At 63.3% G+C, this 57671-nt stretch carries 45 protein-coding genes and 1 other RNA gene (2 of these 46 cut by a window edge); 37 read left to right on the forward strand and 9 right to left on the reverse strand.

Annotated features, from left to right (window positions below; genetic code table 11):
* From AACP59_RS00230 to AACP59_RS00305, 16 genes are all read left to right on the forward strand, one after another.
* Positions 1 to 865, forward strand: the 3' portion of a protein-coding gene (locus AACP59_RS00230; RefSeq protein ID WP_339349282.1) for a glycine--tRNA ligase. Its footprint begins 653 nt before the window's first position; 865 of the gene's 1518 nt are visible here — the last part of the coding sequence; its start codon lies off the left edge, out of view; its stop codon occupies positions 863 to 865.
* A 142-nt stretch (positions 866 to 1007) separates the two neighbouring features.
* Positions 1008 to 2105, forward strand: coding sequence for a tRNA dihydrouridine synthase DusB (gene dusB / locus AACP59_RS00235; protein ID WP_370465975.1), 1098 nt, complete (start codon positions 1008 to 1010; stop codon positions 2103 to 2105).
* Between the two features lie 290 nt (positions 2106 to 2395).
* Positions 2396 to 3577 carry a cell division protein FtsZ gene (gene ftsZ, locus AACP59_RS00240; RefSeq protein WP_297316573.1) on the forward strand — a complete coding sequence of 394 codons (1182 nt, stop codon included), beginning with the start codon at positions 2396 to 2398 and terminating at the stop codon, positions 3575 to 3577.
* A gap of 17 nt (positions 3578 to 3594) precedes the next feature.
* Positions 3595 to 4059: a cell division protein SepF gene (locus tag AACP59_RS00245; protein ID WP_297316572.1), complete on the forward strand. Its 465-nt coding sequence runs from the start codon at positions 3595 to 3597 to the stop codon at positions 4057 to 4059.
* A 70-nt stretch (positions 4060 to 4129) separates the two neighbouring features.
* Entirely contained in the window at positions 4130 to 4414 is a 285-nt protein-coding gene (locus tag AACP59_RS00250; protein ID WP_297316571.1) for a YggT family protein, read from the forward strand.
* Between the two features lie 97 nt (positions 4415 to 4511).
* Positions 4512 to 5843 carry a DivIVA domain-containing protein gene (locus AACP59_RS00255; RefSeq protein WP_297316570.1) on the forward strand — a complete coding sequence of 444 codons (1332 nt, stop codon included), beginning with the start codon at positions 4512 to 4514 and terminating at the stop codon, positions 5841 to 5843.
* A 10-nt stretch (positions 5844 to 5853) separates the two neighbouring features.
* Entirely contained in the window at positions 5854 to 6417 is a 564-nt protein-coding gene (locus tag AACP59_RS00260) for a signal peptidase II (RefSeq protein WP_297316569.1), read from the forward strand.
* Positions 6414 to 7343, forward strand: coding sequence for an RluA family pseudouridine synthase (locus AACP59_RS00265; RefSeq protein WP_339349287.1), 930 nt, complete (start codon positions 6414 to 6416; stop codon positions 7341 to 7343). Before AACP59_RS00260 ends, AACP59_RS00265 begins: the two co-directional genes overlap by 4 nt.
* Before the next feature lie 77 nt (positions 7344 to 7420).
* Complete coding sequence (gene dnaE / locus AACP59_RS00270; protein ID WP_297316567.1) at positions 7421 to 10978, forward strand: DNA polymerase III subunit alpha; 3558 nt, start codon at positions 7421 to 7423, stop codon at positions 10976 to 10978.
* A gap of 83 nt (positions 10979 to 11061) precedes the next feature.
* The gene (gene hisD / locus AACP59_RS00275) at positions 11062 to 12459 is read left to right on the forward strand and encodes a histidinol dehydrogenase (protein ID WP_339349289.1); all 1398 of its coding nucleotides are present in this window, start codon (positions 11062 to 11064) and stop codon (positions 12457 to 12459) included.
* Positions 12456 to 13604, forward strand: a complete 1149-nt coding sequence (locus AACP59_RS00280; RefSeq protein WP_297316565.1) for a histidinol-phosphate transaminase — start codon at positions 12456 to 12458, stop codon at positions 13602 to 13604. Before hisD ends, AACP59_RS00280 begins: the two co-directional genes overlap by 4 nt.
* A gap of 135 nt (positions 13605 to 13739) precedes the next feature.
* The gene (gene hisB, locus AACP59_RS00285) at positions 13740 to 14342 is read left to right on the forward strand and encodes an imidazoleglycerol-phosphate dehydratase HisB (protein WP_297316564.1); all 603 of its coding nucleotides are present in this window, start codon (positions 13740 to 13742) and stop codon (positions 14340 to 14342) included.
* Positions 14339 to 15088 carry a hypothetical protein gene (locus tag AACP59_RS00290; RefSeq protein ID WP_339349291.1) on the forward strand — a complete coding sequence of 250 codons (750 nt, stop codon included), beginning with the start codon at positions 14339 to 14341 and terminating at the stop codon, positions 15086 to 15088. The genes hisB and AACP59_RS00290 overlap by 4 nt, the downstream gene beginning before the upstream one ends.
* A 30-nt stretch (positions 15089 to 15118) precedes the next feature.
* On the forward strand, positions 15119 to 15883 hold the full coding sequence (gene hisH, locus AACP59_RS00295) for an imidazole glycerol phosphate synthase subunit HisH (protein WP_297316562.1): 765 nt from the start codon (positions 15119 to 15121) through the stop codon (positions 15881 to 15883).
* A 1-nt stretch (position 15884) separates the two neighbouring features.
* Entirely contained in the window at positions 15885 to 16616 is a 732-nt protein-coding gene (priA, locus tag AACP59_RS00300; protein ID WP_297316561.1) for a bifunctional 1-(5-phosphoribosyl)-5-((5-phosphoribosylamino)methylideneamino)imidazole-4-carboxamide isomerase/phosphoribosylanthranilate isomerase PriA, read from the forward strand.
* Positions 16617 to 16662: 46 nt separating this feature from the next.
* On the forward strand, positions 16663 to 18000 hold the full coding sequence (locus AACP59_RS00305) for a glutamine synthetase family protein (RefSeq protein ID WP_297316560.1): 1338 nt from the start codon (positions 16663 to 16665) through the stop codon (positions 17998 to 18000).
* 96 nt (positions 18001 to 18096) lie between these two features.
* Here AACP59_RS00305 and AACP59_RS00310 read toward each other — a convergent pair whose 3' ends face one another.
* The 3 genes from AACP59_RS00310 to AACP59_RS00320 are packed head-to-tail and all read right to left on the reverse strand — an operon-like array spanning position 18097 to position 23768.
* Positions 18097 to 18990, reverse strand: a complete 894-nt coding sequence (locus AACP59_RS00310) for a LasA N-terminal domain-containing protein (RefSeq protein ID WP_297316559.1) — start codon at positions 18988 to 18990, stop codon at positions 18097 to 18099.
* A 3-nt stretch (positions 18991 to 18993) separates the two neighbouring features.
* Complete coding sequence (gene hrpA / locus AACP59_RS00315) at positions 18994 to 23118, reverse strand: ATP-dependent RNA helicase HrpA (RefSeq protein WP_339349295.1); 4125 nt, start codon at positions 23116 to 23118, stop codon at positions 18994 to 18996.
* Positions 23115 to 23768 (reverse strand): class I SAM-dependent methyltransferase, encoded by a 654-nt coding sequence (locus AACP59_RS00320; protein ID WP_339351189.1) that lies wholly within the window; start codon positions 23766 to 23768, stop codon positions 23115 to 23117. The genes hrpA and AACP59_RS00320 overlap by 4 nt, the downstream gene beginning before the upstream one ends.
* Positions 23769 to 24047: 279 nt before the next feature.
* Here AACP59_RS00320 and hflX point away from each other — a divergent pair, with 279 nt between their 5' ends.
* The 3 genes from hflX (at position 24048) to AACP59_RS00335 (ending at position 27937) form a co-directional block, all read left to right on the forward strand.
* A complete protein-coding gene (gene hflX, locus AACP59_RS00325; protein WP_297316583.1) occupies positions 24048 to 25523 on the forward strand; it encodes a GTPase HflX in 1476 nt (491 codons plus the stop codon).
* A 214-nt stretch (positions 25524 to 25737) separates the two neighbouring features.
* Complete coding sequence (locus tag AACP59_RS00330) at positions 25738 to 26700, forward strand: L-lactate dehydrogenase (protein WP_297316556.1); 963 nt, start codon at positions 25738 to 25740, stop codon at positions 26698 to 26700.
* 298 nt (positions 26701 to 26998) lie between these two features.
* Complete coding sequence (locus AACP59_RS00335) at positions 26999 to 27937, forward strand: cation diffusion facilitator family transporter (protein WP_339349300.1); 939 nt, start codon at positions 26999 to 27001, stop codon at positions 27935 to 27937.
* Between the two features lie 96 nt (positions 27938 to 28033).
* Here AACP59_RS00335 and lexA read toward each other — a convergent pair whose 3' ends face one another.
* Complete coding sequence (gene lexA / locus AACP59_RS00340; protein ID WP_339350046.1) at positions 28034 to 28717, reverse strand: transcriptional repressor LexA; 684 nt, start codon at positions 28715 to 28717, stop codon at positions 28034 to 28036.
* Between the two features lie 405 nt (positions 28718 to 29122).
* On the opposite strand from lexA, the gene AACP59_RS00345 reads away from it, so the two are divergent.
* Positions 29123 to 29386, forward strand: coding sequence for a LysM peptidoglycan-binding domain-containing protein (locus AACP59_RS00345; protein WP_297316554.1), 264 nt, complete (start codon positions 29123 to 29125; stop codon positions 29384 to 29386).
* Positions 29387 to 29502: 116 nt separating this feature from the next.
* Positions 29503 to 29964: a transcriptional regulator NrdR gene (gene nrdR / locus AACP59_RS00350; protein ID WP_297316581.1), complete on the forward strand. Its 462-nt coding sequence runs from the start codon at positions 29503 to 29505 to the stop codon at positions 29962 to 29964.
* 2869 nt (positions 29965 to 32833) lie between these two features.
* Here nrdR and AACP59_RS00355 read toward each other — a convergent pair.
* Positions 32834 to 35110 carry a HelD family protein gene (locus AACP59_RS00355; protein WP_339349302.1) on the reverse strand — a complete coding sequence of 759 codons (2277 nt, stop codon included), beginning with the start codon at positions 35108 to 35110 and terminating at the stop codon, positions 32834 to 32836.
* 483 nt (positions 35111 to 35593) lie between these two features.
* Between AACP59_RS00355 and mraZ the strand changes: the two genes are divergently transcribed.
* The 12 genes from mraZ (at position 35594) to AACP59_RS00415 (ending at position 49944) form a co-directional block, all read left to right on the forward strand.
* Entirely contained in the window at positions 35594 to 36028 is a 435-nt protein-coding gene (mraZ, locus tag AACP59_RS00360) for a division/cell wall cluster transcriptional repressor MraZ (protein ID WP_297316580.1), read from the forward strand.
* Between the two features lie 38 nt (positions 36029 to 36066).
* A complete protein-coding gene (gene rsmH, locus AACP59_RS00365; protein ID WP_339350047.1) occupies positions 36067 to 37161 on the forward strand; it encodes a 16S rRNA (cytosine(1402)-N(4))-methyltransferase RsmH in 1095 nt (364 codons plus the stop codon).
* A complete protein-coding gene (gene ftsL / locus AACP59_RS00370; protein ID WP_297316551.1) occupies positions 37161 to 37628 on the forward strand; it encodes a cell division protein FtsL in 468 nt (155 codons plus the stop codon). Before rsmH ends, ftsL begins: the two co-directional genes overlap by 1 nt.
* Positions 37629 to 37642: 14 nt before the next feature.
* Positions 37643 to 39409, forward strand: coding sequence for a peptidoglycan D,D-transpeptidase FtsI family protein (locus AACP59_RS00375; protein WP_297316578.1), 1767 nt, complete (start codon positions 37643 to 37645; stop codon positions 39407 to 39409).
* Between the two features lie 48 nt (positions 39410 to 39457).
* Entirely contained in the window at positions 39458 to 40336 is an 879-nt protein-coding gene (locus AACP59_RS00380; protein ID WP_297316550.1) for a UDP-N-acetylmuramyl peptide synthase, read from the forward strand.
* Between the two features lie 9 nt (positions 40337 to 40345).
* On the forward strand, positions 40346 to 41872 hold the full coding sequence (locus AACP59_RS00385; protein ID WP_339349305.1) for a UDP-N-acetylmuramoyl-tripeptide--D-alanyl-D-alanine ligase: 1527 nt from the start codon (positions 40346 to 40348) through the stop codon (positions 41870 to 41872).
* A 74-nt stretch (positions 41873 to 41946) separates the two neighbouring features.
* The gene (gene mraY, locus AACP59_RS00390) at positions 41947 to 43050 is read left to right on the forward strand and encodes a phospho-N-acetylmuramoyl-pentapeptide-transferase (protein ID WP_297316548.1); all 1104 of its coding nucleotides are present in this window, start codon (positions 41947 to 41949) and stop codon (positions 43048 to 43050) included.
* A gap of 88 nt (positions 43051 to 43138) precedes the next feature.
* Positions 43139 to 44572 carry a UDP-N-acetylmuramoyl-L-alanine--D-glutamate ligase gene (gene murD / locus AACP59_RS00395; protein ID WP_339349307.1) on the forward strand — a complete coding sequence of 478 codons (1434 nt, stop codon included), beginning with the start codon at positions 43139 to 43141 and terminating at the stop codon, positions 44570 to 44572.
* Positions 44556 to 45773 (forward strand): peptidoglycan glycosyltransferase FtsW, encoded by a 1218-nt coding sequence (locus tag AACP59_RS00400; RefSeq protein WP_297316546.1) that lies wholly within the window; start codon positions 44556 to 44558, stop codon positions 45771 to 45773. The genes murD and AACP59_RS00400 overlap by 17 nt, the downstream gene beginning before the upstream one ends.
* A 38-nt stretch (positions 45774 to 45811) precedes the next feature.
* On the forward strand, positions 45812 to 47008 hold the full coding sequence (locus tag AACP59_RS00405) for a UDP-N-acetylglucosamine--N-acetylmuramyl-(pentapeptide) pyrophosphoryl-undecaprenol N-acetylglucosamine transferase (RefSeq protein ID WP_339350048.1): 1197 nt from the start codon (positions 45812 to 45814) through the stop codon (positions 47006 to 47008).
* 69 nt (positions 47009 to 47077) lie between these two features.
* Positions 47078 to 48778, forward strand: a complete 1701-nt coding sequence (locus AACP59_RS00410; protein ID WP_370465922.1) for a UDP-N-acetylmuramate--L-alanine ligase — start codon at positions 47078 to 47080, stop codon at positions 48776 to 48778.
* Positions 48775 to 49944: a cell division protein FtsQ/DivIB gene (locus tag AACP59_RS00415; protein ID WP_339349309.1), complete on the forward strand. Its 1170-nt coding sequence runs from the start codon at positions 48775 to 48777 to the stop codon at positions 49942 to 49944. Before AACP59_RS00410 ends, AACP59_RS00415 begins: the two co-directional genes overlap by 4 nt.
* Before the next feature lie 98 nt (positions 49945 to 50042).
* Here the strand turns inward: AACP59_RS00415 and dtd are convergent, their stop codons facing one another.
* On the reverse strand, positions 50043 to 50537 hold the full coding sequence (gene dtd / locus AACP59_RS00420; RefSeq protein ID WP_297316543.1) for a D-aminoacyl-tRNA deacylase: 495 nt from the start codon (positions 50535 to 50537) through the stop codon (positions 50043 to 50045).
* Between the two features lie 105 nt (positions 50538 to 50642).
* On the opposite strand from dtd, the gene AACP59_RS00425 reads away from it, so the two are divergent.
* The 3 genes from AACP59_RS00425 (at position 50643) to AACP59_RS00435 (ending at position 52437) form a co-directional block, all read left to right on the forward strand.
* Positions 50643 to 50909, forward strand: coding sequence for a hypothetical protein (locus AACP59_RS00425; RefSeq protein WP_297316542.1), 267 nt, complete (start codon positions 50643 to 50645; stop codon positions 50907 to 50909).
* A gap of 203 nt (positions 50910 to 51112) precedes the next feature.
* Entirely contained in the window at positions 51113 to 51904 is a 792-nt protein-coding gene (locus AACP59_RS00430) for a hypothetical protein (protein ID WP_339349311.1), read from the forward strand.
* Positions 51901 to 52437: a type II toxin-antitoxin system VapC family toxin gene (locus tag AACP59_RS00435; protein WP_339352917.1), complete on the forward strand. Its 537-nt coding sequence runs from the start codon at positions 51901 to 51903 to the stop codon at positions 52435 to 52437. The genes AACP59_RS00430 and AACP59_RS00435 overlap by 4 nt, the downstream gene beginning before the upstream one ends.
* Before the next feature lie 290 nt (positions 52438 to 52727).
* Here the strand turns inward: AACP59_RS00435 and ssrA are convergent.
* From ssrA to AACP59_RS00450, 3 genes are all read right to left on the reverse strand, one after another.
* Positions 52728 to 53125: a transfer-messenger RNA gene (gene ssrA, locus AACP59_RS00440) on the reverse strand.
* Between the two features lie 171 nt (positions 53126 to 53296).
* Positions 53297 to 54238, reverse strand: coding sequence for a LysR family transcriptional regulator (locus AACP59_RS00445; RefSeq protein ID WP_297317125.1), 942 nt, complete (start codon positions 54236 to 54238; stop codon positions 53297 to 53299).
* 331 nt (positions 54239 to 54569) lie between these two features.
* The gene (locus AACP59_RS00450) at positions 54570 to 56408 is read right to left on the reverse strand and encodes an NAD-dependent malic enzyme (protein ID WP_339349315.1); all 1839 of its coding nucleotides are present in this window, start codon (positions 56406 to 56408) and stop codon (positions 54570 to 54572) included.
* A 73-nt stretch (positions 56409 to 56481) separates the two neighbouring features.
* Here AACP59_RS00450 and AACP59_RS00455 point away from each other — a divergent pair, with 73 nt between their 5' ends.
* Positions 56482 to 57671, forward strand: partial view of a DASS family sodium-coupled anion symporter gene (locus AACP59_RS00455; protein ID WP_297317127.1) — the 5' portion only. Its footprint extends 301 nt past the window's final position; the window shows 1190 of its 1491 coding nt (coding positions 1-1190); the start codon lies at positions 56482 to 56484; its stop codon lies beyond the right edge, outside the window.

Consider the following 57671-nt stretch of genomic DNA (forward strand, 5'->3'; position numbering starts at 1 on the left):
TCAGCCAGGCACCGACGAGGAATGGCACCAGTACTGGATCGACGCCCGCACCCGCTGGTACACCGACCTTGGCATCGACCCCGAAAATCTGCGCCATTACGAGCACCCCAAGGCCAAGTTGGCCCACTACTCCAAGCGGACCGTCGACATCGAGTACCGCTTTGGCTTCCAGGGGTCCCAATGGGGTGAGCTGGAGGGCGTGGCCAACAGGACCGACTTCGACCTGAAGGCCCATGCCCGGCACTCAGGTGAGGACCTGAGCTACTTCGACCAGGCCAGTGGCGAGCGGTACGTCCCCTACGTGATCGAGCCCGCCGCCGGACTCACCCGTTCCCTGATGGCCTTCCTGGTCGATGCCTACGACGTGGACGAGGCACCCAACACCAAGGGTGGGGTGGACCGCCGCACCGTCCTCCGTCTCGACCCCAGGCTGGCCCCGGTCAAGGCCGCCGTCCTGCCGCTATCCAAGAAGCCCGAGCTTCAGCAGGTCGCCCATGATCTGGCTGCGGACCTCCGCCAGCAGGAGTGGATGGTCGACTACGACGAGTCCGGGGCCATCGGCCGCCGTTACCGTCGTCAGGACGAGATCGGCACTCCGCTCTGCATCACCGTGGACTTCGATTCCCCGGATGACCACACCGTCACCATCCGTCAGCGTGATTCCATGCAACAGGATCGGGTCGCCCTGGACCAGGTCGAGGACTATGTCCGCGAGTGCATCGGGGAGAAGCGTGTGCGTTACCCGATGGGCCCGGCTTCGATCACCGGCACCCAGGCCGCCGACGGATACACCGATGTGCAGGCCGAGCCCGGGCAGGACGAGTCCGCCCCTGTCAAGGTGGCCGAGGCCGGCGGTGAGTACTGAGGCCGAATCCTCGATGAGATCCGTCAGTGAGGTACCGCAGGAGCCCGATGTCGGCCTGAGCAGGAGCGGGCAACCGCCGGTCAAGGAACCCGTCCAGGTCCGTTCACTGGACCTTGGGCCCATCCATGTGCCCACCCCGGTCATGCTCTCGCCCATGGCGGGGGTGACCAACTGGCCCTTCCGCCTGCTCTGTCGTGAATACGGCCCTGATGGTCTCTACGTGGCCGAGATGGTCACGGCCCGGGCCCTGGTGGCCCGCAATCCCAAGGCCTTCCGCCTCTGCAGGTTCGCCCCGGAGGAGAAGGTCCGCTCCCTTCAGCTCTACGGGGTGGACCCCCAGATCATGGAGCAGGCCACCCGGATGGTGGTGGATCGGGGGTGGGCCGACCATATCGATATGAACTTCGGCTGCCCTGTGCCCAAGGTGACCCGCCACGGGGGAGGTTCGGCACTGCCTTGGAAGACCGACCTCTTCCAGGACCTGGTCCATCGGGTGGTGTCGGTCTGTGGGCCTGCCGGGATCCCGGTCACGGCCAAGATCAGGGTGGGCATCGACCAGGACCACCTGACCTTCATGGAGGCGGGGCGCATCGCCCAGGAGGAGGGTTGTGCCGCCGTCACCCTCCATGCCCGGACCACTGCCGAGTATTACGGTGGGCATTCCGACTGGGACCGTATCTCCCAGCTGGTCCAGGCCCTGAGCATCCCGGTCTTCGGCAACGGAGACATATGGACGGCCGAGGATGCTCTGGATATGGTCAGGCAGACCGGGTGTGCCGGCGTGGCCGTCGGCCGTGGCTGCCAGGGCCGTCCCTGGATCTTCGCCGACATCCGTCACGCCCTCCGGGGATCCTCCATCCGTGAGGAGCCCGACCTGGCTCAGGTGGGGCGGATCATGGCCCGTCACGCCCGCCTCCTGGTCGACTTCTATGACGGTGACGAGACCATGGCCGTGCATGACATGCGCAAGCACGTGGCCTGGTACCTCAAGGGGTTTGCGGTCGGGGGAGCGACGCGCCGTGCCTTTATGTCCTGTGAGACCCTGGACCAGTTGGATGGGTGCATTGCCGGCCTGGATCAGGAAATGCCCTATCCGGCGGCTGTGGCCGGCAAGCCCAGGGGTCGGGTCCGGTATGCCAAGAAGGTTCGTCTGCCTTACGGTTGGCTTGATTCCAGAGCAACCACCCACGAGGAACGCCAGGCCCTCTTCGGCAACGACCCCATGGATGCGGCCTACTGAGGGTGGGGATTGGACCCTGGCTCGGGAGGCGGGGACCCGATTGGTGGACCCCGTATCGGGTGGGGTTGTGAATTGTCGTATCCGAAAATACCCGGTTGTGGTTTAGAATATGCGACAGAGACAGCATGGGTCCCCATCCGGTTGGGTCCGGGTTGCGCACAGGAGGTCCGTGCCGGCCATGAGCATTGCTGATGGGTGCCACGTGGGGCAGGAACGCCTATGGGTGAATGCGTGTTGGCGTATATGGTCTGCGCTAGAGTTAAGCGTAAGGTGAGTGACGGGAGCATACTGTGAGCGAGATTGCCCAGACTGACAATTTCAATGACAAGACCAACATCAAGGTCGTCGGTGTTGGCGGCGCAGGCGGCAACGCGGTCAATAGGATGATTGCTGAGGGCCTGCAGAACGTCGAGTTTGTGGCCATCAATACGGACGCCAAGGACCTGCTGCGATCCGATGCCGACGTGAAGATCTCCCTGTCCGACAGCAACAGTCGTGGGCTGGGTGCGGGTGCCGACCCCGAGAAGGGTGCCAAGGCGGCCCAGGATCACCAGTCCGATATAGAAGAGGTCCTCAAGGGATCCGACATGGTCTTCGTCACCGCTGGCGAGGGCGGCGGCACCGGCACGGGGGCCAGCCCCCTGGTCGCCCGGGCTGCCAGGCAGCAGGGTGCCCTGACCATCGCCGTGGTCACCAGGCCCTTCACTTTTGAGGGGCCCAGGCGTTCGGCTTCCGCCGAGTCCGGTATCGAGAACCTCCGCAAGGAGGTCGATGCCCTGATCGTCATCCCCAACGATCGCCTGCTCGATCTTTCCGACCGCACGGTCTCGGTCATGGATGCGTTCAAGACCGCCGATACCGCCCTCCTGGCCGGTGTCCAGGGCATCACCGACCTGATCACTATGAACTCCTACATCCATGTCGATTTCTCCGACGTGACCGCCATCCTCAAGGATGCCGGCACCGCCCTCTTCGGCATCGGTGCCGCTCGTGGCGAGGACAGGGCCACCCAGGCCGCCGAGATCGCCATCAGCTCCCCCCTGCTGGAGGAGAGCATCGAGGGTGCCCACGGTGCCCTGATCAACGTTGCCGGACCCACTGACCTGACCATGCAGGAGGCTTCCGCGGCCGCCCAGCTGGTTCAGGACGCCATCCACCCCGAGGCGCAGATCATCTGGGGCCTGGCCCTGGACGACGCCTATGGGGACGAGGTCCGTGTCACCGTGATCGCCGCAGGTTTCGACCCCAACGCCAAGAAGGATGAGGAGGAAACCCAGGCTGCGCCCGCCCACCAGGCAACCGCCTCCGATCCGGCCCCTTCCGTGCCCCCACTTCAGGAGGCCTCGGCCGCCCAGCGGGATCAGGCGGTCTCCGATCAGACTTCCGAGCATGAGGTGGTCCCCCCGACGACCGAAGATGATGGGAATTCGGCCGATCCGGGGTATCTTGATATTCCCGATTTCCTTCGGTGATGCGATAAGGAGCAAAGATGGCAGGTTTGATGAAGAACGCGATGTCCTTCCTGGGGATGACCGACGTCGTGGACGATGATGACGAGGTCATGGATGAGGAGGAGACCAGTGACGGTTTCGATACCGATCACTCGGTGACCCCCATGTCCGCCCAGTCATCGGCATCCAGCCAGGATGGGGAGTCCACCCCCTTCCAGAGCCATGTAAACCGCATTACGACCATTCATCCCAAGTCCTACGAGGATGCCCAGATGGTTGGCCGAGCCCTGCGTGACGGGGTCCCGGTGGTCCTCAACCTGACCGGGGTCTCCGAGTCGGTGGCCTACCGGATCGTGGACTTTTCCGCGGGTGTGGTCTTCGGCGTCCGCGGGTCCATCGAACGGGTGACCCCCAGGGTCTTCCTGCTCAGCCCCGCCCAGGTCAACATCAAGGTGGAAGAGGTCGAGTCCTCGTCCACCGCCAAGGGCCTCTTCGCCCAGTGACCGCGTCTTCCCCCGCCCTTCTGCCGGGGCGGATGTTCATCCTTGCGGCCCATTCCCGGAGTTTCATCATATGATCGTCATTCCCTTGCTCCGTTACCTGGTCAGCATCCTCATCGACACCTATCTTCTGGTCCTCTTCATCCGGATGATCCTGGACTGGGCCATGGTCCTGATGCCACGTTGGTATCCCAGGGGTGTCGTCGCCTCCCTGATTCGGGTCGTCTATGCGCTGACGGAGCCCCCACTGCGTTGGCTCCGTCGCTACATCCCGCCCCTGCCCATGGGTCGGATCCAGTTGGACGTCTCCTTCATGGTCCTGTATTTCATCCTGATTGTGATACAGATCCTCATTTGAGGAAGACGGTAAGACGGAGAATCGGCATGCTCCGTGCTAGCATTCAATAAGAGAAAAACAATCGGGCTGAGTGGCTCGAAGCGAGGTGGAGAATCATATGGCTCTTTTGACGCCCAAAGACATACGGGAGCACAACTTCCAAGTAGTGAGGCTTCATGCCGGTTATGACATTGACGAAGTGGATGACTTCCTCGACGAGGTGACCGAGACGGTTGAGGCCCTGGGCAAGCAGGCCATTCAAGGCAGAACGGCTTCGACCCAGTCCCTGGGAACTGACGTTGCTTCCCTGAACTCCAAGATTTCCGATCTGAGCGCCCAGGTGGAGTCCCTCCAGGCCGAGAACCGCGACCTGAAGAACCGTACTGCAAACGGTCAGGCCGCCCAGGCACCGTCCCCCGATGCACAGACCACCCGCCAGCTGGCGGAGGCCGAGGGTCAGGTCAAGACCCTGAGCGGGCAGAACGAGCAGCTGCGTCGCCAGGTCGAGCAGCTGAACTCGCAGATCGACCAGCTGACCGCCCAGGCTGCCAATGGTAACAGCTCCGAGTCACTGGCCAACCAGCTCACCGCGGTCCAGAAGGAGCGCGACGCGGCCCGCCAGCAGGTTCAGAACCTGACCGATGAGCTCAACAAGGCCAAGTCCGACCTGAACACGGCCCAGCAGAGCGTGAATGCGGTCCGCCAGCAGGTGGCCCAGGCCCAGCAGGTCGGCCAGGAGCAGCGGGCCAAGTTCGAGCAGCTCGGCAAACAGTTGGAAGAGTCCCGGAAGCGCGAGGAGCAGTTGCGCGAGCAGGTCTCCAAGGTCGAGCCCTCGACCGAGACCGGCAGCCTGCGCAAGATCGCCGGAGCAGGTGCCGAGGCCAACAGTGAGGCCGGCCGTGCCACCGCCATGCTCACCCTGGCCATGCAGCTGCACGACCAGTATGTCGACAAGGGCAAGGCCAACGCCGCCCAGCTGGTGGACGAGGGCCAGGCCCAACACGATGAGATCGTCAAGAAGGCCGAGGACTACTCCAGGCGCACCCACGCCGAGGTCGACGAGTATTCCAAGAGGGTGCACTCCGAGGCCGACGGATATTCGGAGCGCGTGCGTTCCCAGGCTGACGAGTACTCGGTCAAGACCCGTTCGGATGCGGATACCTACTCCAAGAACCAGCACGACCAGGCCGACGAGTACGAGACCCAGGTACAGACCAGGGCCCAGGAGTATGACAAGAACACCCGTGACGGTGCCGATCGCTATGCGGCAGAGGTCAAGAGCAAGCTGGTCGAGCAGTCCAAGGTGCTCGAGGACAACATCCAGGGACTCAAGCAGTTCGAGGCCGGATACCGCAGCAAGCTGACCGAGTTCCTGAACCAGCTGGTCAACCAGATTTCGGATACCAGCAATTTCCAGTCCATGGAGAAGAACACCGGGGACAACAACTGAGCATCCGGCTGTGAACTCTTCACGACACGTATCCAGACGGCTGCGCCAGCGCGTGGCCGTCTTTGCATGCCTGGCGGCAGTGGCCATCGGCCTGGACCAGGTCAGCAAGGCCCTGGCGCGGATCGTCCTGGCCGATGGTGCCACCCACCCCTTTCTGGGCTCCCTCGTCACCCTGAGACTCCTGCGTAACCCAGGGGCCTCCCTGGGGCTGGGTTCCCGGGCCACCTGGGTCATCTCGATCATCGCCGTCGTGGCCTGCCTGGTCATCATCGTCCTGGCTCTGAAAACGACATCCATGGCCTGGACCCTGGCCCTCTCCCTGGCTTTCTCCGGGGCTGCGGGGAACCTGATCGACAGGGTGGCCTATGCCGACGGCTTCCTGAACGGGAAGGTGGTCGACTTCCTGGATTACGGGTGGTCGGTCGGCAATATCGCCGACATCTATCTCACCGTGGCCGGTCTGGTCATCGTCCTGTTGATCCTGGCCGAAGTGCGGTTCAACCCCGTCGCCGTTGCCAGGCAATCCGATGCCGACACGACGGCTGGGGAGGAGCACGGGGGAGCTGCACTGTGACCAAGCTCCTGCCGGCCCCTGATGCCCTGGTGGGCAAACGTCTGGACATGGCCCTGTCCAAGATGCTGGGCATGTCCCGTGCCAAGGCTTCGGAACTCATCGTCGGCGGCCAGGTGCGGATCATGGGCCGGAAGGTGACCAAGTCCTCCACCCTGCTCAGCGGGGATCTGATCGAGCTGGACCAGCCCGATCCCGTTGACGAGGTGGAACCGGTGGCCGATGACATGCCCGTGGTCTATGAGGACGAGGACGTGGTCGTCGTCGACAAGCCGGTCGGTGTGGCCGCCCACCCTTCGGTGGGGTGGACCGGACCGACCGTCCTGGGCAGCCTCCTCCACCGGGGGACCCACATCACCTCCATGGGGGCCCAGGATCGCCAGGGCATCGTCTCCCGTTTGGATGCGGGTACCAGCGGCCTCATGCTGGTCTGCAAGTCCGACCTGGCCTACAAGGAGATGCGCCGGCAGTTCGCCCACCACGAGGTGGTCAAGATCTATCACGCCCTGGTCCAGGGCAACCTGGTCCAGGACAAGGCGACGATCGAGGCTCCGATCGGGCGGGCCAGGGTCTCCGATTTCCGCTTCATGGTCACCCCGGTCGGCAAGGAGGCCATCACCCACTGGGATGTCATGGAGCGCTTCGGCTCCAGCACCCTGGTCAGTGTGAACCTGGAGACCGGCAGGACCCACCAGATCAGGGTCCACTTCTCATCCATCGGCCATCCGCTGGTCGGTGACCACATGTATGGGGCCAATCCCGACCTGGCCGGACGTCTTGGCCTGACCAGGCAGTGGCTTCACGCCATGCGCTTGGAATTCCGACATCCACGCACCCACATCTGGACCAAGGTGGTCTCCTCCTACCCGGCCGACCTACGCCGGGCCCTGGACCGAGAACGGGAGGAAAGCCTCCAGCGCAAGGACTGACGGGCCCCGGTGGCAACCTGTATACGCAGGGAGCTGACTGCGGCGATTCGGCCAGGGCGACGGCTAGATTGGAGTGTATGTCCTCTTCCCAGTCGAACTTCGTCCACCTGCATACCCATACCCACTATTCCACCCTGGATGGGGCTTCAAAGATCCCCGATCTGGTTTCCGAGGTCAAGGCCCAGGGCCAGCCTGCCGTGGCCATCACGGACCATGGCAACATGCACGGTGCCTATGAGATGTGGCGGACAGCCGTGGATGCGGGTATCAAACCCATCATCGGCATCGAGGCCTACGTGACCCCCGAAACGGCCCGTCAGGACAAGACCAGGGTCCACTGGGGCACCGAGGAGCAGCGTTCCGATGACGTCTCCGGCGGCGGTTTCATCACCCATATGACCCTCCTGGCCAGTGACGACCAGGGGCTGGTCAACCTGATCAAGGCCTCATCGGTGGCCAACCTGGAGGGTTTGGTGGGCAAGTGGCCCCGTATGGACAAGGACCTCCTGTCCACCTACCATCAGGGCGTCATTGCCACGACCGGCTGCCCCTCGGGAATCGTCCAGACCCGGTTGCGCCTGGGCCAGTTCGACGAGGCCTTGAGGGCGGCGGGGGAGTTCCAGGACATCTTCGGCAAGGAGAACTACTACGTCGAGCTGATGGACCACGGTCTGGAGATCGAGCGCCGGGTGACCAAGGACCTTCTGGAGATCGCCAAGCGGCTGGGTGCCCCCCTGGTGGCCACCAACGACTCCCACTATGTTCGTGAGGAGGATGCCTCGGCCCAGGATGCCCTGCTCTGCATCAACTCCGGTTCCCGACTGACCGACCCCGGACGGTTCAAGTTCGGCGGCTCCGGTTACTACATCCGCTCAGCCGAGGAGATGCGTCGGATCTTCAAGGACTTCCCCGAAGCCTGCGACAACACCCTGGAGATCGCCGAACGTTGCAACGTCATGTTCGACGACCATGAGGACGGGGCCTTCATGCCCCGGTTCGACTGCCCCGAGGGGTGGGACGAGACCTCCCTCTTCCTGAGGAAAGTGGACGAGGGGCTGAAAAACCGGTATCCGGATGGGATCCCCGAGGAGGTTTCCCACCAGGCCGACTACGAGTGCGGTGTGATCTGCCAGATGCAGTTCACCGGCTACTTCCTGGTGGTCTCCGACTACATCAACTGGGCCAAGCACCATGGGGTCATGGTGGGGCCGGGCCGCGGTTCCGCCGCAGGTTCCATGGTTGCCTATGCCATGGGGATCACGGAGCTGGATCCTCTGAAGCACGGCCTTATCTTCGAACGCTTCCTCAATCCGGAACGTGTCTCCCTGCCTGATATCGATATCGATTTCGACCCCGACGGCAGGGCCAAGGTCCTGGAATATGTAGCCGACAAGTATGGCTCGGACAAGGTGGCCCAGTGCGTCACCTACGGCACCATCAAGACCAAGCAGGCCTTGAAGGACTCTGCCAGGATCATGGACTACGAGTATGCCATGGGCGACCAGGTGACCAAGGCCCTGCCCCCCTCCGCCAACGGGAAGGACATGAGCCTGAAGGAGATCTTCGACCCCACCTCCAAGCGGTTCGCCGAGGCCAAGGAGTTCCGCGACCTCTACGAGACCAACCCGGACGTGAAGCGTATCACCGAGGAGGCCAAGGGCATCGAGGGGATCATCCGCCAGACCGGTGTGCACGCCTGCGCCACCATCATGGCATCCAACCCCATCACCGACACCTCGCCCCTGATGGAGCGCAACGACGGTACGGTGACCACCACCTTCGAATACCATACCTGCGAAACCCTGGGCCTGGTCAAGATGGACTTCCTGGGGCTGTCCAACCTTTCGGTCATCAGGGATACGATCAACAACATCGAACGGAACGGGAAGGACCCGATCAGCATCGAAAAGGTCCCCCTGGACGACAAGGAGACCTACGAGCTCCTGGCCAGGGGCGACACCCTGGGTGTCTTCCAGCTCGATGGCGATGGGATGCGTTCCCTCCTGAGGATGCTCAAGCCCGATAACTTCAACGACATATCCGCCCTGATCGCCCTCTACCGGCCGGGGCCCATGGATATGAATTCCCACATCAACTATGCCAAGCGCAAGAATGGCCTGCAGAAGATCGAACCCATCCACCCCGAGGTGGCCGAGCCCCTCAAGACCGTGCTGGACGAGACTTACGGTCTGATCGTCTACCAGGAGCAGGTCCAGTCCGCGGCGCGAATCCTGGCGGGCTATTCCCTGGGCAGGGCGGACGTGCTCCGCCGAGCCATGGGCAAGAAGAAGCCCGAGGTCCTGGCCAAGGAGCAGGTTCCCTTCTTCGAGGGGATGAAGGAGCATGGTTACTCCCGGGAGGCGGCTCAGGCCGTCTGGGACGTCCTGGTACCCTTCTCTGGGTATGCCTTCAACAAGGCCCACTCCGCGGCCTACGCCCTGATCGCATACTGGACCGCCTACCTGAAGACCCATTACCCGGTGGAGTTCATGGCCGCCCTCCTGGAGAACGAGCGAACCAACAAGGACAAGACCGCCCTCTACCTGGGTGAGGCCCGGAGGATGGGTATCCAGATTCTGCCGCCGGACATCAACGAGTCCGTGGCGGAGTACTCCGCTGTCGGCGACGTGGTCCGCTTCGGCCTGGCGGCCGTCCGCAATGTGGGTGCCAAGGCGGTCGAGGAGATCGTCAAGGAGCGGTCCGGCCCCCGGGGCAAGTACATCAACTTCATCGACTTCGTCAAGCGGGCACCCATGGACGTCCTCAACAAGCGGACCGTGGAATCCTTGATCAAGGGGGGTGCCTTCGACGGCATCGACCCCAACAGGAGGGCCCTCTTCCAGATCCATGACGAGGCCATCTACCAGGTCATGCCCATCAAGCGCAAACAGGCCGAAGGACAGTTCGACCTCTTCGCCGAGACCGGTGACGGAGAGGACGAGTCCGATGCCCTGGGAGACGCCCAGGTCACCGTCCCCGATATTGATGAGTGGGACAAGTCGACCAAGCTCAACTTCGAGCGGCAGATGCTGGGGCTCTATGTCTCCGACCATCCCCTGAGCGGGATGACCTCTGTCCTGGCCGGAATGAGGGACATGTCGATCGCCCAGCTGCTCAATCGGGCCAACACCATGGGCAACCAGACCGTGACCCTGGCCGGTATGGTCACGGCGGTCGACAGGCGCGTCTCCAAGAAAGGGAACCCCTGGGCCATCATCACCATCGAGGATCTGGAATCCTCGATACAGTGCATGTTCTTCGGAAAAGTATACGAAGCCAACGCCGATGACCTCTCCCTGGACTCGATCATCCGGGTACGGGGGCAGGTGGAGTTGCGTGACGAGGCGACCAGCCTGCGTGTCACCGACATGGAGGTCCCCATGCTGGAGTCGGCCGACGAGAGGCCCCTGACCATCACGCTGCCGCGGACCGCCCTGGACCGTGGACGGATGCAACGGCTGGCCCAGATTCTGAAGACCCATCCCGGGTACTGTCAGGTCAGACTGGCCGTGACCGACGACAAGGGCAACGTGCGCATGCTGACCTTCGGGGATGGGTTCCGGACCACCCACGACACCTCCATGCTGGCTGAGATCAAGTCGGTCTTCGGGCCCTCCTGCCTGCCGTCCGCCTAGGTTTTACCCCCGAACCGTCTCACCATATGGGATGGTGACGAATCACCCGTGTTGGTGACACAAAAGTTCACTACCATCGAGGTATGTCAAACCTCATGATGAGAACCATGGACCTGCGTGGGAAGAGCATGTCCCGCGCCCAACTCCTCGCCGCCATGCCCAGGGCCGATATGGGCACCCGCGAGGCCGGCAGCCAGGTGCAGCCCATACTGGACCAGGTACGTAAGCGGGGCGCCGCCGCCCTGCGTGATCTGGAGGAGAAGTTCGACCATGTGCGTCCCCATGATCTGAGAGTGCCCGCCTCGGCCATGCAGGAGGCCCTGGAGGGGCTGGACCCCAGGGTCAGGGATGCCATCGAGGAGTCCGTCGCCCGCATTCGCAAGGTCTGCACCACCCAGGTGCCCGAACCCATGGCCACCGACCTGGCCCCCGGTGCCAGGGTCAGCGAGCGGTGGATCCCGGTGGAGCGGGTCGGACTTTATGTGCCTGGTGGCAAGGCCCTCTATCCCTCATCGGTCATCATGAATGCGGTGCCTGCCCAGGTGGCCGGTGTCGACTCCCTGGCCGTGGCCACGCCTCCCTCTTCCGATGACCCCCGTGGTCTTCCGGCGGCGATCATCCTGGCCACCTGCGCCATCCTGGGTGTGGACGAGGTCTACGCCGTGGGCGGGGCCCAGGCCGTGGCCATGTTCGCCTATGGGGCCAAGGGCTCCGAACCCCAGGATGGGGAGATTCTCTGCGATCCGGTCGATAAGATCACCGGCCCGGGCAACATCTTCGTGGCCACGGCCAAGCAGATGGTCTCCGGCATGGTGGGCATCGATGCGGTGGCAGGACCCACCGAGATCGCCATCCTTGCCGACGGCCAGGCCAACCCCGAATGGGTGGCGGCCGACCTGATCGGTCAGGCCGAGCACGATGAGCTGGCCGGGTCGGTCCTGATCACCGACAGCCCGGACCTGGCCCAGGGGGTCCAGGAGGCCCTGGGGCACAGGGTGCCACGGACCGAGCACGCCGAGCGGGTTCGTACCTCCCTGGGCGGCAGCCAGTCGAGAATCATCCTGACCGACGGGATCGACCAGTCCATCGCGGTGGCCAACGCCTACGCCGCCGAGCACCTGGAGATCCAGACGGCCGACCCCGACCCGGTCATCGACCGTATCCGCAACGCCGGCGCCATCTTCCGCGGTCCTTACTCCCCGGTGCCCCTGGGCGACTACATGTCCGGGTCCAACCACGTCCTGCCCACGGGCGGCACGGCCCGGTTCGACGTGGCCCTGGGCGTCCACACCTTCATGAAGCCCGTGGAGGTCATCGAGTACGACAGGGAGGGACTCAAGCCCATAGCGGCCAAGATCAACGATTTCGCTGTCTCCGAGGACCTGCCTGCCCACGGTGAGTGCATCCTGAGCAGGTTCCTGAATGACCCCTACGACAAGGCCGACCTGGAGTCCAATGAAGAGAAGGCCGGTCTGCGGTGAGTGCCATCCCCGCCGATCTGCCCCTCCGCTCGGACCTGGTCGGGGAGGAGCCCTATGGTGCTCCCCAGCTTGATGTTCCCGTCTGTCTGAACGTCAACGAGAACCCCTATCCCCTGGACCCGGAGGTGGTCGAGGCCATCTGCAGGCGCGTCCGCAAGGTCGCGCCCGGCCTCAACCGATACCCGGACAGGGAGCACGAGGACCTGCGCCGGGCCTTGGCGGACTACCTGAAGGGGGAGTCCCGGGCCTGCCTGGGGCCTGAGCAGGTCTGGGCGGCCAACGGATCCAACGAGATCATGCTCCAGCTCTTCCAGGCCTTCGGGGGCCCGGGCAGGACCGTACTGGGCTGCGATCCGACCTACTCCATGTACCCCGAGTACGCCAGGGACACCTTCACCAACTGGGAGCTGGCCCACCGGCTGTCTGATTTCAGCCTGGACATGGACACCACCATCGAACGAATCAAGGCACTGGGCCCCGCCATGGTTCTGGTCACCAGCCCCAACAATCCCACCGGAACCCCCCTCCCCATGGAGAATCTGACCAGGCTCCTGGAGGTCTGCTCCCAGATCCGGGTGGCGGGAGCCGGTCCACAGGCCCGGCCCATCGTGGTGGTGGACGAGGCCTATATCGAGTTCCGCGATCCGGGCACCCCCTCCGCGGTCAGCCTGATCGGTCGATACGACCACCTGGCGGTCAGCCGGACCATGTCCAAGGCCTTTGCCTTCGCCGGTGCCAGAGTGGGGTACCTTGCGGCATCAAGGGAAATCATCGATGCCGTCCGCATCGTCCGGATGCCCTACCATCTGAGTGCCCTCACCCAGGCCGCCGCCCTGGCTGCCCTGGAGCACACGGACCTCCAGCTGGCCCGGGTGGACCAGCTCCGCAGGGCCCGCCGGGCGACCGCCGAGTGGCTGGCCGGTCAGGAGTACCATGGTCGACCACTGACCGTGGTGCCATCGGCATCCAATTTCATCCTCTTCGGCACCTTCCCGGACCGAGATGCCATCTTCGAGGCCATGAAGGACCAGGGTGTGCTGATCCGGGCCGTTGGCCCCGAGGGCTATCTGCGTGTCTGCATGGGCACTGACGCTGAGATGGAACGGTTCCGCCAGACCCTGGTCGGGGTCCTGGAAGGGTCGTAGGGGGTGGTGGACCAGCGGCACGGCTATGCTGTGGTCTAGACGTCGCGCCTGACGACCGGATGGGGCCAGGCCCTGAAGGGGCCGATGGGGTCCGTGGGATGGGCCGGTGCGCACGGCAGAAAGCAGAGGAGCAACATGGCAGGCAGAACAGCCACCATCACCCGCCAGACCAGCGAATCCAAGGTGAGTCTGAGCCTGGACCTGGACGGTACCGGGGTGACCGATATCGATACTTCGGTTCCCTTTTATGACCACATGATGACGGCCCTGGGCAGGCACTCACTGATCGACCTGACCATCGAGGCCAGCGGGGACACCCCGATCGATGTCCACCACACGGTCGAGGATGTGGCCATCGTCTTCGGTGAGGCCCTGGCCCGGGCCCTCGGCGACAAGCGTGGCATCAGGCGGTTCGCCGATGCCACCGTCCCCCTGGATGAGGCCCTGGCCCGTGCCGTGGTCGACATCTCCGGCAGGCCCTACGCGGTGTGCACCGGGGAACCCCAGGGATTCGAATACGCCATGATCGGCGGGCATTTCACCGGTTCCCTGGTCAGGCATGTCATGGAGTCCATCGCCATGCACGCCGGCATCTGCCTCCACCTGACCCTCCTGGCCGGGCGGGACCCCCACCACATCGCCGAGGCCGAGTTCAAGGCCCTGGCCCGGGCCCTGCGCTTCGCGGTCGAGCCCGATCCCAGGGTGGAGGGCATTCCCAGCACCAAGGGGTCGCTATGAGTGCCGACGAGAACAAGGACCGGAGGAACGAGGGTCTGCCGGATTCGGGCCATCATCTGAGCGACGAGGAGATCGAACAGGCCATGGCCGGTTTCGAGGCCGAGTTCAGCGAGGACCAGGGCCAGGGCAGCGGGGACTCCAATGAGGATTCCGGGGATGGGACGCAACCTGATCCCGCCACGCATCCCGAGTCCGCCGACGGGTCCGCGGCGGGGCTGAGGGAGGCTGAAGGGGCGTCCTCCGACTTTGATCAGGAACTTGAGGGTCTGATCGGTAACCGGGCCAAGGCGGCCGTCATGGTGACCCGTCTGGCCTCGGCCGAACTTCTGGCTGCCTTCTGCCAGCTTTCTGACATTTCCGCCTGGTGCATCCAGGCCCGTGAGGGTGCCGTGGCCGTTCTGCGCAACCTGGACGGGGACGGGCCCGAGACAGCCATCCGCGACCTGACAACGGTTGTTTCCGGGCTCAGCGCCATCCTGGCCGTCAACAGGGCAGACAAGCTCGAGGTGACCCTCTGGATCAACGGTCAGTCCGGGCAGACCTTTGCGCCTCCCATGCTCTTTGCCTCCACGCCCGACTTCGTGGAGGACCTGATGATCGGGACCATCACGGTGGACGGGCTGCGCGAGGACGGGGCCACGATGTTCGACTCAGGCGACTACAACCGCGAGAAGGCCATGGGCATCATCGCCGCGCACACCAGATTCGGAACAGGCGGTTCGGCCCGGAAGGGTCGCGTCGAGTAGAGGTTCAGGACACAACCTGCAAGGAGGGTCATGACCAGGATACAGGTGCTTGATTATGGGTTCGGCAATGTCAGATCCATGGTCCATGCCCTCTCCCAGCTTGGCGTCGATGTGGAACTCAGCGCCGACCCGGACCTGGCCATGCAGGTCGATGGCCTGGTCATTCCCGGAGTGGGTGCCTATGGGGCCTGCATGGCGGGATTGCGCGCCGTCGGCGGCGACAGGGTCATCCGTGGTCGGGTGGCCCGGGGGCTGCCGGTTCTGGGGGTCTGCGTAGGTCTCCAGGTCATGTTCCAGTCCGGTGACGAGGACGGTCGGAGCGAACCGGGCCTGGGACTGATTCCTGGTCGGGTCTCCAGGCTGGATGCCGATGTGGTCCCTCACATGGGATGGGACCAGGTCCAGGTGGCTCAGGGGTCGAAACTCCTGGCGGGGGTCGAAGACCAGAGCTTCTACTTCGTCCATTCCTATGCGGCCATGGCCGTCCTGGATACTCGAGCGGAGAGGGGGGCGGAGCCTGATTTTCCCCTCCGTCTGCCGGTGCTCCAGGAAGACCGGGAGGCCGAATCAGGGGCGAAGTCGGCCAAGGCCCCGCAAGACCTGACTGCCGGCGAACCGCTGGTCACCTGGACGGCCTACGGGCGCAGCAGGTTCGTGGCCGCATACGAATGCGGACCCCTGAGCGCCACCCAGTTCCATCCCGAGAAGTCGGCCCAGGCCGGCGCACGATTGCTGACCAACTGGATACGGACCCTTTCCGGGGCTTCCGGACTCCCATCCGAGAGAGGTGAATGAGATGCTGACGCTCCTACCGGCGGTAGATGTCCGCGACGGGAAGGCGGTCCGGCTCAGGCAGGGGGTCTCCGGCTCCGAGAAGGTCTACGGGGAACCTGCCGATGCCGCCAAGGCCTGGGCGGACCAGGGTGCCGAATGGCTCCACCTGGTCGACCTGGATGCGGCCTTCGGCACTGGTGACAACCGCGACAAGCTGACCGCCCTGGTCAATGAGTTGGGCGACAGGGTCAAGGTGGAACTCAGTGGCGGCATCCGTGACGATGCCAGTCTGGAGGCCGCCCTGGACGCCGGCGCCACTCGGGTCAACATCGGCACGGCCGCCCTGGAGGATCCGGAGTGGACCGGTCGGGTCCTGGAACGGTTCGGGGAGAAGGTCTGCGTGGGTCTGGACGTGCGCGGGCACACCTTGGCCGCCCGGGGTTGGACCCGGAAGGGCGGTGACCTCTTCGAAACCATGGAACGCCTGGACCAGGACGGGTGCGGCCGGTACGTGGTCACCGACGTGACCCGTGACGGGATGATGACCGGCCCCAATCTGGACCTCCTGGGCCAGGTGGCCGACCGGACCTCCGCCAGGGTGACCGCCTCGGGCGGCATATCCAGCCTGGCCGACCTGGAGGCCATCGCCGGCCTGAGCGACCGTGGGGTGGACAGCGCCATCCTTGGCAAGTCCCTCTACGAGGGGGCCTTCACCCTGGGTCAGGCCCTGGACCTGGTCTCCGGGCATTGTTAACGCAATAAGCAAGACTGCGAAATATAGGAATGGGAACATGAGCTCTATGGATAAGCAAGAGGAATTTGCGCTGCGCACTGTCGAGGAGCGCGATGTTCGGTTCATACGGCTTTGGTTCACGGACGTTCTGGGTACCCTGAAATCGGTGGCCATCGCGCCGGCCGAGCTGGAGGTGGCCTTCGAGGAGGGCCTGGGCTTCGATGGGTCCGCCATCGAAGGCATGACCCGGGTCTCCGAGGATGACATGATCGTCAGACCGGACCCATCCACCTTCCAGATCCTGCCCTGGCGGGGGGGACCCCAGGGTACGGCCAGGATCTTCTGCGATGTGCTCACCCCGGATGGTGAGCCCAGCAGCGGGGATCCCAGGCACGTACTGAAGCGAGCCCTGGCCCGCGCCAAGGATAAGGGATTCATCTTCTACACCCATCCTGAGATCGAATTCTATCTCTTCGAAAACCAGGAGGACTGGTCGAAGCCCCCGGTGCCGATTGACGAGGGCGGCTACTTCGACCACGTGCCCCGCAGCCCGGGGATGGACTTCCGCAGGGCCTGCGTAAACATGCTGGAGCAGATGGGCATCTCGGTGGAGTACTCCCACCACGAGGCCGGCCCCGGTCAGAACGAGATCGACCTGCGTTACGCCGATGCCCTGACTACGGCCGATAACATCATGACCTTCCGGACGGTGGTCAAGGAGATCTCCCTGGAGCGGGGGATCTATGCCAGCTTCATGCCCAAGCCCTTCACCGACCAGCCCGGCTCCGGCATGCACACCCATCTGAGCCTCTTCGAGGGCGACAGCAACGCCTTCTATGAGGTGGGCCAGGAGTTCAATATGTCTCAGACCGCCCGCCAGTTCGCGGCCGGCATCCTGGCCCACGCCGCTGAGATCTGCGCGGTGACCGACCAGTACGTCAACTCATACAAGCGGCTCTGGGGAGGGGCGGAGGCGCCCAGTTACGTGTGCTGGGGGCACAACAACCGTTCCGCCCTCCTGAGAATTCCCCAGTACAAGCCCGGCAAGGGGAACTCGGCCCGGATGGAGTTCCGTGGACTGGATCCTGGGGCCAACCCCTATTTGGCCTATTCCGTCCTCCTGGCCGCCGGACTGGACGGAATCGAGCAGAAGATGACCCTGGGCGAGCCCACCAGCGATGACGTCTGGGAGCTGACCGATTCGGAGCGTCAGGCCATGGGCATCGCCCCCCTGCCCGACTCCCTGGATTCCGCCCTGAGGCTGATGGAGAAGTCGGACTTCGTGGCCGACGTCCTGGGCGAGCACACCTTCGAGTACTTCCTGCGCAACAAGCACAAGGAGTGGAACAGCTACAGCCGCCAGGTCACCCCCTACGAACTGGAGTACTACCTGCCCCGCCTGTAAGCGTGTCCGCCGACCAGTGGGGATGGAGCTACACCCCGCGGGCCGGTGGTGGCATCATCTCCGGGGAAACGGCTCTGCCGCGTCAGGCGGTTGGGTCTATCTATCGGCCCGGCCGAACCAGGAGTCATAGATGATGACGAAATTCCTGTTGCCATAGCTGGAGCAGGAGTCGCCCTCCCCGTCGCCGGCCGCCAGGGCCGCGGTGTTGGGCTGATAGGGTGTGTAGATGTAAAGCAGGGCAGTGGCATCGTTCTCGATGTAGACATCGGCGGTGCCGCAGGAGGCATCGGGGCTGAACCTGACCTGGTTGATGGCCCCGGTCCGGAACCGGTAGTCGGACCGGTGGGTCTCATAATACCTGTACCGCTTGGCTGCTCCGTAGACCTGGTTGAAGAACCCGGCATACTTGGCGTCGCAGGCGGCGTCATCGGGGCAGGAGAGCCCCATGGCCGACCGGATCTGGGTGGGGTCCGGATTCTTGGCCGTGACCAGGTGCTGCTCTTTCTGGAGCATGGTCAGGAGGACCTTCTGGCTGATGCCGCAGGCCCTGGCCGATCCGTCGATGATCTGGGCCGCGGTCTGGCCCTTCCCTCCCTGGTAGGGATCGCAGAGCCCATCGCCCTTGGGGCTGGGGGTGTCCACCTTCATGGTCCTCAGGCAGGAGTCGCCGGTGCATGAGGCCCCTTTCCGGTCCAAGAAGGACTGGACATCCTCGGCGTTCATGCCGGTGGTGTCATGGAAACGCCGGTCGGTGATGATCCTGCCCGGGTTGAACTCGTACTGACGGGCTGTCTCGTTCTGATGCTCCCGGGTCCTGTCCACCAGTCGGCGGTATGAGATGAAGCGCGCCGAGACGATGATCAGGGCGACCACCAGCACCAGGGCCATCAGGGCGGCGGCCACGGTCTCGATACGGTGGGTCGTGTCCATCCGTTTCCAGGCCCGGGTCAGGCCTGCTCCGGCGGACCGCCTCTTCCTTGTCTTTCCCATGGTTCAGGCCTCCAGGATCTTCTCGATGCGTTGCAGACTCACGGGTGTTGCCGTGCCCAGTTCCTGGGCCCAGATGGAGACGTAGTACTCCTCCAGCATCCACCTGGCCTCCTGGGCCCTGTCCATGGCCGCCTCGCGGGCGGGGCCGTTGGGCAGGGCCGACGCCGCCTTCAGGGCGTTGTCCACCTTATCCTGAGCGGTCTGGGCCTGCCAGGCCCAGCGTACATCCCGGTCCTTGTCCCGCCGGGCCTTTCCCAGGCGCATCAGGTCTGCATGGAGGTAGGTCTGGAGGCGGGGAAGCGCATAGGGTGGATCTGCCCCGATGAACCCCTTGGCCACCAGGGATGATGCATGCTGGCGGATCCACTGCAGGACGGAGAGGAGGGGGAGGTCGGCCGGTCCGGAGACGGCCTTGTCGACCTCGGCGTAGCGCTGGAGGATGGCGATCACATCCTTGGCCACCTGGTAGACGGTGTCCTCGAAGACCTGACCCAGCCCGGCCACCGTCTCCTGGAGGATGCGGTCATCGGTGATGGCCCCGGTTTCGGGGATCAGGCGTTTGACGGCCGCCAGCTGGAGGTCCTTGGCCAGGGCCTCCGTGCCGGGGTAGGGGGCCGATGCCAGCATCAGGGATTCGCGGCTCAGCCAGCGCGAGGATATGCGCTGGGCCGGTAGTTCAAGCTTCTCCAGGGCGGCCTGCCAGATCATGTCCTTCCGGGGAACGGTCGTGGCACCTGCCTTGTGGAGGAGGTCGGCCCGCTTGACCACCTGGCCCTCCTTGGCGGCCTGGGAGGCCTTGCGCCCCACCACGTTCCGGGCGGATTCCCTGGCTTGACCGGCAAGACGGGACTGGAGTTCGGCCAGGGACTTGGACTGCCCCAGGACCTTGAGTCCGCCTGGACCTGATCGACCACCCTTGTCGGGATGGCGCCTGCGTCTGGTTCCCTCCTCGACCTGGAAGGTCATCCGCAGGTAGGAGGGAAGCCGGTCCTCTTGGGCCTGGTCGAAGACCTCGGGATGGATCTGTGCGCCGACCACGTCGATGGCGGCGGCGGTGAAGACATGGTTGAAGTCGGGCCAGGCGCCTTCGGGCGGCTCCTGGTCTATCGGCCGGTGGCCCCCGGCGGCGTCGCCTCCGGAGTTGCCGGCAGACCCATAGACGGCCTCCTGGCCCTGCTGATCCGGGTCCCCGCCGGGGAGGGTGGGGTAGTGTCCGTCTATCCACCGCCGGATGGCCCTGGCCGTGTCGGGGGCGGGGACGAACTGGACCCGCAGGGTCTTGGGGAGGGACTTGATGGTGGAGACGATCAAATCATCCAGGAGTCCCGGCACGTTCCAGGTGAACTCCTGCGGATTCAGGCGTGAGAGTGCCCCGACCGGTATATGGACGGTGACCCCGTCGTTGGGGTCTCTGGGGTCGTAGACGTAGGTCAGGGGGAGGTCCAATTCGCTCCCGTCCCTGCCCAGGGTGTGCCAGTGGTCGGGGTAGTCGCCGGGGTGATACCCCCCCTCGTCCTGGGTGAGTCGTTCCACCTGGCCCGGGTCGAAGTCCAGGAGGTGGGGGTTCCTGTCGCGGTTGTGCCGCCACCAGTTGCTCAGGGCCGCCAGCGAGGTGGCCTCCCTGGGCAGCCGCTCGAAGTAGAAGTCGGCCAGGTCCTCCTCGTTGACGCTCTCGGCCACACGGCGGGTGCGGCTGGTCTGGTCGTCGGCCTCCCGGAGGATGTCCCGGTTGGCCTGGATGAAGCCATCATGGGGGAAGTGCTGGCGTATGTCGCCCTCGACCAGGCCCTGGCGTACCAGGAACTCACGGGCCTGGGTGGGGTTGATGGACCCCCATTGAACGGTACGGTCCTGAACGATGGGCAGCCCGTAAAGGAGGACCTTGGAGGAGGCCACGGCCGACCCGCGTGAGGCCGACCAGTGGGGTTCCGCATAGGTGGTCCGTGTCAGTGAACGTGCCAGGGGTTCGGCCCAGGCCGGGTCTATCGCCGCACAGTACCTTGCCCAGAGACGGGAGGTCTCGACCAGTTCGGCCGACATGATCCAGGCGGGGGTGCTCTTGGAGACGGCCGACCCGGGGAAGATGGCGAAATGGGTCCCCCGGGCCCCCCGGTATTCGTTCTTGGACCGTTTCTGCGCTCGCTTCATGGCCTTGGCCCTGGCTGCCCCCTTGAGTCCGGTGAAGTCCGATGCCTTGGGCTCGTGGATGATCTGCATCCCCATGCTGGACAGGAGACCGGAGAGCATGGCCCGGTGGATTCCCTGGTCGTCCCAGGAGGAGACCAGGGCGTGTGCGGCTTGCTGGGCCAAGGGGAGTTCGAGTATTTCCTTGTCGGGCCCCTTGACCGGCTTGGGGGTGCCCACTCTCATGTGCCCTCCCTGACACATCTGGACCAGCTGCTGGTAGAGGTCGTGCCATTGCCGCATCCGCAGGAAACTCATGAACTCCTGCTTACAGGCTTTGCGCAGGACGGAGTTGGAGGGTTGCTTCCCCCCGGGGAAGAAGCGGTGCCAGATGTTCAGGGCCGTCAGGAAGTCGCTGGACGGATCGTCGTACCGGGCGTGGAGACGGTCGGCCTCCTCCCGCTTCTCCTCGGGGCGCTCGCGGGGGTCCTGGAGGGAGAGGAAGGCCACGACCACCAGCACGGCCGCCAGGGTGTCCGGGGTGGCGTCCTGACCGGCCTGGAGGATCATCCTGCCCAGGCGGATATCGATGGGGATCCTGGCCAGTTTCCTGCCCAGGGGGGTCAGTCTGACCTCCCCGCGGTGGCGGGCCACGGCCTGGAGCTCGGTCAGCTCGTTGAAGCCATCGGTCACGGCCCGGGTGTCCGGTGGATCGATGAAACCGAACCCTGTCACGTCCTCGGCCGTCCGCGCCACGCCCACCGAGAGCATGTGGAGGACCACCGCACCCAGGGAGGTGCGCAGGATCTCCGGGTCGGTGAACCTGGGGCGGGTGTCGTAATCGTCCTTGCTGTACAGGCGGATGGCGATGCCGTCGGCCACACGCCCGCAGCGCCCGGCCCGCTGGTCTGCTGAGGCCTGTGAGATGGGTTCGATGGGAAGGCGCTGTACCTTGGCCGACTTGGAGTACCTGCTGATCCTGGCCAGTCCCGGGTCAACCACGTAGCGGATGCCGGGCACGGTCAGTGAGGTTTCCGCCACGTTGGTGGCGATGACGATGCGCTGGTGGTTGCGGTGTTCGAAGACCCGGTGCTGCTCCTTGGCTGAGAGCCGGGCGAAGAGGGGGACCAGCTCAATCGCGTCGGAGCGCTGCATGTCCGAGGTCCGGGGGCCGAAGTGGTGCCTCAGGGCCGTCTCGTATTCACGGATGTCACGCTCGCCGGCAGCGAAGACCAGGACGTCACGAGGTCCCCCCACATGGGCTGAGTGGATGACCAGCTCGGCGCAGGCCCTGGCCACGGCGGTGGGCACATCCAGGTCGTCCTGGTCCCGGTCCCCGTCCTGGTCGAAGCCACCGGAGGGGAATCCCGGAACGGACCGCATCAGGGCGGGTGCCGAACCGGCGGGCTCGTAGAGGGTCTGGACCGGGTAGGTCCGGCCGGAAACCTCGATGACCGGCACCCTGGTGTGGAGGGCCTTGGCGAAGTGGTCCCGGAACTTGACGGAATCGATGGTGGCCGAGGTGATGATCAGTTTCAGGTCCGTCCGCCTGGGCAGGAGGGCCGTCAGATATCCCAGGAGAAAGTCGATGTTGAGACTGCGCTCGTGGGCCTCGTCGATGATGATTGTGTCGTAGGCCCGCAGCTGGGGATCGCCCTGTATCTGGGCCAGGAGGATGCCGTCAGTCACCACACGCAGGCGGGTGCGCTTGGAGGACCGGTCGGTGAACCTGACCTGGTAGCCGATTTCATCCCCCAGCCGCACCCCGGTCTCGGAGGCGATGCGTTCGGCCACGGTCCGGGCCGCGATGCGCCTTGGCTGGGTGTGGACGATCTGATGACCGTGGGTGCCCCGCCCCATCTCCAGGAGGATCTTGGGTATCTGTGTGGTCTTGCCCGACCCGGTCTGGCCGGAGACGATGACCACCTGTGAGGTCCTGACGGCCTGCGCTATATCATCCTTGGCCGCGCTGACCGGCAGCTCCGCCGGGTACTGAAACCTCATGCCCGGCCCGCCTCGATGATTCGGTAGCCCTTGGCCGAGGCGAACTTGCCGACCGTCCAGTCGGGTCCCAGACTCCGGGCCAACCAGGGGATCAGGGAATCCGCACCCAGGTTGCGTTGGACGACCAGGTAGGCCTTGCCCCGGGGATTCAGACGGGGCAGGTAGCCCATCAGGAGTTTGTGAAGCGCCTCCTTGCCGACCCGGATGGGCGGGTTGGACCAGATCAGGTCAAAGGTGAGGTCGGCCGGCAGCAGGTCGGGCAGGACCGCCCTGATTCCTCCCAGGCCGTTGGATTCGGCGTTGCGCCTGGTCAGGTCCAGGGCCCGTTCGTTGATATCGACGGCGTATATGCGGGCCTGGGGGGAGAGGAGGCCCATGCTGAGGGCGATCGGGCCCCATCCGCAGCCCAGATCAAGGAAGTCCCCGGTCTGCGGGGGGGCAGGGACCTTCTTCAGGAGGACCGAGGTGCCCAGATCCAGTCTGTTGGCCGAGAAGACCCCGTTGGAGACCTGTACCGGAACCTGATGGCCCACCAGGTTGACCTGGATGGTCCTGCGTTCGTCGGGGGAGGCGGGACTGGCCGTGAAGTACTGTTCGTCGCGGTGGGCCGACCGCCGTTCGTCAGTGGGGGTTCCCTGGTTCCTGTCCATCATGCCTGTCCTGTCCGTTCCATCCGTCCTGCCAGTCTTCATCCTTGTCCGCCAGCGGCCCTTCCGGAAGGCCTCTTACCTGGTTCAGCCCGTGGCTTCTTCAATGTCTGCTAAGACGATGATAATAAAGACCATGCCGTGATTCCGCTTATACCGGATTCCCGGCGGATTCCATAGTCCATGTGTGCAGAGGTGCCTTTGACCCAGAACCATCACAGAGAAGACGGTGCAGACCCCGGCAAAGCCGCCAACCCCGACCCGTCCGGGCCTCGGGGGGAGGTGCCGTCCCCGCCTACCCGTCCGAAACGCGTCGACCCCCTGGCCGGGCGGTCCGAGGTCCTTTCCGACCGGTCCGCAGGGGGGTCGCCCCCGGCCGGTGAACAGGTGGAGTGGGAGGAACGCCAGCGGCGCAGCCAGTTCAGGCACGTCGAAGGGTTGGGCGAACTCCGGGATGTGACAGAGGTCGAGTACCGGAAGGTCCGCCTGGAACGGGTGGTTCTGGTCGGCGTCTGGTCGAATGCCCAGACCCATGTGGAGGGAGCCGAGGAATCCCTGCGTGAGCTGGCCGCCCTGGCCCAGACAGCCGGGGCGGAGGTCCTGGATGGCCTTCTCCAGCAGCGGGACAAGCCCGACCCCGCCACTTACGTGGGTTCGGGCAAGGCCAGGGAGTTGGCCGATATCGTTGCCAGGCTCGAAGCGGATACGATCATCACCGATGATGACCTCCACCCCTCCCAGCGACGTGCCCTGGAGGACATGACCAAGGTCAAGGTGGTCGACAGGACCGCCCTGATCCTCGACATCTTCGCCCAGCATGCCACCAGTCGGGAGGGCAAGGCCCAGGTGGAGCTGGCCCAGTTGGAGTACATGCTGCCCAGGCTTCGTGGTTGGGGTGGATCCCTCTCCCGTCAGGCCGGTGGCCAGGCCGCGGGTCAGTCCGGTGGCATCGGGTCACGAGGCCCCGGTGAGACCAAGATCGAAACCGATCGCCGTGTCATTCGTCACCGTATCACCCGCCTGAAGCGTCAGATCGCACAGATGGCCCCCTCCCGACAGGTCAAGAGGGGGTCGAGGCAGCGGTACGGCCTGCCGGCCGTGGCCGTGGTGGGGTATACCAACGCCGGCAAGTCCTCCCTGACCAACCGGCTGACCGGGTCCCGGGAACTGGTGGAGAACGCCCTTTTCGCCACCCTTGATACGGCCGTGCGCCGGACCAAGGCCAGGGACGGGCGACTCTATGTCTACGTCGACACGGTCGGGTTCGTGCGTCGCCTGCCCACCCAGCTGGTCGAGGCCTTCAAATCCACCCTGGAGGAGGTGGCCCAGGCCGATCTGATCCTTCATGTGGTGGACGGCTCCCACCCCGACCCCTTCGGGCAGATTCGCGCCGTCGACAAGGTCCTGGCCGACATCGAGGGCGTGGGGTCCATCCCCAGGGTCCTGGTCTTCAACAAGGTCGACCTGATTGATCGGGCCACCCGGGAGAGGTTTTCCAACCTTGAGCCCGATGCCTTCCAGGTTTCCGCACGGAGCGGAATCGGTATCGACGATCTGCGTGAGCGGGTGGAATCCCTCCTGCCCAGGCCCGAGGTCCATGTGGAGGCCCTCCTGCCCTATACCAGCGGGTCCTTGTTGGCTCGCGTCAGACAATTCGGTAGGGTGACCGCCCTGGACTACCGACCTGACGGAATAGGGCTGAGCGCCGATGTGGATGACGGATTGGCGGCTGCCCTCATGAAGGAGTCGATAGACTGAAACCGTTGGCGACCTTGGCTGGTCTGGTCGGTTCGAGTCTTTCTCGGTATTGTTCTGAAGTTCTGATCGGCTGGTCTGTGCGGTGAAGGTCCCGTACAATCGCCTGTGATAGGGAAATCATGACCGAAGGTCATATACTACGGATACAGTGGGTTTAATGAAAGCGGCAAACCCGTCTTTCTCGGGTTCCGATAAGAGAGGTCCAATAAGAACTATGGCGGAATCACCAATCAGGCCAACCAAGCTTGCGATTGTAGGAGCTGGGGCGGTGGGCTCCACCCTGGCATTTTCGGCTGCTCAGCGTGGCATTGCACGCGAGATTGTGCTCGAGGATGTCAACAAGCAGCGTGTGGAGGCGGAGGTGCGCGATATGCAGCACGGCTCCAGCTTCTATCCGACTGTTTCCATTGACGGGTCGGATGACCCGCAGATCTGTTCAGGGGCCGACATGGTGGTCATCACCGCCGGTGCCCGGCAGAAGCCGGGGCAGACGCGCCTCGACCTGGCCGGCGCCACCATCGAGATGATGAAGTCCATCATCCCGCAGATGGTCGAGGTCGCCCCCAATGCCATCTTCATGCTCATCACCAACCCCGTCGATATCGTCACCAGGGTCTCCCTGGACCTGTCGGGGCTACCCGCCAACCAGATGTTCGGTTCGGGCACCAACCTTGATTCCGCCCGACTGCGCTACCTGATCGGCCAGCAGACCGGTGTCAACGTGAAGAACGTCCACGCCTACATTGCCGGCGAGCATGGCGATTCCGAGGTCCCGCTCTGGTCCTCCGCCACCATCGGCGGAGTTCCCATGTGCGACTGGAAGGAACTGCCCGGCCACCAGCCCCTGGATGCGGCCAAGCGCGAGGAGATCCACCAGGAGGTCAAGAACGCGGCCTACCAGATCATCGAAGGCAAGGGTGCGACCAACTTCGCCATCGCCATGTCCGGTGTCGACATTATCGAGTCCATCATGAACGGGACGGACCGGATTCTGCCGGTCAGCTCGCTTCTGGAGGACTTCCATGGCATCACGGGTGTCTGCATGTCGGTGCCCAGCGTCCTCAACCGCGAGGGTGTCAACACCCACATCAACACCCCGCTCAGTGATGGCGAACTTGCGGCCCTGAAGCGGTCCGCCGATACCCTGAAGGAGACGGCCGGCAAGTTCGGTTTCTGAATTTGTGTGCATCCATCCGGACCGGTTCGTTCTGAGCTCCGGGTCCTGCGGGCGCGGCGAAGCCTGACTGGTCCGGGCCTGAACTGGCATGGGGGCATCCGGGAGCAATCCGGATGCCCCATTTCTTTTGTGAAGATATTCCCCGACCCCGTTTTCATGATGTTAGGATGGCACCGCATGTGAGCCGGGTGGTTCGGCGTCGACATTGAGGAGAAGACCTCTCATCCAGGATGTGCCGCCTGGTGATGTATGGCCCGTCGGGTCCTGGGGCAAATCGATTGCGGGGAGGTATCCACTGATGGTCGAAGATTATGAGCATTCTGGGGTGTCCAGTGAAGCCGGACGCCGGCATCGCAGGCAACTCCTGACCACCCTGGGGTTGACCGGTTCCGTCTTCATGGCGGAGGTCGCCGGAGCCTTCATCACCCACAGCCTGGCCCTCCTGGTGGACGCCGGTCATATGATGACCGATATGGCCGTCCTCATCGCCTCGACCGTTACTGCCATCCTTATGGACCGCCGCCCTACGGCCAACCGGACCTGGGGGTGGTCACGGCTGGAGGTCATCACGGCGGCCGGCGGTGCCTTAGTGCTCCTCCTGGTCGGTGTCTATGCCCTCTTCGAGGCCGGTAGGCGTCTGTTCGGGGGCAGCGATGGCCAGGTCGAGGACATAGGGCTCCTCCTTTTCTTCGGCATCCTGGGGCTGGCCGCCAACGTGGGGTCCATCCTCGTCCTGGGATCCAGCCACCAGGACAACCTCAACATGAGGGCGGCCTTCCTGGAGGTCATGAACGATGCCCTGGGGTCGGTGGCCGTGGTGGTCTCGGCCGTGGTCATGCTTCTGACGGGCTGGAACGGGTTCGACGCAGTGGCCGGTGGAATCATCGCCATCCTGATCATCCCCCGGGCCCTGGGCCTGCTCTCCCGAAGTTTCAGGGTGCTTCTGGAGGAACCCCCGCAGGGGCTGGATATGAAGCAGGTACGGGATCACCTGGAACAGGTCCCGGGTGTGCTTGAAGTGCATGACCTCCACGCCAATAGCGTCTCGAGCGGGTTGCCACAGCTGTCGGCCCATGTCACGGTCAAGGAGGGTACTTCCCCTGCCGAGAGTGAACGCATCCTGACCAGCATGCAGGAGTGTCTGCGTACCCACTTCCCTGTTTCCGTGGAGCACACCACCTTCCAGATCGAGCCCCTGGGGCATCGTGACCAGAGTGGTGAACATCTTGATATGTGAGGCGCGCAGCCGTCCGGAGTCCAGCAGCACCAGTAAGGAGGTAAAACACAGCTCACCTCCAGGTGGGCGGGAGGTGAGCTGTGATGATGGGCGGAATCAGACCTTGCGCAGGACGGTGACCACCTTGCCCATGATGGTGGCGTGGGTGCCGTCGATGGGGGAGTAGGCCGGGTTGTGGGGGATCAGCCAGATGTGGTCCCCATCCCGACGGAAGGTCTTGACGGTGGCCTCATCGTCCAGGAGGGCGGCAACGATTTCACCGTTCTCCGCCTGGTTCTGTTGTCGTACCACCACGAAGTCCCCGTCACAGATGGCGGCATCCACCATGGAGTCGCCGTGGACTTCCAGCATGAAGAGTTGTCCTGTTCCGGTCAACCGTTCCGGTAGCCGCATGACATCGTCTATGTGCTGGTCGGCCAGGATTGGTTGGCCAGCCGCTATCCTGCCCACCAGGGGGACATCATGCGAATTGGCGATGGCCTCATCCTGATCAAATGTGGGGAAGGGAACGATCCTGGCCGTTGGTTCCTGCTCCTGGACAAGTTCTATGGCGCGTCCCTTGTTGGCGGTGAGCCGGATGTATCCCAGCTCTTCCAGGACCTGAAGCTGGTGCTTGACCGATGAGGTGCTCTTCAGCCCGGCATCCCTGCCGATCTCACGGAAGGAGGGGACGTATCCCTGCTCCTCCAAGTGGGCACGGATGGCTTGGAGGACGCGTTCCTGGCGGTCCGTCAGGTCGGTGTGAGCCTCCTGGTTCTTTTTCCCTTCTCTCTCCTCCACCTCGGTGGCCCCCTTCCGATTGGTGTGGGCAAGGTCCTCCCCGGGGCGCCCGGTCAAGGTTCGTGTCTGATCGGATTCGGGAACCGCCGCAGTCTCCTGGTTGAGGTGGATGGTGGTCAAGGCGGGCTCCTTCTCTGTGGTTTCTGCTGACAGTGTATCCCGAAAGATGAGGAAAATCAAACAAATGTTCGAACAGAGGTTGTCAAACCGGTCGGCGTGTGCCACAATGAGAACAGATGTTCGATAGAACAAACGTTCGAGAGAGGTGTGGTCATGACCAGTAGTACTGTAGCGAAGACTCCCGTGTTTCGGTCCGGGATGGCTGCCTCTTCCTGGTCGGCACAAGGACGATCCGCCGGTCGGCAGAGCTCAGGTCGTCGCTATCGTCTGAACGCCAGGGGAAAGGTGATTGCTTTTCTCCTGGGTCTGGCCCTTGTCTTTGGTGGATTGGGGATAGGCGCACAGTTTGCCGAGTCCAGTACTGGTCCACAGGCGGTGGTGTCATACACGGTGCGTCCGGGTGACAGTGTCTGGACCTACGCGGCCTTGATTACCCCTGCCGGTGAGGACGTCAATGCCAACGTCGATCGCATCATGAAGATCAACAACCTCTCTACGCCAAACCTCCAGGCTGGGGACCGTCTTCTGGTTCCGAGCGATCAGGGCTGATCGGGACTCTGCCTTCGGGTGAACCGGGTGGTGCCACCCTCCGATGAATATGGGGAATGCGGCCAGGGTTTCGTCGGTCTGGTCTATTGATGTGATTTGGCGTTAAGATGAAAAGCATGCACTGTCCTTTCTGTCAGAACCCGGATACGAAGGTTGTCGACACCCGTATCAGCGAAGACGGCCATGCAATTCGGCGTCGTCGAGAATGCCCGCACTGCTCGCGCCGGTTCACCACTGTCGAGACCTCCATCCTTCTGGTCATGAAAAGGTCCGGGAATGCTGAACCCTTTGACCGTGACAAGGTCATCTCCGGCGTTCGCAAGGCATGCCAGGGCAGGCCCATTGATGAGGTTGACCTTAAGCAGCTGGGCCAGCAGGTCGAGGAGGATCTGAGGTCGCGAGGGTTGGCCCAGGTGGATTCGGAGGAGGTCGGCAAGGCAATCCTTACCCCGTTGCGCAAACTTGACGAGGTTGCCTATCTGCGTTTCGCATCCGTCTACCAGAATTTCGCTGATCTCGAGGATTTCCAGTCCGCCATCGACGTTCTGCGTGAAGAGGATAGAACCGAATCGCGGTAGGTATCCCTGCCCCCCCCCCCCCCACCTCCGTGATATCTTCTGACCCCGTTCCGGACCGTTGTTCGCTCGAGACTGATAAGTGGAGCTTTTCAGAACAACAGCTGTGATAATCCACTATTGTCCTGCATCGGTACACGGTATTCCGGCTTGCTGATGGCGTTGTGTTCCGAATCGGTATCATGGTGAATCCGGTATTGATCGGCGGTGTCCGCAATCCGACAGCCTTGACTCGCGCCTGATCCAGTCAGGAGATCTTGTTGTGAACCGTTCATGGGCAAATATCATCAAGGTCCTGTATGCCGTGGTCTTGGCTCTGTGGTCATGTTCGCTGGAGCTGGTGTAGCCAACGTGGCCTATGTTCGGAATCGTTGCGTGAATATCGATTCCTCCTACACGAACTTCGGTGATGGGCTGGTGTGGGGGGAACCTGCTCCTCGGATGCGACCAGGGTCCCGGACAAGTGGGCAATCTGTGGGTTTGGGGTAGTGCGGATCGGGTTGCAAACTCACCGACACCGGGGAGCATCGATCGTGGACCGGCGGCAGGAACGGGGCGGCGCCGAACACAAAGGATGGTGACAAGCGCCAGGCCAGCAACAAGCCGGCTGTTGTGCATGGTCTTGGTTGCCTCAAGGAGGTGGCCGGGTCCGCCTAAGCCACCATGGCTGTGGGACTGCTATGGGAACATCCAAGGATGGGTGACAAGACCCAAGGTGGTGGTTCCACCACGGTCAACACGGCCATAACCCAGCTACCGGGGTATGAGTCGGAAAAGAAGGTGACAAGAGGAGGTGCATATGGGTGTACAAAGACCTGACTGCACCACCGAAGGTATTCCCGGACCCCATCAATCAGGCGAATTCTCAGGAATCCGGCGCCACCTGGTGGCCCATAGACGGTCCGGGCACCCCGATAGGCGCCTACCCGGGGCGACAATACCTTCAAGGTGAAGGACGTGGCATCCAACGAGTTGTCAGAAAGGGAACGGAACCGTATGAACCGGTGGGCACAACGTCTTCGGTGACAGAGGAGCGGGCAAGCACAATGCCAAGACCAGCGGATCCGGGAGCGAACACAATCCGGACGAATGGCCTGTGATCGACCATGACCTTGATGACAAGGCCAGTGGGACGGAGACGTGCGTATCCCCGGCACCAACCCCTGTGAGCTTTGCCCCCGGGCGTCCTCGTCAAGGTCCTGTGGAGTGGATATGAGAATTTCTATGCCGTTGATTCGGATGACACCATGTACTGCCGGCCGTGCCTTCGCCGTATCTGCCGGAATCAGCGATGAAGGGCTCCTGGGGGTGTTCCTCCAGTGACGATGACACCGACAAGAAGCAGAAGCAGGCTCCCTGTTCCCGGTCCTCCGGCAAGGACGCATGCTGTTTCAATCCGGTTCCGGCTCCCCTCGTATCCAAGGTGTCCAAGGAGAACGGCGGGTATCCGAAGGGGGCCGGAGGCCATGGATACGGAGCGCTGCTGACCAAGAGCCATAGACTCCGGGCCTGGGAGCCCCGGCCACCCGTATGGTCGTGCCGGAGGCCGCCGATGTAACCGACAACAGTGTGTACAGGGATGAGCCCAGGCAGTTTGATGCCATTGATGTCAACGGCAACCGTCTGTGGAAGAAGACGTCCTTGATGCCAAATGGGTGATACGGGCCGGGATAGGGCAGGCCTCTTCCACGCGGATAGCTCGGTCGCAGTAAAGGCCCCTACTGCAGCAGGACTCTTCACTATGGGGGTTGAGGGCCGCTTGTCAACAAGGTGGATGAGTTCTTCAACCTCCTCTCCGTGGGGGGTGTGATGGTCCTGAACATCTCTTCGAGACCGGTCTCCTCTTTGTGGGTATATAAGCAGAGGAGGCGTGTCGGTGGCGAGGTGCCGCCCGTGTCTGATTCCTCCCTGGGTATATGAAGAAGGGCCGCTTGGAACGGTTCCGGAACGTTCACATGGACCGATTCCGTTGGGTATCGGGGAGGAGACAGTGCGTCGTGACATGGCCACTCCCAGAAGCTCCTTTTCATGGGTACCAGGAGAGGGAGGGACCGATCCTTGTGCCATCAACCCGGAGAGGGACCCGTTTGGAATCAAGCAGGTGGGGTCCTGCAAAGTCGGTCAGGACGATTCCGGCGCTTCTGTCCGTGATTCTTGTGCCGACGTTGGCTGATGTCGGCTTGTACGGGAATAGGGGGAGCAGGGCAGGCACATGCCGATACCGGATTCAAGGTGTCCCTGATGACCGCCAGGAGGATGAGTCAACCGGGTCTCAACGGGGAGCGAGATAAGGAGCCGGTTACCGTCATCCTGCGGGACTCCTACGCCACCGGTCCCCAAGAGTGGTCCATGACCGTCACCTCCATCGGTCCGGATATCGGAGCGCTGAATATCAGGATCATGAATCCGGATCCCAATAACAAGATCAAGAAGCACCTTCCCCACCCTTGTGGACAATATCAACCCCGTGGACAACCTGTACTTCCCCGACATGTCCACCCAGCTGCGGTTCGAGGTCCGGGACGGAGCCGGAAGATATGGACCGACAAGCCGGGAATGGATGCGACATCGAACTCGCGGATTCGTCAAAGAACAACACCGCCGTGCCTGGGTATCCGAGGCTGGGGGGTGCCCGTCGTCCCCTCCCAGTCGGGTGGACGGTCCAGCAAGAAGCTGAAGATGGTCTCCTATATGGACAGCACCTTTGACGGGGGTGACGTCATACAACGGCACCACCACCGGTGTCTCTATCCAAATCAAGCGCGAGGGGCGATGACGAGATGGATGAGACCCAAGCAGACGGCTGCGGGGAAGCGGAGAGGACGGTTTCCCGCAATGGGGGGGCGCCATGCCGGGCATCCGCCTTACATACTTATCGCGGGAAAGGCAATGCGGCCGCATCCTCCCTGGTCTGGATGACGACCAGCTTCTGGGTGGGTCTGGTCATGGCCACATAGAGGTCCGATGCCGCGGTCAGGCGGGAGGGGGCCTCGTCCTCGATCCGGCCAGGGTTGACCAGGACCACCGCATCGAACTCCAACCCCTTGGTATCCCCGGTCTGCGTGACCAGGACCTGCCGGTCCCAGACGGGCTGGTCACGTATGGCTTCCGCCCGGGGGAAACCGATCAGGGCCTGGCCGACGGATTCGCGGACAGTGCCGATCAGTCCGTCCGGTGCGATGACGGCCAATCGTCCGGTCCCGTCCTGCCCCACGTACTGTTCTGCCAGGGTCCGGACCTGGCTCTGAACGACTTCCGGCAGTCGGTCATCGTCGGGGGCGACCAGACATTCAACGGCTCCCTCGACCTGTCTGACGGCCTTGAGGGTGGAGACCTGCAGCCCTTCAGACTGTGCGAAGGCGGAGGCCATCTGCGACACCTGGCTGGGATTGCGGTAGTCGATGGTCAGTTGGCGCAGGTCCCATCCGTCGGGGCCGAAGAGGGGGTCCATGGTCTCCGCCCAGGACCTGGTGCCGCCCAGGGCCGAGGTCTGGGCCACGTCGCCGACAATGGTGAAGGAGCGGGAGGGGCATCGTCGGATCAGCATCCGCCAATCCATGGCCGTCAGCTCCTGGGCCTCGTCGACGACGATGTGGCCGAAGACCCATTCCCGGTCGTTGGCCGCCTGCTGGGCCGCCATGGTCTCGTCATGTCCGTTGATGGAGTCGAGCAGCATCCGGGAGGTGACGATGCCCGAGCCGATGCCGTTCTGGGCCAGGGTGTCCTGGGCGAAACGCCGCTCCTCCTCCTGCTGTGCCTCCTTGGCCCTGCGGCGCTCCTCCTCCCGGGGGTCGGGGCCCAGCAGCTCCATGGCCTCATCCAGGATGGGGATGTCCGACACGGTCAGGTCCGCGCCGCTGGGGCGGGTCAGGAGTTCGATCTCATCCTGGCCCAGCCAGGGGGCGTAGCGGCGTAGACGGTCGGGACGGGACCAGAGATTGTCGACCAGCCAGGTGGGTTTCATGGGCAGCCAGGCCAGGTTGAGGGTCCTGCGCACCTTGTCGTTGAGTCTGAGCAGGGAAGTGACCCTGGCCAGTTCCTCCTCCTTGGGCTCGTACTCCACCCGCTCGGCATACCGGGTGGTCATGGCATGGAGGGCGGCGCGGACGAAGACCGCCCTGGCCTGGTTGTGGGTTTGCCGGCTCCTATGGGCGTCGGCCAGGGCCTCCTGGAGGTCCACGGCCAGCATGGGGACCGGCACCCCATCCACCATGACCGTAGGCAGGGTGGATGGGACACGCTCGCGGGCGGTCACGGCATTGGCCACCACCTGGGCCATTCGACGGTCCCCCTTGAGGCGGGCGGTGTGCGGGTCGTCCTGCCGCTCGGCCCTGATGCCCGGTATCAGGTCTGCCATGGTCCTGCTCAGGACCCCGGTCTCTCCCAGGGAGGGGAGGACCTGGTCGATGTAGTGGAGGAAAGCGGAGCTGGGGCCCAGGACCAGGACCCCGGAACGTTCGAGCATCCGGCGGTGTGTATAGAGCAGGTAGGCCGCCCGGTGCAGGGCGACGGCCGTCTTGCCGGTGCCGGGGCCGCCCTGGACCACCAGGGCCTGGGCCATGTCGGCACGGATGATCCTGTCCTGTTCCGCCTGGATGGTGGCCACGATATCGGTCATGCGACCGGTACGGCGGCTGGACAGTGAGGCCATGAGGGCCCCTTCCCCGGCCAGGGTGCCGCTGTCGGCGGCCTGGCCGACCCGCGGGGATTGCAGGTCGAGGATCTCGTCCTCGATGCCGGTGACCCTTCGGAAGCTCAGGGTGATGTGGCGGCGCATGACGACGTCGCCATGGTTGGAGGGGGTGGCCTCATAGAAGGGACGTGCCGCATCGGCCCGCCAATCGGTCAGGATGGGTTCATGGTCCGCGTTGAGCAGACCGATTCGGCCGATGTACCGGCGCTCGCCGGCCCTGGTGTCCAGCCGGCCGAAGACCAGACGATCCTCCACAGCCCTGAGTTGGGCCAGCCTGTCCTCGTACATGGTGGCGAAGGAGTCGCGTTCGGTGCGTTGGGTGGGGGAACCGTGGGAACCGGCCGCCCTGACCACGTCCAGCCTGGTCCGTGCCTGTCTACGAAGGTCGTCCAGCCTGGCATAGGTACTGTCCACTGCACCCTGTTCTTCATTTAGCTGCGAGGAATAGCTCGACATGTGCGTCCCATTTCTGTGGTGAATTCACGCTCGGCCAAGGCGATTGAACAAAACCGGGTTATCAAATATAGCGCGTGACCTCTACCTTTTCCCGCTTCCTCCCCTCCCTGACTCCTTGCATGCGAGCAGGCGCGATTTCGGCCGGTTCGGCCAGGTGCGATAAGCCGTCGGGAAATCGTCGGCGACAATCATGGCGAAGTCCTCACCCCTCCCAGGAAACGCCGGATATGCGCATTTTGGGGGATCAACTCGTTGATTCGTCATCAAATTGGACAATCGGTGGTGATTTATGGTGATTTGTGGGGTAAAGTGGGGAACACTGTGGATACCGACCATCCGATATCAGTGATGGTCGTGGGCGACTTGAGGGTGAAGGAGGTGGGGACCATGGCAGATGAGCCACATGCCGGAACCCCCTCCGCCGTGGATGATGAAAAGGCCCGGACCTTGGACGAAGGCGAGGTCTCATCCCTTCTGCCGCCTATGCTCCTGGGTACCTACACCCCCAAAATGGATGCCAAGGGCCGGATGGCCCTGCCCGCCAAGTTCCGGACAGAACTGGGCCGGGGGCTGGTCATGACCAGGGGTCAGGAACGCTGCGTCAGCCTCCTTCCGGTGGATGAGTTCCGCAGGATGGCGGTTCGCATCCAGCACACCTCCATGGGCAACAAGGGGGCCAGGGACTATCTGCGCGTCTTCCTTTCCGGTGCCGTTGACCAGATTCCGGACAGGCAGGGCCGCATTCTGATACCCCCCATGCTCCGGGACTATGCCCGTCTGACCTCCAAGGTGGTCGTGATCGGCGTGGGTACCAGGGCCGAGATCTGGGATCAGGACGCCTGGCAGACATACCTGGACAGCAAGGAGCAGGGCTACTCCGACATTGCGGACGACGTTCTGCCGGCGGTGGACTTCTGATGGGCGCTCGGGAAGCGGACCGGCGCATGATGACCGGCATGCCCGACCAGGAGGCCGTCGACAGGGGAGAGGTGCATCAGCCTGTTCTCCTGCAGGACTGCCTGGACCTGGCCGTTCCGGCCCTCGACCATCCCGGTGCCACCGCGGTGGACTGTACCCTGGGCCTGGCAGGCCATGCCACGGCCTTCCTCCGGGCGTGCCCCCAGGCCAGGTTGATAGGCATCGACCGGGACCAGGAGGCCTTGGACCTGGCCACGGGCAGGATGCGTGACGCAGGTCTGGCCGACAGGTTCAGACCTGTCCATGCGGCCTTCGACCAGCTGGACCAGGTCCTCGACCAGGAGGGGGTCGACGTGGTCGACCTGGTCTTCATGGATCTGGGCCTCTCCTCCTTGCAGATCGACCAGGAGGACCGTGGCTTCACCTACCGCAGGGACGCCCCCCTGGATATGCGCATGGATACCGATCAGGATCTCACGGCCAGCCAGATTCTTGCCGAGTCCAGCCAGGAGGACCTTGCCAGGATTTTCAGCACCTATGGGGAGGAGCGCTACTCCGGCCGCATAGCCCGGGCCATCGTCGAGGAACGCGCCAAGGAACCCCTGACCTCATCGTCCCGGTTGGAAAGGCTGGTCGACCGGGTTGTGCCCAAGGCCCACAGGGCTCCCGGCAATCCGGCCAAGCGGGTCTTCCAGGCCTTGCGCATCGAGGTGAATGGGGAACTGGACAAGCTCCAGTGCACCCTCCCGCAGGCGGCTTTGCGGTTGTCCCTGGGGGGGCGCCTGGTTGTGGAGGCCTACCACTCCCTGGAGGACCGAATCGTCAAGCGGTTCATGGGGGCCGGGCTGCATGTGGATCTGCCCGCGGGGCTGCCCGTGGTTCCCGAAGAAGCCAGGCCCTTCTTCCGGGACCTGACCCATGGCGCCATCAAGGCCGACCGGCGGGAGCTCGAACTGAACCCGCGTTCCGCCTCGGTGCGGCTCAGGGCGGTGGAACTGACGGATTCCATCCCCCAGGAGCGTCGCCGGGAACTGGAAGGTCAGATCTGCTCTGACACCAGGGGCCGCAATGGAAGGGACAGGGGCCGTTCGGCCTCGGCTGGGTCCGTACACGCTTACGGAAGGGGACTGTGATGGCATCGGCAGCTCGTACCGTGCGCTCCAGAGCGACACCCGGAAAGGGTCACCCGCAATCCCAGCCTATTTCAACCCGTCCTGAACTCAACCTGGTCAAGGGAACTCAAACCGGCGGCCGGGCCATGGTGGAGGGGGCCAGGAGGGTCATCTCCTGGACCCATACCCGTGGCACCCCCATGATGCATATCCTGGTGGCCGTCATCTTCCTGGCGACCTCGATGTTCGGTTCCCTGATGCTGCGTACCCAGATGGTCCAGAACTCCTTCGAGGCCACCCGGGTGCAGAATTCGATCAGCAACCTGACCCAGGACGTCCAGGATGACCAGAACAAGCTGGATCAGCTCCAGGCGTCCCTTCCCGACAAGGCCCAGGAGCTGGGCATGCAACCACAGCAGGGGCTGAACTCCATAGACCTCCAGGGCTACCAGGCCCCGTCCTCCGACAAGACCGGCGGCCAGCATTGAGCCGCAAATCAGGAATGTCCACAGCCTGGAGGCGCCCCTTCTGCCGCAGGTCACTCGTGGTGGGCCTGGTCCTGGTCCTGACAGCTCTGGCGGCCTTGGGCAAACTCGCCTACATCCAACTCTTCGACGGCCGTTCCATGGCACAGGCCGCGTCCGAGGGTCGCACCGTACCCCATACCCTCAAGGCCCAACGCGGGCGAATCCTGGATGTGAACGGGCGGGTGCTGGCCCAGAGTCTGGAACGGTACACGATTGTGGGCGATCCCAAGGCCGCTGCCGACTTCGTCCCCATCGATTGCACCGAGAAGACCCGCGACAACTGCCACAGCATCAAGGGCAGGCCGGTGGGTGCCGATGGGGCCGCCGGTGTGGCCCGACTTCTGGCGCCCGACCTGAAGATGAACGCCATGGAACTGGGCGGCAAGCTCAGCGTGCCAGGCCGCTATGTGGTCCTGGCCAAGCAGGTCACGCCAGAGGTCAAGCGGTCGATCGACAAACTTGGTCTGGCCGGCATCATCACAGCCGAGCTCAGCAGTGAACGCACCTACCCCCATGCCGACCTGATGGGTCCCCTGATCGGCGGCATCGACAACGAGGGCAAGGGGGTCGCCGGCCTGGAGCAGACCGAGAACAGACAGCTGACCGGCAAGGACGGGTACGAGGTCTACCAGCAGGGGATGCTGGGCCAGCAGATTCCCGGCACCATGACCAAGTCCAACCCGCCGGTCGACGGCAAGGACGTGACCCTGACCATAGACCAGGACGTCCAGTGGTACGTGCGTCAGGCCCTGAAGAACGGCCGTGATCGTTTCCACGCCGACTGGGCCCTGGCAGTGGTCCAGGACACCCGCACCAACCGAATTGTGGCCCTGGCCGACACCGATGACTACCAGGCCGGCAGTGACGATGCCAAGATCCATCCCTCCCGTGCCGTGGCCGAGACCTTCGAGCCGGGATCCATCGGCAAGACCATCTCCATATCGGGCATGCTCCAGGAGCAGCTGCACACCATGGCGGACAAGTTCACCGTCCCCGACCACATCACCGTGGACAACCAGCAGTACAAGGACGCCTTCGACCATCCGACCAAGCACTGGACCCTGGCCGGCATCCTGCAGAACTCCTCCAACGTGGGCATGGTCATGGCAGGCGACAAGTACCCCGACCAGAAGCGCTACGACTACCTGACCAGGTTCGGCATCGGACAACCCTCGGCCCTGGGTCTGCCGGGGGAGTCCAAGGGTCTGCTCACCACCCCGCAGACCTGGGACCGCCGTACCCGCAACACCGTCCTCTTCGGCCAGGGATACGCCACCAACGCCATCCAGCTGACCAACGCCATCGCCACCCTGGCCAACAAGGGCGTCCGCTCCGACCAGTCCATCATCCTCAACGAGGGGAAGACCAACGCCAACCAGGTCAGGGTCGTGGACGAGAAGGTGGCCGCCTCGGTCATGAACGGGATGGAATCGGTGGCCGAGGAATACCAGAGCACGGCCAAGGTGGACGGATACCGGGTGGCCTCCAAGACCGGCACGGCGGAGGTCGCCGACGGTTCCGGCGGGCTGACCGGCATCATCAGCGACTGGGTGGGCGTCATCCCGGCCGACGATCCCCACTATGTGGTCACCGTGGTTCTGAAGAACCCCACCAGCAGCGACGGGGTCTTCGGCAGCATCACGGCCGGCCCCGTCTTTGCCCAAATCGGTGAATTCCTTATGCAGAAATACAGGGTGCCGGCCTCCACGCCCAGAACCGATGCTATCCCGGTAGAATGGTGATACCGGCGAGATGTCGTCGGCCATCCCGAGCGAAGGAGAGATTGGAGTATGAGCGCGCTGAGCGAGTCAATCTCCCGAAGAATGACCCTGGGGCAGCTCAAGGGGAGGTATGGGCTGACCCTGATACCCTCCTTTGCTGAACCGGTGACGGTCACGTCCCTTGCCAACGACCTGGTTTCGGTTCGTCCCGGCAGTCTCTATGTACCGACGGAAGAGGCCGACCAGGACATGGTGGATGAGGCGGAGCGCCACGGGGCCTATGCCGTTCTCCTGCCACCCACCGCCCGGCACAGGATCCGCAACGCACAGATCCCCCTCCTCTTCGGCACCATGCTGCCCTCCCAGATGGGGCAGCTCCTCTCCAACGCAGCCGGCGACCCGTCCAGTTCCCTGGCCGTCTTCGGCCTGGTCGGGTCGGACGTTTACAGCAGCGTGGACACCCTGGCGGACTTCCTGCATGTCCTGGGCAACCCGGTCGGGGTCATCAGCGCACACGGCTCCTATTCCCTGGACCGCGAACTCAGCATGGACTACCCCCTGAGCATGTTCGACATCCAGCGCTGCCTGTCCATATATCTTGAGGACGGTGCCGCCGCGGTCGTCATCTCGGTGGGGGAGGAGACCCTCCAGAACGACGCCCTCCAGTCGGTCGACATGGACGTGGTGGGTCTGGGGCCGAAGACGGCCTCCGGGCGGGACCTGCGCCACACGAGGATGATCTCCCAGGCCAGGCGGTTCGGATTCAATCTTGGCGGTCGGACCACCGTGGCCCGACGCAGCGACGACTCGGATTCCATGGCCAGGCAGTCCCTGCCCCCGGAGGCGCCCATCGAGGACCTCTCCCTGTGCATATCGATGGTCATGGCCGCCGGGGTCAAGCGCAACAACATCAGGAGCGCCCTGCGCGTCTCCCGTGAAATGTCCTGAGAGGTGAGGATGACTCAGTGTGTTCAGGCAGGGACCATGCCCATGACCCTGCAGGAGGTGGCCCGGTGCCTGTCTGGCCGTCTGGTCCCCGTCGCGGCTTCCCGGTCGGCCGATGGGGTTGACGACCCCTGTGAGTCCCTCAAGGTGGTCTCCGATTCCAGGCTGGCGGAGGAGGGTTCCCTCTTCATCGCCATCCGTGGCGAACGCGTTGACGGGCATGACTTCCTGCCCGGCATGGGTGCCAGGGGGGTGCGCGCCGCCCTGGTCGACCATCTGGTCTCCGGGGCAGACCTGCCTCAGATCCTGGTGAAGGATACGGTCGAGGCCCTGGGTCTCCTGGCCAAGCACAATATCGAACTGCGCCGGGCGGCGGGCGCCGACTTCACCGTTATCGGCATCACCGGTTCTGTGGGCAAGACCACAACCAAGGACCTCCTGGCCTCCCTCCTGGCCAAGCTGGGGGAGGTCGTGGCCCCGGTCGGGTCCTTCAACAACGAGATCGGCCTGCCCCTGACGGCCCTGCAGGTGGGGGAGGGCACCCGGTTCCTGGTGGCCGAGATGGGAGCCAACCATGTCGGGGAGATTGCGCACCTGACGCAGATCGTTCCCCCCGACCTGGCCCTGGTCCTCAAGGTGGGTGTGGCTCACCTGGGCGAGTTCGGGTCCGTGGAACGCATAGCCCAGGCCAAGAGCGAAATCGTCCGTGGTCTGGTGCCAGGAGGCCTGGCCGTCCTCAACGCCGACGATCCCCGGGTGGCGGCCATGGCTCCCCTGGCCAGGGGCGGAGTACTCAGATTCGGCATGAATGGGAAGACGGCTGTCCTGGATGCCCGTGCATCCGACGTGGAACGGGACCGTTCTGACAGGCCCTCCTTCACCCTGTCCCTCGCCGATGCCGAGCCGGTCCGGGTTCACCTGGGCATATCAGGCACCCACAACGTCATGAACGCCCTGGCGGCGGCCACGGTGGCCCACCATATGGGCATGGATCCCCGTTCCATCGCCGAAGGACTGGGCCGGGATGACAGGATCAGCCCCCACCGCATGGCCGTGGGGACGGTGCGGACCGCGCGGGCGGGGTTCACCCTGATCGACGACTCCTTCAACGCCAATCCTGATTCCATGCGTGCCGGTCTGGATGCCCTCTCCACCTGGCAGGGTGCCAAGGGCCGTGCTGAGCCATACCGGATTGCCGTCCTGGGGGTCATGCTGGAGCTGGGGGACCGGTCTGCACAGCTCCACGAGCAGGTCGGTGCCTACTGCCGTCAGCTTGGCCTGGATGCCCTGGTCGCCGTGGGTTGCCCCGACGAGTCGGCGGATGCCCTGGTCCGGGCCATGGTCAGGGGGGCTGGTGGGGAGACCGCCGGTGAGACCGAGGGGGGAACCGCCCCCATGCTGGTCAGGTACGCCCAGGATGCCGATCAGGCCGGCAAAGTGGTCGAATCCCTGGCCGCCAGGCACCCCGGATCCCTGGTTCTCCTCAAGGGGTCGCACATGTCCGGCCTCTCGGCCCTGGCGGAGAGGTGGCAGGGTTGAGGTATGGGTAAGCTGAAAGCCGGTTTTCAGGCGCAAACGTTCACGGACATGATCCAAGAGTTGGAGCACACACAGTGATAGCCCTCATCATAGGAATTCTGGTCTCCCTGGTGGTCACACTGGCCGGGACCCCACTGCTGATCAGGCTGGTGCACCGTCTTCACTATGGGCAGTACATCCGCCAGGACGGTCCAAAGTCCCACCAGGTCAAGAGGGGCACCCCGACCATGGGCGGCCTGGTCATCAACCTGGCCATCCTCCTGGGGTGGGCCGTTTCCGCGCTCTACCGTTACCTGTCACGGGGGGAGTCCCCATCCCTCTCGGCCATGCTGGTCCTCTTCGCCATGCTCTCCATGGGCGGCCTGGGCTTCATCGACGACTTTGCCAAGGTCCGTAAGAAGCAGAACCTGGGTCTGTCGGTCAGGGCCAAGTTCACCGGTCAATTCATCCTGGCCACCATATACGCCATACTGGCCCTCCAGCTCCCCACCAAGAACGGCTTCCCCAGCGCCCAGGCCGGTATCTCCTTCGTGGAGCGTCCCATCATCAACTTCGAGTTCGCCGGCCATGCCGTGGCCATCATCCTCTTCATCATCTGGGTCAACCTCCTCATGACGGCCTGGAGCAATGCCGTCAACCTGACCGACGGTCTGGACGGCCTGGCATCGGGAAGCTCCATGATCGCCTTCACCGGCTACACCATCATCGCCTTCTGGGAGAGCTACCACCTCAAGGGAGCGGGCCATCCCGGCCACTCCTACGCCGTCTCCGACCCCCTGGACCTGACCATCATCGCCTGCTGCGCGGCCGTGGCCTGTTTCGGCTTCCTCTGGTACAACACCAACCCGGCCTCCATCTTCATGGGCGACACCGGCTCCCTGGCCCTGGGCGGGCTCTTCGCGGCCCTGTCCATCGCCACACACACCGAGCTCCTCGCGGTCATCCTGGGCGGGCTCTTCGTGGTCGAGACCGCCTCGGACGTGATTCAGGTGGGCTACTTCAAACTGACCCACAAACGGGTCTTCAAGATGGCGCCCATCCACCACCACTTCGAGTTGATGGGGTGGCAGGAATCCAAGGTGGTGGTCAGGTTCTGGATGATCGACCTGATCTTCGTCCTCCTGGCCCTGGTCCTCTTCTATGTGGACTGGGTGGTCCGGTCCGGGCTCCCCGTCTGAGCGGCAGAAATGTGCAGGGTAGCGGTCCGCCGGCGACCGGTATCAGTACCAGGAACCGCCGGCCCGATGAAACGGGGTGTTTCCCTTCATGGACATGAGTGACAAGCGGGTGCTGGTCGTAGGGTTGGGCATCTCGGGCAGAAGCGTGGCCGAGGCCCTGCAGGGACGTGCGGCCGCTGTGACCACCCTGGACCAGAAGGTGGCCCAGGCCGATCTCCATGACTTTGATGCCATCGACTGGGACCAGGTCGATCTGGTCATGACCTCGCCGGTCTTCAACCCCCGCACCCCCTTCATCCTGGAGGCGCAGCGGCGGGGCATCCCGGTGGTCAGCGAGGTCGAGGTGGCCTGGAACCTGCGGGTGGACAGCGTCCGGACCGGTGCCCCCGCCCCCTGGATCGGCATCACCGGCACCAACGGGAAGACCTCGACCACCCAGATGGCCTCGGCCATGATGGAGGCCTCGGGCCTGCGGGCACCGGCGGTCGGCAACATCGGCAAGGCCGTATCCCAGGCCGTTCTGGACCCCTCGAACGACTGCCTCTGCGTCGAGCTGAGCTCCTTCCAGCTCCACTTCACCGATTCCCTGGCCCTGGAATGCGCGGCCATCACCAACCTGGCGGCCGACCACCTGGACTGGCACGGCGGGTTCGAGCGCTACGCCGCCGACAAGGCCAAGGTCTATGAAGGGGTGCGCAAGGCCCTGGTCTACAACGCCGATGATGACCGGGTCCGCGTTCTGACCGACCGGGCCCACCCGGCCCCCGGATGCTTGAAGGTGGGGTTCACCCTTGGCAGCCCCACAGCAGGGCAGATCGGCGTGGACCGGGGTTGGATCGTCGACAAGAGCGGCCTGGCCGGTGGTGAGCCAGACAGGGCCGAGCGACTGGTCAGGCTGTCGGACCTCGCTCATCTGAGCGAACCCGACGGGACCGTCTACCCCCACCTCCTGGCCGATGCCCTGTGTGCCCTGGCCCTCTGCCTGGGAGCCGGTGCCGATAGGGGTGCGGCCCTGGAAGCCATGCGAGTCTTCACACCCGGAGACCATCGGATCCAGACCGTCGCCAGTCTGGGTTCCGGACCGGACGCCATCCGGTTCGTGGACGATTCCAAGGCCACCAACGCCCACGCGGCCATGGCTTCCCTGTCCAGCTACCAGGATGGTTCCGTGGTCTGGATCGCCGGTGGCCTGGCCAAGGGAGCCCGGTTCGAGGACCTGGTGAGGACACAGGCCCGGCGGATGTCTGCCGTGGTCATCATCGGCAGGGACCAGACCACCATGCTCCAGGCCTTCGAGGCCGAGGCCCCGGACCTTCCCCTGACACTGATAAACCCTGAGCCCGAGCAGGATGTCATGGCCAAGGCCGTCCAGGCCGCCGGTTCCTACGCCCGCCCCGGGCAGGTGGTGCTCCTGGCGCCGGCCTGTGCCTCCATGGACCAGTTCAAGTCATACGCCGATCGTGGCCAGCAGTTCGCAGATCAGGCCGACAGGTGGGTGAAGGCTCATGGCGAAAACCACTGACTCGACCGGTGGCGGCACAGGCATGCCCCAGAACCCCTACCGGGGATGGCGGGCCATCATGAACCCGCTCTGGTGCTACTACGGGTTCCTGGCCTCGGTCATAGCCACCACGGTCTTCGGACTGATGATGGTCTTCTCCTCGTCCTCGGTCGACCTGGTGGCCCAGGGCAGCTCCCCCTGGAGCCAGGTGGTCCGGCAGACCGTCTACTGTGTGATCGGCCTGGTCATCGCCTTCGCCGCCCAACGGATCAAGGTGGAGGATTACCAGCGTTGGTCCTTGGCTTTCCTGGTCTTCAGCCAGTTCTTCCAGCTTCTGACCCGTACCCCACTGGGGCGCTCGGCCAACGGCAACCAGGGGTGGATTTCGATCGGGGGCATCTCCATGCAACCGGCCGAGATGCTGAAGCTGGCCCTGTGCATATGGCTTCCCCAGGCCCTGATTGAGGCCCAGCGAGAGATCCGGGAGGGGAAGACCCCCACCCACCCGTGGACACCGTATCTGACGCCGATCTGTGGGTTCGTGCTCAGCTTCGGCCTGATCATGCTGGGCAGGGACCTGGGCACGGCCATGATCATCGTCATCATCGGCTTCGTGGCCTTTCTGGTCTCCGGTTTCCCCCTGAGGTGGCTCCTGAGCCTGGCCGTGGTCGGCCTGGTCGGTATCATCGGTTTCTCGGTCATGGGCAACGGAAACCGGACCCAGCGCATCATGGCGGCCTATGGGAAGTGCTCGGCCGATGACATCCAGGGCGTCTGTTATCAATCCATTCACGGTCTCTACGCCATGGCATCCGGTGGTCTGAGCGGGGTGGGTCTGGGCAATTCCCGGGAGAAGTGGAACTACCTGCCCGAGGCCCACAACGACTTCATCTTCGCCGTTATCGGCGAGGAGCTCGGCTTCTTCGGGGCTGCCCTGGTCATCCTGGCTTTCATCATCATGGGCTGGTGCATGCTGCGGATCGCCCTGACCACCAAGAACCGGTACGCCGGCATGGTCCTGGTCTGCCTGGACGTCTGGCTGGTGGGCCAGGCCCTGATTAACATCTGCGTGGTCCTCGGGCTCCTGCCGGTCATCGGTCTGCCCCTGCCCTTCGTCTCCGCGGGTGGCACGGCCCTGATCATGTGCCTGATGGCGGCCGGGGTGGCCCTGCGGATGATTCGGACCCAACCCGACGTCAAGGCCCTCGTTACGGGGGCCTGAGTAGGATTTTCAGCATGAGTGACAGGGGTCGGACAGGAATGGCGAAGCAGGGAGACGGGTCCGGAGACGGGCCCCATGTGGTCTTGGCGGGTGGCGGCACGGCAGGGCATGTCAACCCCCTGCTCAGTGTGGCGGCCGCCCTGCGCGGGCAGTGCCCCCAGGCCCGAATCAGCGTCATCGGCACCGCCGTAGGTCTGGAGCACGACCTGGTTCCGGCTGCGGGATTCCCCCTGGATACGATCGAGAAGGTACCCTTCCCCCGTCGTCCCAATACGGATGCCCTGAAGTTCCCTATGCGGTGGGGCAGGGAGGTCGGCAGGGTCAAGGAGATTCTCCGCCGACAATCGGCTGATCTGGTCGTAGGCTTCGGCGGCTACGCTTCGGCACCGGTCTATAGGGCCGCCAAGGTGATGGGCCTGCCCATCCTGATTCATGAGCAGAATGCCAGGGCCGGCATGGCCAACAAGCTGGGCGCCCGGTGGGCGGACTATGTGGGCACGGCCTATGATCACACCGGCATCAAGGCTCGTCCGGGTATCCCGGTCGAACGGGTCGGGCTGCCCCTGCGGCCTGCCATCGCCGACCTGGTCGTGAAAATGGAGCGTGACTCCCGGGCTGCCCGGGTCCAGGCCGCGGCACAGCTGGGGTTGGACCCCGACCGGAAGGTGGTCCTGGTGACCGGCGGCTCTCTTGGCGCGGCCAGCCTCAACAGGGCCGTATCCGCCTGTGCGGGCAGGCTTCTGGAACTTGGGCAGGTGGTGCACCTGACCGGGCGCGGCAAGAGCGACCAGGTGCAGGAGCAGGTTGTCCGCGATCTGGGCGATGGGGTGGTCACCGACCTGGATCCGGCCCACCGTGGTTCCGGTGATTACCACATGGCCGAATACCTGGAACGTATCGATCTGGCCTTTGCCTGTGCCGACCTGGTCATCTGCCGGTCCGGGGCAGGTTCGGTCAGCGAGTTGACGGCCCTGGGCCTGCCGGCCGTCTATGTTCCCCTGCCCATCGGCAACGGGGAGCAGCGGTTCAACGCCCAGCCGGTCGTCGAGGCCGGGGGAGGGCTGATGGTGGCCGATGCCGACCTTACCCCCGCCTGGATCGAAGAGCAGGTGCCCGCCCTCCTGGCCGATGTGGACAGGCTGGGCACCATGCGGCACCATGCCTGGGATTACGGCATCCGCGATGCGGCCCAGGTCATGACCTCCAGGATTCTTTCCGTGGCCGAAAAGGGCTGAAGGCCCGGTGGGGCAGGCAGGGTCGGTGGGCGGATAAAGCCACCCTGCGCGTACAGGTCTGCCGTCATAATGGAGTCAGTATGGAATCGTCCGAGGAGATGTATCTTGCCCAGCACTGATCGTAGGAACCCAACCACCGGGGAAGCGGACCCGTCTGCCCTGCCCCTGGACCCGACCCGGGATGCCCTGGCCGGAACAGGGATCACCGACCCCCAGGACCTGGGAGCCACCCACTTCATCGGTATCGGGGGTGCCGGAATGAGTGTCCTGGCCGAGATGCTCCACCAGGTCGGCGTGCAGGTCTCCGGTTCCGACAGGCAGGCCAGCGAGAAGACCGACCGCCTGGAGCGGCTGGGTATCACGGTCCGTCTGGGGCAGAACGCCGGGAACGTGGCGGGTGCCCGGACCGTGGTCTGGTCCAGCGCCATCAAGCCCGACAACCCCGAGATCCTGGCGGCCCGAGCCCAGGGTGCCCGACTCCTGCACCGGAGCGACATCCTGGCCCTCCTCATGGCCTCCAGGCGTTCGGTCACCGTGGCCGGAGCCCACGGCAAGACCACCACCAGCGCCTTGACCGCCCACATTCTGGCCAATGCCGGAACCGGCAGGCTCGCCGACCCCGGCTATGCCATCGGGGGTTCCATCCAGACCGCACGGGGGGCCATCGACGGGGGCCATGTCGGCCAGGGTGACGTGCTGGTGGCCGAGGCGGACGAGTCGGACGGGAGCTTCGGCAAGTACCGCCCCACCATCGCCATCGTGACCAATGTGGAACCCGACCACCTGGACCATTACGGAACCCCGGCCGCCTTCCGCCAGGCCTTCGTCGACCATGTCCGCCATGCCCAGGGGTATCTGGTCATCTGCGGAGATGACCAGGGTGCCCTGGAGGTCCTGCGGGACCTGAACGGGACCTGCAAGGCCAGTGTGGTGGTCTACTCGACCGAAACGCGCTCGGAGCTGGGAGAGGCCCTGAAGGGGGCCAGCCTGGTCAGGATCGTATCCGAGTCCGAGGCCAGTGGATCGGGTCGTGAGCACTGCACTCTGCAGATTCCGGCCGACCTCCTTGACCGGGCCGGGGACGATACCGGCAGAGATTCAGGGAATTCCGGGGATAGTGCGGACCGGAGCGTCGAGGTGCCAGTCGATCTGGCCATACCCGGCATCCACAACGCCCGAAATGCCACAGCGGCCATCATCGCCTGCACCCTCCTGGGCCTGGACCCTCGGGCTGCGGCCCGTGCGGCGGGTGGTTTCCGCGGGGCCTCCAGGCGGTTCGAGGTCAGGGGAGAGGTCGGTGGGGTGACCCTGGTGGACGATTACGCCCATCATCCCACTGAAATCGCCGCCCTGTTGGATGCCGCCCGCAGACGTTACCCGGACCGGACCATCCGTGTGCTCTTCCAACCTCATCTCTTCTCCAGGACCAGAATCTTCGCCGACCAGTTCGCCTCGGCCCTGAACCGGGCCGATGATGTGACCGTGACTGGTATCTTCCCCGCCCGGGAACGCCAGGAGGACTACCCCGAGGTTGGTCCCGACACCATTCTGCAGGCCCGCCAGACCACAGCCGCCGGAGATGTGCATCAGGCCTCCTTCCATGCCTGCCGGGACATGCACCAGGCGGCTCTGGACCTGGCCGACCGTGCCCGGTCCGGTGATGTCATCATCACGGTCGGTGCAGGCGACATCACCACCATGGGGCAGGTCATCCTTGATGAACTCTCCGTCAGGTTCTCAGGCCAGGGTAGGAAAGAGGAGACACGGTGACATCCCGCAGAGTCGTCAGCTCCCGGAACCCGGACGGGCATGGACGGTCCGGGCGATCCATCCGCTCCCGCTCCAAGGATGCGGTGTCGGGTGCGGACGGGGCTGTGTCGCAAGAGGGTTCCAGACAGGGCGGCGGTCCGCGTTCCAAACAGGTCGGGCACTCCGGGGAACCCACGGAGTCCGGGAAGTCCCGGAGGCACCGTCGATCCAAGGAACTGATTCCCTCCCGTCGGAGATCCAAGGGGAAGACTGCGACCACTGCCGACCAGTCGTCCCCGCGCGCGATTCGCTCGGAGCAGGAAAGCCGGGCCGACGATTTCGTTGATGCCCGTGCCATGCCCTCCGACCAGGCCGTGTCGAATCGCATCGGGGTCGACCGGGACCAGGAGGGCATGGGGGTCTTCGTCCGTCCCAAGGTCATCGACTTCGAGGCCAGGGTCAACGAGAAGAAGTCGGCCAGCCGCCGTGTCATCCTTATCCGCGCCGGTGTCACCTTCCTGGTTCTGACCCTCATCGCGGCCCTGGTCTGGCTTCTCTTCATATCACCGGTCTTCCGGCTCCAAGCCGAGGATATCGAGGTCTCCGGCGGCAACGCCTGGGTGGCCAACAAGAAGGTGGAGTCCATCGTCAGGGAGCAGGGCGACCGTTCCCTCATGCTGGTTTCGACCAAGTCGATTGAAGAGGACATCGGCGGTATGGCCGGCGTGACCGATGCCCAGGTGCACAAGCACTTCCCCCATGGCCTGGATGTGACTTTCAGGGCCCAGGAGCCCACGGCCATCCTCAAGGATTCCCAGGGCACTTTGACCGCCGTCGACCGGAAGGGGCGGGTGCTCAACGCCGTCGACAGGCCGGTCAAGAACATCCCCATCATCCAGGTGGCCAATCTGGAGCGCGGCAAGAGCGACCGGACCGTCAAGCAGACCCTGCTGATCCTCTCCTCCATGCCCGAGGACATGCGTCACTCAGTGACCAAGGTGACCGCCGACACCCAGGATTCCATCACCACGGAGCTGAACAGGGGGGAGCGTGTGATCATCTGGGGAGATGGTTCCGACCTGAAGCTCAAGCTGGCCGTCGTTGACAAGATCATCAATGATCCCAGCAAGATCGGTGACAAACACCAGCTCGATGTCTCCGCCCCGCTCAGACCCATCGTCAAGTAAGCGGTGGTACAGCCGTTTCATATTGCCCTCAGCAGGAATGTGTCCATCGAGCCATTGACCGGCTGCGGTGGTTTGCGCCCTCCTTCGTTTGCGTAAAGTCAGCCCTGGTGGGCGGGTGCCTGCATCAGCTCGTCCGTGTCCAGGAGGATGGTCACAGGTCCGTCGTTGACGAAGTCCAACCTCATGTGGGCACCGAAGCTGCCGGTGATCACCTCGATGCCGTATTCCGACAGGGCTTGATTGAGGTCCTCCCAGACCTCTTCGGCATGGTCGGGCCTGCCGGCTCCGATGAAGCTGGGACGGTTGCCGTGGCGGATGTCGGCATAGAGGGTGAACTGGGAGACCGACATGATCCGCCCCCGGCAATCGACCACCGAACGGTTCATTTTGCCCTGGTCGTCCTCGAAAATCCTCATCTTGGCAATTTTCCGGGCCGCATAGGCCACCTGCTCAGGGCCGTCCTGGTCACTGACCGCCACCAGGAGCAGCAGCCCCTGCCGGATCTGCTGTGGTTCGAATTCCCCATCGGGCTGGCCCCGGTCATCGACCACATCCACATGTGCCCTGGAAACACGTTGTATGACGATTCTCATGTCTGCCAGTCTAGAGGCGACCACAGGACCGCGCCGATCCGTGGCCGCCTATGCCTATGGCGAGATAAAGCTTGTATTAATCCACGGACCGGTATATTCGCTCCAATGAAGTATCAGGACCCGGCAGATGTAGTTCTGCGCTCACCCGGGTATTCCGGGCCTGAGCTGCTCGACCAATACCACACTCGTATCCGCACATTACTGGAGAAGCGCAAGGATCAGATCCTCTACCAGCTGGATGACCCCACCCTGTCGCCATCCCGACGCGACGATCTGGCCGCCCGGTACCGTCAGGTCAAAGCCGATATCGAATCCATCCGCCTGGGCGCCCGCGAATCCCGTTATGCACAGCTTGAGCGGAGATACTCCTGATTGCCGAGCAAAGGCGCACTGAATGACGACCTGCTTGGTGCTCGGGCGCTGATCGGTATTGCAAAGTCAATATTCGATTAGATCAGTTCCGTTTTGTGCTGTGTACGGTACAGCGCCAGATCGGTTATTTTCCAAACGATTGATTCCTATGGCATACGGGTGGTCAATGATACGCTTATCCAGTAGGATCGGAGGGAGGGACAATGGACGTGCCGCACTTTAGTTTGGAAGTCAATTGCCCTCCTGAAAAAGTTACGGCTAGAGCTTTTAATCTGGCGGCTGAGGCATTTTCTCAATTGTTGTCTCAAGCAAAGGCCGACGATTGGATAGTCACCGAGGCACGTATAGCGAGCGTCCATATGACTGCTGAACCTCTTGTTTATGATTCCTTGGCCAATCGATCTTTACAAGTGATGAGGTCCTTTGCCGGCATGGCCTCATCGGCTGAACCTAATCAGGTTGCGTTGATTACTTTTAAACGGGTCATAGAAAACTCCAACGCTCTTGTTCATGAAACTCAATCAGACCTGATTCTGAATATCGATGGTCAGATTAGCACCCTCGACCAACAGTTGCTTGAGAACTTAGAGCGTCTTCTCAAGAAGGCTGCACGTCGTTCCTTCGGTCGCATTCAGGGGAAAATCGACAAGCTCATATTACAGAGGAATCATAGGTCGATCGGGCTGGTGGATAAATCGAGCGGTAGAAGGGTAAAGGTCACTTTCCCGAGTGATCTTGATGGTGTCGTGAGCACGCTCAATCCTGGAAGGCTGATAGAGGTTACGGGGTTTATTCGGCTTGATGCTGATGATTGTCTCTCAATGGATGTTGAAGGAATTCAAACGATTCAGAAGAAGCATCGCGCACCGGTCACGGCTGATGACTTGGTCAATACCATAAAGATACAGTTGCCGTCAGGTGTGAACTCTGTCAGTATCATCGACTCGCTGAGAAGCTGCGGAGAGCAACGAATCACCAGAGGGGATAGCCAATGACCCTAAATATGGAGAGGGAAGATGGACTTCGTTACCCCGCGCGTGCCATTGTTGATACCAACGTTATCTTGAACGTCGCTCTGGGGAAGATGGACAATCTCCCCGCGACGTGTTTGGACCGATCAAAACGATTGTTGGATGATGCCATCAGTGGGCAGTTTGAACTTCTGCTTCCTTCCATCGCCCTGATTGAACTGTCGTCGGACCATATTATTCATGCGGACGGTAACCCGACTAAAAGACAATACAAAGAAATGAAACACAAAGTGATGCAGTGGTGTGAGGATTCCACGCTTGATTTTGCGGATCTTACCTTGCCTGCTGCCGAGTGGTACCACGATAATACGTCAATACAGTGTATCCGTCCTATCGATTCTGCGATATTGGCTACGGCAAAATACGCGAATGCCACCGTAGTATATTCGTGGGATGATAAATTCATTGAATTCGTCAAGAAAGCCAATGCCACAGCGAGTATCGGCATCAGTGTTCGCCACCCTCCAGAATGTCCAATCACCCTGTTCGATGAATGAGGTCTATTCGATAAGTGCCAACCGATGAATATGTGTGCGTAGTGTGTTGAGAATAGTGCGATATGGCATTGGAAGTATTGCTCTACTGGTATGAACAGGGATTTGTTGAATTTGTATTCCGGGCTATTGGCACAGTCGTTTCGCTCTGCTGATCTGCAGTTCCACGTTGTTATGCGACGGGGAGGGTCCTGGCAACCATCCAGGCACCGTCCAATACAATCTGCGGTTCCCAGGATGAAATCAAGGAGAGCAGCAAAAAGCCGTCCGGGCGAACCCGGACGGCTGTGTTCGAGTGGAGCTGCGGGGAATTGAACCCCGGTCCGGTGACCGCACCCTCAGTCTTCTACGTGCGTAGTCTGCTGGCCGTGTGGCTATCTGTCTGCCCCCATCTGTGTCGCAGACGACTGGTGGCGGGCATATTCACAGTTAAAGTCCCCGAGCCGCCCTGTGACGCAGTGGTTCAGGCAAGTCTTCTTAATGACGCTCAGCATCTCCCCGAAGGCGAAGGAGAGTGAACGGAGCAGCTGCTCACTGGTTAATCCTGGCGCGAAGCTCAGGCAGCGAGAGCGAACTCAGTGCGGTTAGATTTAGCACTTGTTGTTTGCGGGAGGACATTAACGAGCGGACCCCCGCGTTCTCGGCACGCTTCCCTGCGACGAACAGGTCACCGTCGAAACCGATCAGCCCCAATCTTGAGTTATCAAGCTCACCGGCATGAACCCGCCGGTCTTGTAAGTATACAACAGGTCGGGATTCCGATTATTCCTGCAGTGGATATGTTCAGTAAGTTCGGACGATTGGACACGCAAAGAATCCTCTGAGGATGAGAGGGCAAGGTTCGGGCACTTGGACAGGGTGCTCAGCTGGCCTTGGTCAGTCGTTCCAAGGCGAAGGAGGAGAAGTTCCTCACCTCCTGTCGATCCTCCTCGTAGGCCGGCCTGCTGGTGTCGTTGAAGAGGAAGACGTTGAAGCGTGGCATGTTCCCCCCGGTGAAGGGGATGAACCGCAGGCCGTCGGATTTCCGTATGCCGGCAGAGGTGATCAGGCTGCAGACCAAGCCAGATGTGGTGATCATCTTCAGGGTCTCCACGTCGGAGACCTCTATCAGGTGGCTGACCGGTTCGGACAGGCGCATCAGCCGTTCCGAGGCCCTGGAATGGACGAAGTCGCGGTTCAGCGTGACAAAGGGGATGTCTTGAGGCAGTTTGATCAGATCTTCGGGCCGCAGGGATGTCATTCCCTGTGTTCCCAGTCGTTCCACCATGCCTTCGGTACAGGCCATGCCGAAGGGGTAAGAGGCCAGTTTGGTCATTTCCACTCCGGAGACGCTCAGGGATTCGTCGATGCTTGCGACGGCACCGTAGTCGACCTTGTGCTCCTCGATTTCGCCCAGCAGCTTCTGGGATCCGACGGCATGGAAGGAGAGCCCTGATGAATCGTCCGTCCAGGCGACACCACCTCCGATGGACAGGAGGGAGGAGATGATGGGCGGAAGGCCTATATTGCGAACGCGCGTTGTCAGGCTCTCGGAGATGATTCGGGGAAGGGCGTTGATCTCGGTCAGAGCGCGGCCGGCCTGTTCGGCAACGGCCAGGCCGGCCGCGCTCAACCGTGCACCGCCTTCCGCCCCGAACCGTTGACGGTGGACCAGATGGATGCCGGTCTTCTTTTCAAGTCGTTTGATGGCCTGTGAAACCGATGGTTGCGATACCCCGGCCTCCAGGGCAGCGTCGGTGAAACTTCCGTATTTGGCTAGCAGGATGAGCAATTCCAGATCACGGACATTGTCGATGTAGGCCATGGGCCCTCATTGCTCCTTCCGTCTCCAGTGGCCGTTGCCGAGGATTGCAATACCTGTAAAACGAACGCCTTTGTTGCTTTCTTCAATCCAACCATGCTATCAGTCTCCACCCGCAGGTGTGAAGAGGGCAGGCGCTGGAAACGATGATTGTTGAGCCGATGCCCTCGTTGATGTTCCTCAACTGCACCAAGGTCTGGCTTCGTCTCAGATTCATACGGAAACCCGACGCGGCACCATGCATCCCGTCGGGTTTCAGTATCACGGCCGGGCGGGGCCATCCATCGATGAGCGTGAGTGGTCATTGATGGATGGCCCCGTATCCGCCCATCTGTCAGTCGTCATAGTGCCATTGGGCCTTGGCGACTGCCTCGTCCACATCGCCGATCTCCTCCCTGTTCAGGCCCTCTTCGACAGCCTGCCTGGCGACTGCCGTGGCTACCCTTCGGGAGATTTCTTTCAGGTCGTTGACGGCCGGCAGGACGGCGGCACCGGGCCTGCTGACATCGATCATGTCGGAGATGGCGTAGGCACCCGCCAGAAGCATCCCCTTGCTCACCAACCTGGCCTTGGAGACGATGGCACCGAAGCAGATTCCGGGGTACATGAGTGCGTTGTTCCCCTGGCCGATGTAGTAGGTGACCCCTCGGTACTCAACCGGGGCGGACGGCGTACCGGTGGTGACGAAGGCCCTTCCCTCGGTCCAGTTGATGATGTCGGCGGCCTTGGCCTCGGCCAGTTCGGTTGGGTTGGAGATGGGGCAGATCAATGGCCGTTCCACATGCCTGGCCATGGCCTTGACCACATCTTCGGTGAACGAACCCGGTTGGGTCGAGGTGCCGATCAGGACCGTGGGCTGGAAGGCATCCACTGCCTGGGCCAGGGAGGTGGGGTCAGTGACCGTGGGGAACTCGCCGGGCTTTCTTGCATACTTGCGCTGGCCTTCGGTCAGGTCATCCTGTCCTTGGATGATCATGCCCTGGCGGTCGAAGAGGAGAACACTCGTGCGGGCGGTTTCCGTATCCATGCCGTGGCGCAGGACCAGGTCATCGACGATCTGGTCGGCAATGCCCACCCCGGCGGTCCCGGCGCCGAAGACCACGGTTCGGGTTTCCTCGGCTGTGAGTCCGGCAATGTTCCTGGCGGCGATCAGGGCGGCCAGAACGGTGACACCGGTGCCCTGTATATCGTCATTCAGGGTCAGGATTGTGTTCTGGTAGCGTTCCAGGACGGGTGCCGCCTCGGGTCGGCCGAAGTCCTCCCAGTGAATCAGGGCCTCGGGGTATCGGGCCAGGACCTCCCGGACGAAGGATTCAATGAAGTCATCGTAGCGCTGTCCGCGTACCCTGGCGAAGTGGTTGCCCACGTAGTCCGGATTCTCCAGGAGGGTCTGGCGGTTGGTACCCACATCCACCATGACAGGTAGTACCCGGGAGGGGTCGATGCCCGCCGCGGCTGTGTAGACGGCCAGCTTGCCGGTAAGGATCTCGGCCCCCTGGGCGCCCCAATCCCCAATGCCCAGGATTCCCTCCGCGTCGGTGCAGACCACCAGGTCGATTTCACGATCCCCGGCGTACTGCTCCAGGGCGGCGCCGATCCTGTCGGGCCGGTCGATGGATATGTAGGCCACGTCGCTGCCTGAATAGTATTCGTCGTACCTTTGGATGGACTGGGCCACGGTCGGGGCGTAGACGATGGGCATGTATTCGGTCAGATGCCTGTCCATGCTCCGGTAGAACAGTCGCCGGTCGGTGCGGCAGATGCTCATCAGATAGAGGCGCTTGTCCAGGTCGGTGGGCTGCTTGAGGAAACGCTGGTGGACGATGCGCTCGCGCTGGTCCTGGTCTTGTACGGCCGCAGGCAGGAGGCCGTCCAGCCCCAGATTCATCCGTTCTTTGAGGTCGAAGCCAAGTCCCTGATTGGCGTAGGAGTCGTTGATGGTGTCGGAACCTGTCATGGTTTCACTTGTCCTTCGCGATAAGGCCGGCTGCATTGCCGGGCTCTTGGCAGTCAGCCTAGAAAGGTCAGCACCGGCCCGCAAATAGGTTTGGGCAATATGGTCCAACAGTGTCATGGTGCCGAAAACCGCCCAGAAATAAGGGCCGGTGAGGGCATGCCCATATTGGCGAAACTTATTGCCGGGCCTGGGCGCTCTGCCTAGTGTGTGGTACATCAAGGGGCCTGACGAAGATGTCCGTGGCCCGGGACAGTGATATTTCAACTCTTGAAGTGCGAAGGAGCGCCTTATGTCGGACAAGGAAACCCAAAGGGAGCCGGGTGGTTCCCAGGCAGGCGGCGGTGTTGCCGAGGCCGGGTCCCATCCCTTCAATACGGGGCAGTTGATCAAGTCGGTGATTTGCGTCGTGGTGGGGCTTGCCATCTTCCTGATTCCGCCGCCTACGGGTCTGACCAGCCAGGGGATGCATATGCTGGGTGTCTTCGTCGGCACCATCCTCGGACTGATCCTGCAGCCGCTGCCCACCTCGGCGGTGGCCATCATCGGTATGACGGTCGGCATGCTGACCGATGCCCTGGATCCGAAGAAGGTCGCCTTCAGCGGACTGGGAAGCTCTTCGATCTGGTTGATCGTGGCGGCATTCTTCATTGCACAGGGTTTCGTCTCCACGGGGCTGGGCCGGCGGATCGCCCTGGTCTTCCTCTCCAGACTCGGCAAGTCAAGCCTGGGCATAGCCTATGGTCTCTCCGCCGCAGACCTGGTCCTGGCCCCTGCCACCCCATCCAATACGGCCCGTCTGGGGGGCATCCTCTTCCCGATCATCACCTCGATCAGCGATGTTCAGGAGTCCACTCCGAAGTCGGATGAGTCTCGTCGCCGGATTGGCGCCTATCTGGCGGTGACGGCCAACAATGTCAATGCCATCACCTCGGCCATGTTCATCACGGCCATGGCGGCCGGCCCCGTCGTTTCCCAGCTGGCTCAGAAGATGCATATCGACATCAGCTGGGGTTCGTGGGCCCTGGCTGGCATCGTGCCCGGCCTGATCTGTCTGATTCTGATCCCGGCCCTGATCTACAGGATATTCCCGCCGACCATCAAGCATGTGCCCCAGGCACAGACCGATGCCAGGAACGAGCTCAGGAATCTCGGCCCCCTAAGCATGCACGAGTGGATCATGGCTGTCACGTTCGTGGTCATGCTGGTGCTTTGGGCCGCCGGTTCCATCATCAAGATTGATGCGACCACCGTCGCCTTCATGGGTGTGGCGGTCCTCCTCTGCACAAAGATCATCACCTGGCAGGACATGGTCGCCAACAAGTCGGCCTGGTCCACCCTCATCTTCTTCGGTGTTCTGGTGGGAATGGCTGAACCACTCAACACCCTGGGCGTGACCACCTGGGCCGGCAGGATCATCGCAAACCTGGTCAAGGGGATGCCCTGGGTGCTGGTTCTGGTCATCCTGACCTTCTTCTACTT

This window comes from Bifidobacterium indicum, from assembly GCF_036987015.1.
GTDB classification, from domain to species: domain Bacteria; phylum Actinomycetota; class Actinomycetes; order Actinomycetales; family Bifidobacteriaceae; genus Bombiscardovia; species Bombiscardovia indica.

Coding starts and splice junctions, on each gene's coding strand:
- dusB (WP_370465975.1), top strand. CDS start 1,008: ATGCTCTCGCCCATGGCGGGGGTGACCAACTGGCCCTTCCGCCTGCTC.
- AACP59_RS00245 (WP_297316572.1), top strand. CDS start 3,595: ATGGCAGGTTTGATGAAGAACGCGATGTCCTTCCTGGGGATGACCGAC.
- AACP59_RS00250 (WP_297316571.1), top strand. CDS start 4,130: ATGATCGTCATTCCCTTGCTCCGTTACCTGGTCAGCATCCTCATCGAC.
- AACP59_RS00255 (WP_297316570.1), top strand. CDS start 4,512: ATGGCTCTTTTGACGCCCAAAGACATACGGGAGCACAACTTCCAAGTA.
- dnaE (WP_297316567.1), top strand. CDS start 7,421: ATGTCCTCTTCCCAGTCGAACTTCGTCCACCTGCATACCCATACCCAC.
- hisD (WP_339349289.1), top strand. CDS start 11,062: ATGTCAAACCTCATGATGAGAACCATGGACCTGCGTGGGAAGAGCATG.
- hisB (WP_297316564.1), top strand. CDS start 13,740: ATGGCAGGCAGAACAGCCACCATCACCCGCCAGACCAGCGAATCCAAG.
- AACP59_RS00290 (WP_339349291.1), top strand. CDS start 14,339: ATGAGTGCCGACGAGAACAAGGACCGGAGGAACGAGGGTCTGCCGGAT.
- hisH (WP_297316562.1), top strand. CDS start 15,119: ATGACCAGGATACAGGTGCTTGATTATGGGTTCGGCAATGTCAGATCC.
- priA (WP_297316561.1), top strand. CDS start 15,885: ATGCTGACGCTCCTACCGGCGGTAGATGTCCGCGACGGGAAGGCGGTC.
- AACP59_RS00305 (WP_297316560.1), top strand. CDS start 16,663: ATGGATAAGCAAGAGGAATTTGCGCTGCGCACTGTCGAGGAGCGCGAT.
- AACP59_RS00310 (WP_297316559.1), bottom strand. CDS start 18,990: ATGGGAAAGACAAGGAAGAGGCGGTCCGCCGGAGCAGGCCTGACCCGG.
- hrpA (WP_339349295.1), bottom strand. CDS start 23,118: ATGAGGTTTCAGTACCCGGCGGAGCTGCCGGTCAGCGCGGCCAAGGAT.
- AACP59_RS00320 (WP_339351189.1), bottom strand. CDS start 23,768: ATGGACAGGAACCAGGGAACCCCCACTGACGAACGGCGGTCGGCCCAC.
- AACP59_RS00330 (WP_297316556.1), top strand. CDS start 25,738: ATGGCGGAATCACCAATCAGGCCAACCAAGCTTGCGATTGTAGGAGCT.
- AACP59_RS00335 (WP_339349300.1), top strand. CDS start 26,999: ATGGTCGAAGATTATGAGCATTCTGGGGTGTCCAGTGAAGCCGGACGC.
- nrdR (WP_297316581.1), top strand. CDS start 29,503: ATGCACTGTCCTTTCTGTCAGAACCCGGATACGAAGGTTGTCGACACC.
- AACP59_RS00355 (WP_339349302.1), bottom strand. CDS start 35,110: ATGTCGAGCTATTCCTCGCAGCTAAATGAAGAACAGGGTGCAGTGGAC.
- mraZ (WP_297316580.1), top strand. CDS start 35,594: ATGCTCCTGGGTACCTACACCCCCAAAATGGATGCCAAGGGCCGGATG.
- rsmH (WP_339350047.1), top strand. CDS start 36,067: ATGCCCGACCAGGAGGCCGTCGACAGGGGAGAGGTGCATCAGCCTGTT.
- ftsL (WP_297316551.1), top strand. CDS start 37,161: ATGGCATCGGCAGCTCGTACCGTGCGCTCCAGAGCGACACCCGGAAAG.
- AACP59_RS00375 (WP_297316578.1), top strand. CDS start 37,643: ATGTCCACAGCCTGGAGGCGCCCCTTCTGCCGCAGGTCACTCGTGGTG.
- AACP59_RS00380 (WP_297316550.1), top strand. CDS start 39,458: ATGAGCGCGCTGAGCGAGTCAATCTCCCGAAGAATGACCCTGGGGCAG.
- AACP59_RS00385 (WP_339349305.1), top strand. CDS start 40,346: ATGACTCAGTGTGTTCAGGCAGGGACCATGCCCATGACCCTGCAGGAG.
- murD (WP_339349307.1), top strand. CDS start 43,139: ATGGACATGAGTGACAAGCGGGTGCTGGTCGTAGGGTTGGGCATCTCG.
- AACP59_RS00400 (WP_297316546.1), top strand. CDS start 44,556: ATGGCGAAAACCACTGACTCGACCGGTGGCGGCACAGGCATGCCCCAG.
- AACP59_RS00405 (WP_339350048.1), top strand. CDS start 45,812: ATGGCGAAGCAGGGAGACGGGTCCGGAGACGGGCCCCATGTGGTCTTG.
- AACP59_RS00410 (WP_370465922.1), top strand. CDS start 47,078: ATGGAGTCAGTATGGAATCGTCCGAGGAGATGTATCTTGCCCAGCACT.
- dtd (WP_297316543.1), bottom strand. CDS start 50,537: ATGAGAATCGTCATACAACGTGTTTCCAGGGCACATGTGGATGTGGTC.
- AACP59_RS00425 (WP_297316542.1), top strand. CDS start 50,643: ATGAAGTATCAGGACCCGGCAGATGTAGTTCTGCGCTCACCCGGGTAT.
- AACP59_RS00430 (WP_339349311.1), top strand. CDS start 51,113: ATGGACGTGCCGCACTTTAGTTTGGAAGTCAATTGCCCTCCTGAAAAA.
- AACP59_RS00435 (WP_339352917.1), top strand. CDS start 51,901: ATGACCCTAAATATGGAGAGGGAAGATGGACTTCGTTACCCCGCGCGT.
- AACP59_RS00445 (WP_297317125.1), bottom strand. CDS start 54,238: ATGGCCTACATCGACAATGTCCGTGATCTGGAATTGCTCATCCTGCTA.
- AACP59_RS00450 (WP_339349315.1), bottom strand. CDS start 56,408: ATGTACCACACACTAGGCAGAGCGCCCAGGCCCGGCAATAAGTTTCGC.